Below are 57671 nucleotides of genomic sequence, written 5' to 3' on the forward strand. Positions count from 1 at the left end.
GTGATATCAAATCACTGGTACCCGATTTGAAATATGCGGATGCACTGGCCATCCTACAAGACCACATGAAAGAGCTGGAAGCCGACCTGCCGGAGATGGCATATTACCGACTGCGGGACCAGAGCAAGGATCTATCCGGGAAGGCCATCCGGTATCTGCTTTCGGACGCGATCGACAAGGTGCTGGAGGCGCGCGGTAACGCGGAAACAGCGCTGGCCAGGGCAGATGCAATGGCGCTGACGATGGGCGTAAAACTCGGTTTGTTCAAGGGTATCGGCGAGTATGAAGCTGGCGATTTCGATCACAACTTCGGCGAACGCAGCATCATCCCGTTGAGCGACTCGGAAAAGCGCGAGAACGCGGAGGCCGATTATCGGCTGGGCGCAAGTAAAAAGACCCTTCTAACGTCGTTGGGATACGATGCCAAGACGGAATTGGCGGAGCGCAAGGAAGAAAACACCGCCCTGGGTAACGGTTTGCTGGCCGCTTTCGATAAAGGCGATGAGGATATCGCGTAATGCCGACCATTTATGAGCAGGGCCGGGCTTTCCAGCGCGAGCTGCTGCAGCACGAACGTGCTGCGGCGAGCGAGATGGTGCGCTACTATGGCAATATCTGGCGTTCACTGAACGATCAAATCCAGACGCTCGTGCAGTCCTACTATGCCGACCCCGAGCACCCGGCCAACTGGCTGTATCGCTACGATCGGTTGAACACGCTGCGGGCACAGACTGAAGCACAGATCCGTGAGTTCGCCGCCTACGCCAATACCAGCATCCGGTCACAACAACTATACGCAGTCGAACAGGCGCAAAGCCACGCCGAACAACTCGTCCGACTGGGGTTGGGAACACCGCCCGAAGGCGTGACCCTGGATTTCAACCGGCTCCCCACTGAAGCGTTGAGCGACCTGATCGGTTTCCTGAGCGATGGCAGCCCGTTGAGTTCGTCACTGGCGGAGCTGGCAGGATCGGCCGGCCAGGCGGTAGCGGATGGATTGGTGACCGGTTTGGCGCTGGGATGGAACCCACGCCGGATCGCTGCATCCATCCGGCAGGCGCTGGGCGGTGACCTGGTGCGGGCGCTGAGGCTGGCGCGAACCGAGACCCTGCGCGCCTACCGGGAAAGCACACGCAGGAACTATCAGGCGAATTCGAACGTACTGCACGGCTGGATCTGGATGTCGGCAAGGAACGAGCGGACGTGTGGAATGTGCTGGGCGATGCACGGGACGAAGCACGGGCTGGATGAGATGCTGGACGATCACCCGAACGGACGCTGCACGATGCTGCCGTGGACGAAGACCTGGGCAGAATTGGGGTATGACGGTGTTCCTGACAATCCGGAACTGGAGCCAGGCAGTAAGTTGTTCGAAAAGCTCAACCCGGAAAAGCAGCGGGCAATCCTGGGCCCGGCGAAGTATGCGGCCTGGCGAGATGGCAGGTTCACCCTCTCCCAAATCGTTGGCAGGCGAAACGATCCGCGATGGGGATCGATGCGTTTCGAGAGGAACCTGAAGGACCTGATCGGGGAGGATGCGACAAATTACACCCGGCTGGCGCTGATGCAAACCCTGAAGAGTGCTGGTAATTCAGTGGACGACCTGGTCAGGATTGGTTACCTGGGCCTGCGGGATTTATCACCGGAAGAAATCAGGAGGATCCAGGAAGAAGTTGCGCGAATGCCCTTTGCGACGAGGACGGTCAAAGTTCCTCTGGTCGATCGCGGGAAAATCATCGATGGCGTCCAGCTCGAAAGATATACCCGTTCGGATATCTATCATCTTTACAAGCACATCAAAGATCGACAATGGCAGGCCGGTGCCACATCTGAAATGTATTTTGGGGATTTACGGCAGGCCATCCGGAACGCTGAGCGCATTTCAACGTATCGACATCAAAACGAGCAGGTAGTTGGCTTTCTGTCCAATAACAGCATTGATGCTTCCCATCTTGGCCTGAAGCCAGAGAATTTTGTGTACGTTGTTTATTCGATTAATCAACATGCTATAATTACAGGGTATCAAACCAGTGGTCTGAGCATGCTGACCATCCCAGAGGGCGCCGTATGGTTGAAATGAAGGAACGAGTTAAAGTTATTGAAGAGACTTTCGGTCTGCTCGAATCCTACTGGGCGGATGAAGTACCTGAAGCTATTGCGCATATGGATTGGTCAGATTTTGATCTGCTCAATTTCGTGGTTGAAGCCGGAGTGCCATACGATCAGTATAACTGGTTGATCAAATACATCGGAGAAGACCTGAAAACCGAGTATGCCGATCGCCTGGCGGCGTTGGATGCGATCATTGCGAAAAACGAGCCGGGGCTGAAGGAGTTGTTGAAAACGACTTAAAGTCCTGCTACAATTTATTTATACATTTGCTGCTACTGCTGTAATCGAGCGGTAGGATCGGAAGATGAGCTCTCCGGGAACTGTCATGGTTCCTGGAGAGCTTTTTTTTATTACTCCACACGCAAACTGAAAAGCGGCAAAACCAGGTCACAGGAGAAAAGGTCATGTTCAAGTTTGGATTTGGTCAGGAATGGTTCGACAAGGACGGCGGTGCAGGCGGCGGCGCAGGTTCCGGTGACGGGGCAAGCGGCAACCCACCCGCTCCTGGCGCGAGCGCAGGCGGTACCGGCTCTTCCGGTACAGGTGGAACGGGGAACGTCCCCGGCGACCAGGGCAAAAACGCCTCTGGCGAACAAAACGGTAATCCACCGGCGGGCGCAATCGTTTTTCAGTCGCAAGCGGATATCGACAAGGTCATTCAGGAGCGCCTCGACCGCGCGAAGAAAAGGGCGGAAGAAGACACGAAGAAGGCAACCGATGCCGCGACAGCCGCAGCCGCCGCGAAAAACGGTGAATGGGAAAAGGTGGCCCACCAGCACGAGCAAACCCTAAATGAGCAAGCAAAAAAGCTCGAAGAGTTTGATGCGTTGCAGGAAAAAGCCACGAAGTTCGAGGACGCGCTGAAGAAGCAACTCGAAACCTTGCGGAAAGATTTGCCGGCTTCGATCACGGCGCTGCTGGACAAACTGGACGCAGCCGAACAGCTCGAATGGTTGGCCGTGAACCGCGAAAGCCTGACCAAAAAGGGGCCGGACGGCGTGCCCCCCACTCCGCCGCCGAATGGCGACGGAGACGGCAAAGCAAGTGAGGAAGCGCGGAAGACGTTCCAACGCCAGTCGCGCAGTTGGTTCTAAGGAGAGTAACCAATGGCAAATCTTGTTATTACTTCTGCCCGCCTGGTCAAGGGCGCGGATGAGCACCAGCTCACCATGCCGGCCGGCGTGGCTATCGTCGCCGGGCAGTACGTGCGCCCGGACAGCGTTTCGGGCAAGTGGGCGCTGGGTAACGCGGCCGCCGCCGGCAACATCGGCGATGGCTTCATCGCGTTGAACAGCGCCGCGATCGGCGAGCCCGTCACGGCCGTAAAGGGCCCGTGTATCGTCGATATTGGAGAAGCGCTGGCCGCGTTGGGCTACGGCGCGGTGGTGTATCTGGCCGATGCCGATGGCACACTGGCCGACGCGGCCGGAACCGTCAGCACGAAGGTCGGGAATGTGGTACCCGGCTGGGGCGCTGTCACCCCGGACAAACTGCTCCGGGTCTCTTTGGCGTAAGGGGAGGTGAAGAATGCCTAACGTCAACGCATATGGTTTCGTCGGGCTGGTCGACCTGTTCAACCAGCGCATCTCCTCGATCCAGAACGGCACCCAGCGGGTCTGGGATGCCATCCGGAAAAGCGTCGATGAATACAACCGCGTGGCACAGGCTGTGCTGGCCGAGTTCGTGGAAACCACCACGATCGCCCAGGAACAGTTCGAGCTGCCAGGCGACGGCACCCTGCAACCGCTGGATGAAAACGGCAACCCGATGCCGGTCCAGCCGTCTGGCAGTTATCAGACGGCGTACCCGATCCAGGGCGGCGGCACGGCCTGGGGCGATGATCGCATCAGCCGCGAGCTGATGACAGTGGAAGAGGCCGACCGGAATACAGCGGATTCGTTGCGCCGGGATGCGAACTGGCTGGTGCGGCACTGCCTGGCCGCCATGTTCACCAACACCACCTGGACGTTCAACGATAAGGTGGGCGCGAACGGGTCGAAGGGTCTGGGCAACATCACCATCCAGCCGCTGGCCAACGGCGACGCCGTGAAGTACATCCGCAAGGGCATCAAGGAAGCCGCGACGGATAATCATTACCTGGCGCAGGCAGCCGAGATCCTGGATGCGAGCAACCCCTTCCCGGCCATCAAGGCCGAGTTGCACGAACACCCGAGCAATATGAACGCGCCGATCGTGGCCTACGTGGCGAGCGACCTGGTTGCGTCGATCCAGGGCCTGACTGAGTTCGTCGATAAGGACGACCCGGACATTGCGCCGGGAGCCAACTCGGACACGCTTTCGGGGATGATCAGCGCCGGTCCGGGCGACACGGTGCTGGGCAAGACCAAGAGCGGCGTGTGGATCGTGGAATGGGGCGCTTTGCCCGACCATTACATCCTCGCGAAGGCGACGGGACGCCGGCCGCTGAAGATGCGCCAGTTCCCGAGCGCTCCGTTGCAGGGTTTCTTCCCTGAAACCCACAACGTGGACGGGAACCACATCGTGAAGCGCTTCCTGCGCTACGCAGGCTTCGGCGCGAGCGACCGGGTGGCTGCGCTGTGCATGCGGATCGGGAACGCGGCCTATGCGATCCCGGCCGGGTTCACCGCGCCGCTGGCGGCATAAGAGCCCCCTCCAACCTCCCCCAAAATAAGAATTTTGGAGGAGGGGAAGTGAGGAAGAAGAATTAACGACATGGGGCGGGAGAAATCCCGCCCTTTTGGAAAGAGGATGCAATGAACATTCAGATTTTGGCGGAACGAAAAGGGAAGGCACTTAACAAGATCGCCGCGTGCGCCAAAGGTGTTTCAAAAGCGACCGGCGCGCCGGATTACCTGCTCGAAGGTCTGGTTGTGACCAATAAAGACAAAGACGTCGAGGCGATGCTACGGATGGAAGCCGTGGCCGAGCTGTTGGAATGGTTGCGGGGAGTCCAGAGGGCCCTCACCCCCAGCCCTCTCCCAAATAAGAATTTGGGCGAGGGGGAAAGAGAGCCGATGAGCGACGTGGATCAGATCCTGGCGCTGCCAGCGGCGAAGGTGATCGAGTTCGTCGAAACCCAGGCCGACAGCGAATATCTTGACGCTTTGCTGTCCGGCGAAGAGGCCGGAAAGAAGCGCAAGAGCGTGCTGACGGCGATTGCTGCCAGAGCGGAGACTGTCACCACAGCACCCACGCCAACTGAGCCGACCCCTGACCAGACCCTCACCCCTAGCCTCTCTCCTGGGCTTCCCCCGAAAAAGTGGACACGGAAAAAGGGAGAATCCGGTAAACTAAACGGGAAGGAAGCGAGGAAATGAGAGACAAACGATATCGGACATACACGCCGGAGTTCAAACGAGAAGCGCTGGAACTACTGAAGAACAGCGGAAAAAGTGCGGGGCAGCTGGAACGGGAACTGGGGATCACGCCGGGAATGCTGTTGAAGTGGCGGGCCAAATACCAGATGGTGACGAGCGAGAAAGAACCGCCACGGCTAGAGCCAAGTGACTTGGAAGCGGCGAAACGGGAAATCCAACGCTTGCAGCGCGAGCTAAAGGAGATGGCCGAAGAGCGCGAGATCCTAAAAAAAGTGGTGAGTATTTTCTCAAAGAAAGACGCATGAAGTACATGTTCATGGCAGCGCACGAGGGAGAATACGCGGTGAAGCGGATGTGCAAGGTGCTGAGGGTGCAGCGGAGCGGGTACTATGCCTGGCGGAAGCGCAAGCCGAGTACGCGAGAGCAGGCCAACCAGGTGCTGCTGGGGCTGATCGCGGCGGAGCATGCCAAGAGCCGCAAGACCTACGGCAGTCCGCGACTGCACGCGGTGTTGAAAAGGCAAGGGATACGCTGCGGGCATAACCGGGTGGCGCGGCTGATGCGTTTGCACGGGATTGTGGCACGCAGGAAGCGGCGCTATTACCCGCGCACCACTCAACGCCAGGCCGGAGTGATCCCTGCGCCGAACCGGCTCAACCAGAATTTCTCTGCCTCCGCGCCCAACCGGAAATGGGTTAGTGATTTCACCTACATCGAAACCGCCGAGGGATGGTTGTATCTGGCAGTGGTACTGGATCTGTTTTCGCGCCGAGTGATTGGCTGGGCAATGAGCGCCAAGATGGATACGCAATTGGTGGTGTCTGCCTTGGAGATGGCGTTGCTGGGCCGCCGTCCACCGGCTGGCCTGCTGCATCATTCCGACCAGGGTAGCCAGTACACCAGCGCCGCTTACCTCAATTGCCTCAACACCGCCCTGGCGGAACTCAGCATGAGCGGGGCAGGCAACTGCTACGACAACGCCGTGATGGAGAGCTTCTTCAGCACCCTCAAAACCGAATGCGTCACCGGCGTTTTCTTGACCCATGCCCAGGCTCGCACAATCATCTTTGAATACATGGAGGTTTGGTACAATCGCCAACGACTACACTCGACTTTGGGCTATCGCAGCCCGGTTGATTTCGAACTAGGTCTCACCCTTTAATTGTGTCCATTAAATCGGGGTAAGCCCACTGGGAGCAGGGAGTTTGGGGAGGAGAAACCAGGATGATGGCTAGAGGTTGCGTTTCTGGTTGGAACGATCGGAGTTGTAGACATCCGGATCGGTGCGGGCGGTTTGGAGGGTGTGATCGACCTGCTTCATGCGGGCGCGGACGTAATCGAGGGTGGCATCGGCCTGCCAGACGGCATCGTGGACAATGGCCATCGCGTCCTCAAGGGCGTCGTTGGTTCGGTAGGGGTTGCGCTGTTTGGAAGCCTCTTCGAGGCGGTCGATCTTTGCGCTCAGGTTTTTGAATGCGGCGATGACCGAAGCAATACCGAAACCAATGGCAAGACCGGACAGGGCAGCGAAGCAGGCGATGAGCAAGAGGATGTAAATTGACATTTCAAACCCCGGTGGCGGCGAGCAGCAGAACCAGGAGGATGAAGACCAGGGCGAGCAGAACGCAGGTGCCAATGGCGATGGCAAGAAGAGCGCGTTTCATGGCGGTTTTTCCTCGTAAAGTTCTGACAAATCAGGATTCGGTGGGTAAACTGGTCTTATGGATCAGACCACAGGCTTCCAGACACTTTTCCAGCTCGGCCGGCGTGCAGGTGTGCCCGGAGGAGCGATCTACGTAATTGCCGTTTCCGTCCGGGACGTAGACCACTTCGGTGAGGGTGCGCGGATTGCGCAGACCGGTTTCGACGGGCCTGCCGGAGGCGAGGGCGTCGGCGCGTGCGTCCGCAGGGGAAGCCGCGCCGGAATAGGCGGAGCCGCGGGAGCTTTTTTGATGGACCTGCGGGGAGCGGGTGGAATGGCCAGAATCACCGCGGCACTCGGGGCCCATGCCGATGGCGATGGAAACGGGGTCGTGAAGGACGCGATGACAACGTTTGCAACGGGGTTTCATGGGCAGCTCCTTTCAGGCGTTGTAGGGGTAGGGGAACTCTTCGCCGCAGCGGAGGCAGACGCTGACGGTGCGGCTGGTGTCGATGACGTCGCCGGCGGAGAAGAAGACGCTGCCGGTGATAAGGCGAGCACGGCGAGAATGGCGGCAGGCGAATGGAGCGTGAACGGGGGTGGGTTTGGAGGACGGGCGCAGTTGAACTGCGCGGAAAACGGGGAGTGTGTGCAGAATTTGCACAACCTGGCGGGATTGGGTGGCGGTTTGGATTTGGGGTTGCATGGGGGATCCTTACTCGGCCTCGGCTGTGGCGGCCGGTTGAGCGGTGGATTGAGTCTCCCCTGCGGGAGTGCGAAGCGCATCCCCTGCGGAAGTGCGAAGCGCATCTGCGACGGTGACGAGCGAGTTGGGACGGGAATAGCGACGGGCGTATTCCTGGCGAATGAGACCCCGAATGAATGCGCTCCGATTGTCATAACCATCAACGCTCATCATCTGATCGAGGAACCGAGCGTCCTCAACAGTGAGATTGATGTTTGTTTGAATGAATCCTTCTGGCATATGGCCTCTCGTTTCCTGTGGACTATTTATTATTGGCTAAAGACAATTTCAAGTATAGCAATATGTAGTGAATTGTCAATAGCCAATATATCGTAATCCCAAGCCAATTATCTAAATGCTAAGATTAGTTGTCTTATGGAAACAAAAGATACAAAGTGGCTACGAAAAATAATAAAAAACGCCGGAATAACTCAAGCAGAGTTATCCCGACGTAGTGGAATATCAGCTACTCATATAACCAAAGTTCTGAATGGTGAAAGAGGGCTAAGCGAACAAGCGATCATTACAATCGCTAAAGCAGTACAAATCTCTCCAGAGACAGCATTACAAGAGATAGGTCGTCTTCCACAAACAATTCAAGAAGATCCATTTGGGAAAGAGGCCGAATATTTGATCAGCCTTCTCCCGCAATCCCAAAAAGAAGTAGCCGTAAAGTATTTGCGATTTTTAGTTGAGGATTTTCAACGAGGACAAGGGAAATAGGATTATTCATCTTTGTGAATGAATAATCTGATCGTGAAACCGAATATATGGATTGATATGCCAAGAAGACAATCTGATTTAGAAATAAAGATGGCCTTTCGGCATTTTACTGACAGGTTCATTATTACTCCATTGTAGAATTGCTGTTCTATATTACAACGAAATTCCTAGATACTCACCATTTGTAGAAAACGGAGGGTAACGCAATGAAAAAATGCCCGTATTGTGCCGAAGAAATACAGGATGCGGCCATTGTATGTCGGTATTGCGGGCGAGACTTGCCAAAGCAAGAAGAAATAATTGCAGCAGACCATAAAGATCCAGCGACAATAAGTGATGAACAGCATAAAGCTGAAGATGAAGCGAGGAAGGAAAAAGGAACGCGAATAGCACTGATCATCACATTCTCCATGATAGGTTTGTTTTTACTTTGGGCATTCATAAAATTGAGCGGCTGGGGTTCTGTATCAAATCCGGTTCAACCTTCGACACCCGAATATCAAGGGCTTGGTTCGTCAATCAACATATGGGATCAAACTCACAAGAAAGACAGCAATAGTGATGAATATTACTCTCTCTATGACGAAAACCATTTCGCCTTGTCGGATTACGAAGGAAAAGTCAACTACCTGGAGATTATATGGGGGGACGATGGCGCTCTGACATTTGAAGAAGCCAAAGCTGAAGCTTTGAAATATATTCCTTCAGATAGTCATTTTGAAGAAACATATGTTCCCAAAGAATATCGAGTTGTAGAGAGATATACGAGTAGTTTTCTGGCCCCGCTTTTTGATGATTTGGCATGGCTGGGATCACCTCCAGGAGAATTCATCATTATTTATCGCAAGTACGATTTTGGGGTTTCATCCGTTGTGATTGCACTGGGAAATAATCCCTAAAAGAAATCTTTCTCAGTATAGAATACATGTTCTATATTACAACAAAATAGCTGGGATTTCAACAGGGATAGAACAAAATTAGAACATAAGGAATGAGCGGCGGAAACAATGACACCTGAGCAATGGGATTTGATCATCAGCGTTCTCACGGTATTGATTACAGGAGGCACGCTCATCCTTTACCTTCGTGATCGGATGGAAATCTGCCAAATCCGCCTTACCCGTGGGGTATCGACCGCATCCGTCAGTAATGGCGCCGGTGGACGGAGGAGTTACGAGGTTCCCGGGTTCGAGATCGTCATTCGAAACCGAGGGAAAACGTCGATCTATGTTTCATCGGTTTATCTTCGCGGGAAACAGAGCAAAGAGAAAGTGAGCTGTTCCTTCGGCGTAATCCCGATGCGGGCTTCTCCGAACGCCCCGGTCACTGCATTTTCAAAACGCTATTCGTTTGAAATCGATAGCGGTCGAAGCGTGAAAAGCGACTTTCCGGCTTATAACGCAATTGGCGAATTGAAGCTCCAGGATCAAGAGAAGGCGTCGCTTTTTGTCGTGGTCGAACTTGAGAGCGGCAAGCTAATTCGTTCGAGATCGCTCACGATCCGACCAAAAGAAGTAGAAGCCGCGCCACCGCCAGAAGAAAGGACAAAATAAGGCCGATCAAAACGAAGTCGATTTCAGGTTTATCTCTTTTCTTTGACACTGAAACATCCTTTCGATGTGGATTGATAGTGGCAATAAGTCTTGTTTATTCCCACTTTAACAGGGTTGTTCAAAGGATGCAAACGACTCATTTATCATAGCGCGCGGTAACGTGCCTCCAGGCACGAGTTAAAGTTCTGACAGGAACGGTCTAATATGCAAAAATGTTCTTGTGAGAAACGCCACCGCCGAACAAATCGACATTTTCAACCGCTGGCTGAGCGAAGAGCTGGCCATGCGCGGCTGGAGCGATTTCGAGCTGTCGCGGCGGGCGAAGATCACGCACGCGGTGCTGAGCCACGCCCGGATGGGGACGCTGCCGAAGTGGGAAGCCTGCGTGGCGATCGCCGCGGCGCTGGGGATGCCGGCGGAGGTGGTGTTCCGGAAGGCGGGGTTGCTGCCATCGGATCCACGCGAAGACCTGGTCAAGGCGGAGATGGATGCACTATATGGGGAGGCGTCAAAGGAGACGCGATTGGAGATTTTGAGATACGTCCGGTATTTGGTGAGGTTTTGCAAATGACGGAATTTTCGTCATCCTTATTTATATATATATTAATTAACTCTGCTCTGCTCTGTCTCACGAAACGTGACAGGTGATGTCACGAAGTGGTCACGATTGATGTCACGTTTCGTGACATTTGCGTGACATTTTCGGGAAAAAGGCTCAAAAACGCAGGTATATGCGCAACTTTTGAGGAGAAAATCGATCCGGTTGGTTTGGGGAAGGAGAAAATTTGAACATAGAACAAATGTTACTATCAGATTTTTGGGTGCGATTTTGCGATTTTTGCGCACGTGTGAAAACAGCGTGACACCATCGTGACCAAAACGTGACATATTATGTCACGGAAATGTCACGAAACGTGACCAGAGCGTGACATGCAACCAGGAGTGCATCTAAATGTTAAAGAAAGTTTTGAGCTTCGTCTTTAATACTTAAAAAATGTGCCCAGAGGAACACACGAGTATTGTGGGCTAAACCCCGAACTGGAAGAGACTAACATCGAGTATTCCCCATGACAAACCCATCGGTAAAAACCTGCCCTAAAAACAAAGGTTATTATTTCGCGGTTGAGCGGACATTTTGTGTTGTCTTCCCAAGTTACCATCCGTGGGTTCGAATCCCATCACCCGCTCCACCAAGCAGAGAATCGCCTTTCCGGCGGTTCTCTTAAATTATGGAAACTGGGCTTGCTTTTTTCTCTTTACAGTATTGCAAGGACAGCTATTTGACGTGAGACTTCCCTTTATAATAACAAGGAAGTCTTACTAGATACCCCCATGTATTAAGCCCGGGGAAAGTACGGGGAGAATTAATTTAACCTATGTCCGATAAAAAAATGATTTTGCACATCGAAGATAATTTCGAAAACCGGATGTTGGTTCGGCGTTTACTGGCGGCCGAAGGATACCAGGTGATAGAAGCTGAAGAGGCCTTCCAGGCGTTGGACATTCTAAAAACAAAAATTCCGGATTTGATATTGATGGACATCAATATGCCGGATATGGATGGATATACCCTCACCAACACCATCAAATCCATGCCCGGGTTGAGCGAGATACCCATCATCGCCATCACCGCGAATGTCATGAAAGGCGATCGTGAAAAGACGCTCAAAGCCGGCTGCGACGGTTATATCGAAAAGCCAATCGATGTCGATCGTTTTCCAGATCAAGTTGCACATTTCTTGCAACAATCCAAAACCCTGTAATTAGAGATGCTCAATGGCGCCTGAATCATCCAATGTCGAAGGGAAGATCAACCCCGCGGAAATCATTGTACTGGTGGTTGAGGATAATGTTTCAAATTTCGTTCTCATCGCCCGTATGCTAGGGTTTCTTGGCATCCATTGCGAGTGGAAAACCTCCGGATATGAAGTCGTCGAATATGCCGACACACTTCCACGCGTCGATCTGGTGCTCATGGACATCCGCCTGCCATATGAAGATGGATATGGTGCCTTACGCAAGCTTCGCCAATCACCGAAACTGCGGAATGTCCCGGTCATAGCCGTCACAGCAGAGGCCAGCGTGGAGCAGGTCAATAAAGCCAAGGCATCCGGATTCGATGGCTTTCTGGGTAAACCGCTCGATCCGGATCGTTTTCCCGATCAAATTCAGCGCATTCTGGCCGGAGAAGCAGTCTGGGAAATGAGTTAAGGAGATCTGCATGACGGTGATGGCCTCCCCTTCCAAGGATCAACCCCGCACGCAATTCAAAAGAAGCCTTGCACGGCGGACCGTCGCTCAGCTTCTATTTTTGACAGTCATCCCCTTTCTGCTCATGGCCGGATTTTCCATGTTCCGGCTACGCGCGCAGTTGGAACAGCAGATCACTGCTCAGGTCCTCTCGATGTCCAATTATTACACCGAGCAGCTCACTGACCTTGTTCAAAGCCGGGGTGACTCATTAAGTGAATTGATCAATGATTCGAAAATCAGCGCCAACCTGCCAACCGTAATCACCTCCAAAGCCAGAGATTCAAAATATTTTACAGCCCGCTATTCAATCCAGGGTGATTTTTACAATTACACGGGTGCCGCAGATGACCAGGAATTCGACCAATTGGTTGTTCTCCGGTCGGATGGTAGTGTTGCTTTTTCCACGGCCCGAACCTGGGAAAATCAAAATTTTGGCGAATATTCATTTTTGGCGCCGTTCATGGATAAAGACAGCGCCCAACTGGTCTATAATCCGCAGCCCTTATATTCGGATCAATTCGTCATGATCACATCGCGCATCATCCGCGATGAAAAAGGCCAGCATATCGGGACCATTTTTGGTACGACTCTGACCTCGATGCCGATTTCACTGTTAAATTATGCGGAGACCTTGCTGCCATCCGCACGTTCCTTTTATTACACGTACGATAAGAATTTGATCGGCTTCGAAACCGGAACCAAGAATATTGCCGATTTAAAAATCAACAATGGCCAACGCAATATCATCGAAAGTCTGATCGCCCAGGGAAGCGATAAATTACACGTCGTTCAATCGATGGTTATCGGAAAAGAAACTTTTTCACTGGCAAAACAGGTGAAAGAGCTGAATACTTATTTCATTCTGTCCATTCCGACCGAGACCATCTTTTCACAAATTCAAGTTTTTAGTCCAACCACTATTCTTATTTTCTTTCTGGCCACGGTGTTGATCGGTTTGGCAATTTATTTTGGCGCCAACCAGATCGTGCGCCCTCTCGAAAAGCTCTCTGCCATTTCGCAGCAATTTTCCCGCGGGGATTGGTCTCAACGCGCGAATGTCAATCGAAATGATGAATTGGGGCTATTGTCCTTTTCGTTCAATCAGATGGCGGATAATTTACAGGATCTCTATCGTTCGCTGGAAGCGAAAGTCGAACAACGCTCTCACCAGTTACGCATGGCTTCTGAAGTTGCCCTGTTGGCGACTTCCGGGACCAGCCGGGATGATATGATCCGCCAAACGGTGGACCTGCTGAAAGATCGGTTTGGATATTTCTACTCGGCCATTTATTTGCTGGATGAAACAGGTGATACCGCCACCCTGCGAGCGGCTTCGACCACCGATAAGACATTTCAGATGGCGAGCAATCTGCGCGTCTTGGTTGGATCGCATTCGGTCATCGGCCAGGTATCCGTATCGCGAACGCCAATGATCGTATCGAATCTGAATGAAGAACGCGTCTTTAAGCAGGCCGATAGCGTCATGGCGAATTCCATGTCCGAAATCACCGTTCCGATGATCCTTGGCAACGATCTGCTCGGTATCATCGATGTTCAAAGCGATAGTCTCAACGCGTTCGATTCGGATACTTTGACCGTTCTGGAAACATTGGCGAACCAGCTGGCAACCGGCTTGCGCAACGTCTTGCTGGTCGAATCCTCACAGGTCAACCTGGAAGAAACGGCCATGCTTTACCGGTCCAGCCGGCAGATCACGCAATCCAAGAACGAAACCGAAGTCGTCCAGATTTTGACCGAATCGCTTAGCAAAACGCACCTCCTGGCAATGGTGCTTTCGGTCGAAGCAGACAACCTCAAAGTCATCTCGTTTTCCGATCCCAAGACATCGATTGTCGACGTATCGCTTCAGGGAATCAGCCTGCCGCTGCAGCGCGGCGCGACCTACCTCACTGAAGATACAATTCTGATTATCGACGACCTGCAAAAACCCGGCGATTTTGAAAACCTGACCGCCTTCCTGGCCCGCCGGGGGTGCCTGTCCGTGGCCCTGATCCCGGTTTTGGAAAATGGTTTGCCGTCGAAATTGATTGCCCTGGGTACGCGCGAAAGCACGCCCCTCACGTCCTCCCGCCTGCAACCAATCGCCAGTCTGGCTGAAGTCGCCAGCACTTCTCTGGATCGTTTTGCCGTATTGGAAACGCTCCAGGAACGCTTGAATGAACTCCAAACCCTGGATTATGTTGGCCAGGCTGTTTCAGCGGAAACCGACACAAACCAACTTTGTAGGATCTTGTATGAGATTGTTACAGATCAGATGGGCGCCGACCTCGATTTCGAAGTGGCCATTTACGATGCGAAGACCGATCAGGTCGATATCCCATACCAGGTCAATGACGGCAAGCTGATTCCGGCATCCTCCTTCCCAATTGGCGAAGGATTGATTTCCTTCATACTGAACAATCGGAAACCGCTGCTGTTGAATAAGGATGCTGAAGAAAGAATCCAATCGCTGGGTATCCAGGGGACTGACCCGATGCCCAGGTCGTGGTTGGGGATTCCGCTGATTGTCGCCGGCAACATGGTTGGCGCCATTGTGCTCCAGGACCTGGAAAAGGAAAATCGGTTCGATCAGGCCGATCTCAACCTGCTCAATACCATCGCGCCGCAATTTTCCTCGGCGCTCCGCAACGCCCAATTGATTGCCGATATTGCCGATATCACAAGCGCTTATACCCAGGAACATTACCTGTTCGAGACGCTGCTTTCGAATATCTCTGACCGGATTTCATTCAAAGACAAAGACCTGCATTACATGCGCGTCAGTTATTCGATGGCGCGTGATTTCGGGTATCGAAGATCCGATGATTTTACGGGCAAGAACGATATCCAGGTCATGGGTGAAGAACTGGGCATCGCATCGATGGAGCAGGAAAAACAGATCCTTGTCTCCGGCCAACCCATTTTGGATGAAGTGGAGAAATTGATCGATGCTCAAAACGGCGAAAACTGGCGCGTGATTACAAAAATACCGATGGCCAATTCAAAAGGCGACACGGTTGGTCTATTGGGTATTTCGCGAGATATCACCAACGTGAAAAAAGCCGAGGAACTGGCTCAAACCCGTGCCCAACACCTGTTGACGGCCTCGGAAATCGCCCGCGACACTTCCGGGTTACTGGATCTGGATGAATTGCTGAAAAACGCAGTCAACATGGTGCTTGACCGGTTTGGTTTTTACCATTCTTCTATTTTCCTGCTCGATCCATTGGGCGAGTATGCCGTTTTACGAGAATCGACCGGCGACGCCGGCGCGCGCATGAAAAGCATCGGGCATAATCTGGCCGTGGGTTCCAACTCCATCGTCGGTCAGGTCACGGCCAGCGGCGAACCTGTGGTGGTGAACGAGGTTCGTAAATATGAACATTATTACCCCAATCCCCTGCTGCCGGATACCCGCGCGGAAATGGCCATTCCACTGAAAGGTGGCGGACGCGTTTTAGGCGCGCTGGATATCCAATCCACGAAAATCAACGCCTTCTCTCAAGAAGATGTCCAGGTCCTGCGAATTCTGGCCGACCAACTGGCCATCGCCATCATCAACGCCGAGCTTTACACCAGCACTCAGGAAACCCTGGCTCAACACCGCTTCCTGCATCAAATCAGCGCTGCCGCTTCTTCGAGCCAAAACGTCGAGGATGCCCTGCGTACGACAGCCCAGGGGATGCGGGTCGCTCGTAAAGATGACCGGATTTCCATCCATATTCTGAATGATCGGAATGAACTCGTCCTGTCTGCATCGGCTGGATATCCGGCCGGCCAAAATTCCAAGGGGATCATTCCGGTAGGCGAAGGGATTATCGGGCGGGTTGCCCAGGATAAACATTCCATCCGGGTTGGGGATGTACAGAATGATCCATATTACATCCCGACGGACGAATCGATCCGATCGGAACTGGCCGTGCCCATCATTTACACCGACCGGTTATTTGGGGTTTTGAACCTCGAGAACACTAAGGTCGTCGCCTACTCTGAGAACGATGAAGAAATCCTCTCGACGCTGGCCGCCAACCTCGGCTCGATCATCGCGAACGCCCGATTGGTTTCTCAGGTTCAGCATCAGATCGAAAGACAGCGCCAGATCTTCGAAATCACATCCAAGATTCGGCGTTCGGTGGATATGAATTCCATTCTCGAAACCTCAACCGGCGAATTGTGCAAGGCGCTGTGGGCGCAAAAAGCAACCATCCGGTTGGCGGTCGATATGGAGCAAACCGAAGATAATTCTGGTGAACTCACCCCGAGCAAGATTAACGGCTCAAAATCGAATGGGAAGGGGGCTAAAGAATGATCCACTTTCTCAAGGACTATTTCAGGTCTCTCATTCCTGCCAACACTCCGCCAGAAATCGTCGAGGAAGACGATCTGTTGGCGATTCAGGAACATGTTCTGCATGCGCTTTACATCTGTGGGGCATTGATCTCGCTCATCGCGACCTTCTTTGTGGTCCCGATCATAAGGAATACCCACGACATCTTACAGGAAGCGGGCTTTTCAATCCTTTGCGCTGTTTTTATTGTTTTCACATTCTGGCGCAAGGCTCCATACAAACTCCGCGCGAATGCTTTTCTGGCAGTTCTTTATTTCGGGGCCATTTACAGCTTCTATCAATCCGGCTTTACTGCGAATGGCGGCGCAATCCTGTTGTGCTATGTCATCCTGGCCGTAATCTTATTCGGATCCAGGCAGGGAAGCCGATCGGCGTTGCTCAGTTTGCTTACCCTGGCGTTCCTGGCATTTGCATACAAGAGCGTTCTATTCCCGGCGCCGCAGACCATCAATCTGTTGACCGTTACCTCAACCGGGGATTGGATTCGGTTTGGATTTCCATTGGTATTTCTGTTGGGACTTACCGCGACGGGTATTTCCATTCTGGTCAATCGCCTCAATGCGAACCTGAATCAAGCCCACCTTCTCTCGAGAAGCCTACAAACTGAACAGCGGAAACTCGACCGTCTTTTGAAGGAAGGGATTTCACGCATGGAACGCCGTGAACTTCAAATGCGGACTGCTTCGCAAATCTCGCGGGAAATTTCAACCAATCTGGACCCCAAAGCCCTCCTGGCGAAAGTCGTCAATAGCATTCGCAACAACTTCGATTTGTATTATGTCGGCCTGTTTTTGGTCGATTCGGAAGGCCGGTACGCCGTCCTGCGCGCCGGTACGGGAGAAGCGGGAGAGAAAATGATTGCCGCCGGCCACCGGCTGGAAATCGGCGGCGTCTCGATGATCGGCTGGTGCATCTCCAACCACAAAGCCAGAATTGCCCTGGACGTCGGCTCCGAACAGGTACGGTTCAACAACCCTTATCTACCTCGGACGCACTCGGAAATGGCCCTGCCGATCGTTTTTCAAAATCAGGCCCTGGGGGCCTTGTCCATCCAATCGATCGAGCCCAATGCATTCGGGGATGAAGATATCGTCATCCTGCAGGGTATTGCGGACTCTCTGGCAATTGCACTCGAAAACGCCCGTCTTTTCCAGGGCACGCAACAGGCGCTCGAAGAACTGCGCCTCTATAACCGGAACTACATCCAGGAGACCTGGGGACAGGCTCTGGCAGCCCAGGGTGAATTGACATTCACTTTCCAGAATCAAGAGATCAATCTTCCCTCCGATCATATTCACGAGTTGTCGATTCCGGTCACTTTACGCGATGAGAAAATTGGCGATATTCGTCTTGAAACCAGCGGAGAAACATTCAGTCCGGAAGACTTATCTTTCCTGGACGCCATCCTCACTCAGACGGCTCTGGCGCTTGAAAATGCCCGCCTGCTCGAAGAAACCCAGCGCCGCGCTGTTCAGGAACAGAAATTGAATGATCTTTCGACCCAGCTTTCAAAAGCATCGAGCATCGAATATATTCTGCAAACGGCTGCTCGAGAGCTAGGCCAGTTGCCGATGGTTTCTGAGGTATCCGTTCAATTGGTTTCCAAAGAAGACGAATTACCCGTTGCGCTTCAAGGCTCGAACGGCAATGGCAAGGAGCACTAACCCATGACGGATCCCATTCCTGAAGCCAATATCCACCCGCTACATCCCCAAAACGAAGACAAAGACAACCTTCGTCTTGGGGTATTTCAACCGTTGAGCAATGTACTCGCCATCGTCGGGACTGTCAGCCTGATCTACAACCTGGCAATCCTGATGCCCAAGGGAGATTGGCTTTCGGTTGCCGTCTACTCGATATTGTTCCTCAGCATGATCACGGCAACGTTTGGCAGCTTCTTCCCATATTCCTTACGGGTTACGCTGGTCGGCGGCGCGATTTTTCTGTTAGGCGCCTTTACCTTTATTCTCTATGGTCTCAACAAGAACGGCGTTGTTTTTCTGCTCGGTTTTGTATTCATTAACGCCGTTCTCCTGGATCGCCGGGCCGGGATCGTGTCCTTGATCGTCAATGCAGCATTGATCGTTTTCACCGGTTTCGGCTACCATCTGGGTTTCCTGGCTGGTTTTACCAATCCTCTGACGCTGGTTGGCAGTATTTCGCAATGGGTCAATACATTGATTTCCACCACATTGATGGGCGTGATGATGGTGGCCGCAGGCTCCACGATGGTCAACAACCTGGAGAAAACGTTAACCCACCAGAAAAAATTATCCGCGGACCTGGAATTGGAACGCAAGGGTTTGGAAAATACCATTTCCGAACGCACCCAGGATTTGAACCGTCGGGCCTCTCAATTACAGACCGCGTCTCACGTTGCACGGGATATTTCCTCCTTTGAAAATCTCGATGATCTGGTCACGGACACGATCGAATTGATCCGCGATCAATTCGGCTTTTATCATGTGGGCCTTTTCCTGGTGGATGAAGACCGAGAATTTGCCGTTTTGAAAGCCGCCACCGGCGAAGCCGGTCAGCACATGCTGGAAAGGAATCATCGCCTGAAAATCGGCCTGGAAGGGATCGTAGGCTACGCCATCGAAAAGAACGAACCGCGCATCGCATTGGATGTCGGCAAGGACGCGACCCATTTCAAGAACCCCGACCTTCCCAATACCCATTCCGAAATGGCGCTGCCATTGCGTTCGAGCGGCAAGGTCATCGGAGCATTGGATGTCCAGAGTGAAAAGGCAGCCGCCTTCGATACGGAAGACGTCAACATTCTGGATACCATCGCCGATCAATTGGCCATGGCAATCGAAAAGGTCAATCTGCTGACCCAGTTGAAAAACAGCCTGGCCGAAGTCGAAGCTTCCTTCCAACAATATACTCAAAAAGCCTGGCATTCCCATTTACGCAATGCCAAACGAAATTATGCCTTCCGATACCACCGCCAGCACATCGAGGTTGTCGATGACGGTTATGTCGAGGTGAAAGCCGCCCTTGAAGCCAACCAGCCCACAGTAACCGTCCAACGTAAGGCCGATAAAAGCGTTCAAACCCTGGTTGCGCTGCCCATCAAACTTCGCGGCGAGCCTCTGGGGGTCCTCAACCTGCGCTTCGATGCCGGTCATGTGCCTCAAGACACGATCGATCTACTGGAAAACACCGCCAACCGCCTGGCGCTTGCCCTTGAAAATGCGCGCTTGTTGGAGGAACTCCAACAAAGAGCTGAACGCGAGCGTCAGATCGGTTCCATCGTTTCAAAAGTCCGATCACGCGCCGATATCGACAGCATCCTCCGCACGACTGCCGAGGAGCTTGGCCGCTCATTGGGTGTGGCCGAGGTTCTTGTTCAATTGGAAGAACAATAAGGCCAATATCGAGTTCAGCCAGGAGCCGCAATGCCTTTCGTCAATTCCACTTCAAACTCATCCCAAAACAATTCCCAGACTCACCCAACTCTGGAAACGTATCGTGGTCAAATTCAAAACCAGATTCCAGTGGCAACGGGGATTTTTTCGGCTCTCGCAGCGTTTTATTTTCTTTTCCTGGCCATTCAAACTCAATCCTGGCAATCCGTAGCGGTGGCCGGCGTTTTTACAATCTCCTGGCTTTTCAGCGCTTTTGCCAGCACAGGCGTGATGTTCAAAGATCAGGAAACGCGGCGCACCGTTTCGAGCGCGGTTTTTCAATTCGCGATTTTCTCATTATCGACTCTTATTTCTGGCATGGCGGTTCCCGGAGCAGTGATCATTCTGCTCTATTCTTTGATTGTGTCCTGCAGTTCCGAAAATGAACACCGGAACGAATTCGGGATCAATATCGGCCTCGGTTTTGCCTCTCTGACAGCGATCATCGGCACCGTCGCGCCCCTGAAACAATTGGCTGCGCCCCAACTTTATACGGTCGTTCCAACCGTGCTGGGTATCCTGGTCATGATTTACCTGACCCTGGTGATGATGCAATTCGTCGTCGCCACGTTACGCTTGAAATTGGTCTCGAGCACCTTGAGTGTTGTGCTCCTGCCGTTGATCCTGCTGGCTTTTATCAGCAGCCAGTTCACACAGAATGCGCTGCAATCCCAAATTAACCAGTCCCTTAACCTGGCTGCCAAACAAACCGCAGACAAATTGGATGAATTTCTGGAGAGAACGGGAAGTACGGTCGCCTACCAGGCCAAACTTCCGGTATTTTCCAACTTCCTTCGCATGGCTCCCGAAGAACGCGATCGATCTCTGGTGATGGAACAGTTAGTCCTGACACTTAATTCTCTTCAACTGGATCACGCCGCATACGTTTCATCCATCGCGATCATCTCCTTGCAGGGCACCAATGTCTATGACACTTCTCCACTTAAAGTTGGCACGAGCGAATTAAGCGCGGATTATTTCAAAATCCCTTCGAACACCGGCCAGTCCTACATCTCTCCGGTTCTCTTTTCGCCAGAAACCGATGCGGGATATATCTACTTCAGCGCGCCCATCCGTAATCCGGAGCAGGAATTGGTCGGCGTCTTGCGGGTCAAGTACGACGCCCTTGTGCTTCAATCTATAATTGAGGAAGACAGCAGCCCGACGGGTTCCCGTTCCCACCCCATCCTGTTTGATGAGAACCAAAGTCGGATTGCAGATTCGATGACTCCGTCCCTGCTCTATAAGACGGTCACGGATTTAACCACAGATGAATATTCTTTATTGCGCAATGCCGACCGGTTGCCCAACCGGCCTCTATACAGGCTGAGCACCAACCTCGACGACCTTGCCAAGGCTCTCCGCCAATACCAAAAGAGCGCTTTCTTCACGTTGGAGATTCATCCATCTTCCAGCGAAGACCATGTAGAAATTGGCGCCATTCGAATTCTGAAAGACAAACCCTGGACTCTGATCTATGTGCAGGAGGAGGCAGGATTTACTAAGATCATCTCAGAACAAAACCGAATTTCCACTCTGGTCGCTGCCCTGATCGCCAGCGTTGTGAGTCTGTTTGGCGCGTTCATGGCGCGGAATTTCAGCAATCCTATTCAAAGCCTTACCGAGACTGCGACCAAAGTGACAGCCGGCGACATGACGGCCCGGGCGATTGTCAAGACCAACGACGAAATCGGCACGCTGGCCACAGCATTCAACTCGATGACGTCGCAATTGAGTACCCTGGTCAATGAACTGGAAGACCGGGTCAACAAGCGTACCCAGGAACTGGCAACTCAAAACCAGGCTCTGGTTTATCGAAGCCGCCAATTGCAGACCGTGGCAGATGTGGCGCGGGGTATCGCCGGCGCCCAGGAACTGGAAACACTACTCACTCAAATTACCACCCTCATCAGTGAACGGTTCAATTTCTATCATGTGGGTGTGTTCCTGGTGGATGAAAAAGGTGAATTCGCGGTCCTTCGCGCGGCCAATAGCGAAGGCGGGAAAAGAATGTTGGCCCGCCAGCATATGCTGCAGGTCGGTAAGGTTGGTATCGTCGGGTATGTGACCAGTAGCGGCGAGCCCCGTATCGCGACAGATGTCGGTGAAGATGCTGTATTCTTCAACAATCCCGACCTGCCCAAGACTCGATCCGAAATGGCGCTGCCATTGAGGGTTTCCGGACGTATCATCGGCGCTCTGGATGTGCAATCCACCGAATCAAGCGCCTTCTCCAATGAAGACGTGGCTCTATTCAACACGCTGTCCGACCAGGTGGCCATCGCCATTGAAAACAACCGCCTTTTCTCCGAGACTGCCAGGGCTCTGGAAGAAGCCCAGAACACCCACCGCCAATATCTGCGTCAGGAATGGAACCGTGAATTGACAGACCGCCAGCATCTGAGCTTTGTGTTCACCCCCCAGGGTGTCATCGAGCAGGATCGCATCGACGACGCCATGGAAATCATTCGCGGAAAAGATTTGCCGGTCACCCTTACCACTCAGGGTGAGGATCTCACCACGGCAGCGGTGCCCATCCAGATTCGCGGTGAAACGGTCGGTGTAATTCGAGCGCAGGATAACGGAAAGGCGCGCGAATGGACGGAAGAAGAACTTAATATGCTGAAGTCCGTTGCCGACCAGGTGGCAGTTGCGCTGGAAAACGCGAGACTGTTCGAACAGACCGTCCGGCGCGCGGAACGTGAAAAGAAAGCTTTGGAAATTACCAATAAGATCCGCTCGACCAACGATCCCAAGCAAATGCTGCAGATCGCGGTCGAAGAACTCCAAAACGCATTGAAAGCGTCGCGGGCTCAAATTATCCTCGAACCAACCGAAAAAGGTACAGAACCATCGAACGGCAACGGTTCAGGAAATCACAAAGATCATGGGAACGCCGGTTAACCGGCAGCAGGCGAGGGTAGAGATGGCCGTGATAATCTCAATCGCAAATGAAAAAGGCGGAGTCGCCAAGACGACCACAGCCTTATCGTTGGGTGCTGCGTTGGTCGAAACCGGTCTCAAGGTGCTGTTGATCGATCTGGATGCCCAGGCCAACCTCACCCTGGCGTTGGGCATCGAACCGGGCAAGGTCCAGCGTTCTGCCGGAAACATCCTGCTCGAATCCGCCCAACCCAGCCGGATCAGCCGCGAAACCGGCATTCCCGGACTCGACATCATCCCCGCCAACAACGAGATGACGTATACCGAACGCTATCTGCCAAGCCGGCCCGGATATGAAATGGTGCTGCGAAAAGCCCTGCAGGATCCCGAACTGGATTACGACTATATATTGATCGATTGTCCCCCATTTCTTGGCGCGGTGACATTGGATGCGCTGACCGCTTCCAATTTGCTGATCATGCCCACCCAGGCTGAGTTCTTCTCCGTCTATGCGCTTCGGAATATGATGACCCTCATCCGGCGAGTCCGTGCTCAAACCAACCCACACCTGACTTACCGTTTGTTGATTACCCTGTTCGATCGGCGAAATCGCGTTCATCGCACGCTTGCAGAACAGCTTCACACCACCTTCTCCGGCGGCCTTCTGGAAACGGTCATCGAGACCGATACGAAATTGCGCGAAAGTCCAATCGCAGGGCTGCCGATCATCTATCATTCTCCAAAAACTCGATCTGCCATTCAATACCGGGCGCTGGCACAGGAGATCATCGAATATGTCAAAGAAACATCTGCAGAGCCGGCTTAATAACCTCTTCGCAGACCTGGAAATTGCCGGCGTCGAAGCGTCGGTCAATCGTCCCGTCCTTGCGCCAACCTGGTCCTGGGAATGCAATGCCCAGGGAGAATATATCCAGGTCGGTCCAGAGATGTCTGCTTACCTAGAGATCCCCACCTCGCAGTTTATCGGACAATCCATCTTCACGTTTGCAGTCGCGCCGCAATCGACTCCCAAACTGAAAGCTGCTTTTTCTCAGGAATATTTTCCAACCGAAGTACAGGTTTACCTTGTTTCCGCTGAAGCCGCCATGGTTCCGGTGCGAATTTCCATCTTCCGGCGTCCGCCGAACAATGGGAACAAGCCGGGTTTCTATGGCTATGCGCAAATCGTGACCGATGATCTGCCCTTCCTCAATCCAACCCCGTCCGAATCTCCGGCTGCGAACATCCAACCTCCCAAACCAGCCCCGAAACCCAACGGCCATAAACCGGATAAATCTCAGCGCCATACCAGCCTGGACATCGAGAAGATCATTCCCGATTCTCTCCCGTCCGGTCAGATGCAGAAGAGCGCCTCCGATGAGGTGAACCACCCCGCGCGTGAAAAACCGCAGTCCAGAATGGAACCGGCCCATGATCTTCAGCCGGCGGTGATCTCCATCCCCGTTTCTTTGCGCGAACAGGGTTCAGCCGTCCTGGAAATCGTTTCCGAAGATTACCGGCGCAAGTGGTCGGAAGATGATCGCCTGCTGGTCGAGGAAGTCGCCTCGCAATTGGAAATGGCTCTCGAAAATGCTGAACTCTATGCCGCAGTTCAACAGGAATTGAGCGAAAGAGTCCGCGCAGAGCAGGAGATCAGCCGCCGCAATCAGGATCTTTCCGCGCTAAACCAGATTGGCCAGCAGTTGAATAAACTGGCTTCACATAAAGAAATTTATGATGAAATCGTTCCTATGCTGGGCCAGATTTTCGAATTCGATCGCCTGCTCATTGCCGAATACGATTCGAAGGTCGATGAGATTCGTTATCCGACTCTGCTTGAACCCAAAGGCGAAATCTCGGGCAGCACGGATGAACTGGCGAAAGACCTGGCGGGCTGGATCGCGCACTCGAACCAGAGCCTGCTGACCGAAAAAGACGTCGAAGCGGCCCTAAAATCCAGATCCATCAAAATTCCCGCCGTCGCGCCGCTCTCCATCCTCGCCGCACCGGTGAATACGGGTGATGAAGTCATCGGCGCCATCGTCCTGGAAGATTACCGGCAGGCCGCCGGGTACAACGGTTCTCATCTCGACATGCTGTCGACGGTGGCATCCCAATTTGCCGGCGCTTTGGAAAACGCCAGCCTGTTCCAGGAAATCCGCACGGCGCTCGAAGCCCTTGAAAACCGCGAACGCTACCAGGCGAACGTGACCCGATCGGTCGCCACACTGACCGAATTGGGCACCAAGGCACTGGGTGAGGTTTTGAATGCGCTTTCAGATGCGACCCTGGCCGATCGAATTTTCTTTGCCCAGAGTAAAGGTAGCGATCAAAAACCATATTGGGTCCCGGTCTCGGAATGGATGAATGAAAACGCTTCTCTCAAATTGGGGAAGCTAAAAATGCAGCAAGTACACGTCGCTCAATTTCCCAATTGGAGCGCCGCATTAAAGGCCAACGGCTGGATATCCGCGACAGCCAGTCAGGCGGAAGAGCCCGAAAAACAGTACTTCCAGTCGCAGGGCATCCAATCGACTTTATTGCTCGCAGTGGGTGGAAAAACCTCCATCCCCAGTTTTATCGCCTTCGATGACCTTGAGAAGGAACGTTCGTGGAAGCCTGAAGAAATCAATGTCCTGCGCGTGGCTGCTGAAGCGTTGGCAAACACCCTGATCCGCGAAGACCTGCTCGACCAGTTGCAATCCTCCCTGGATGAATCTGAAGGCTTGTATAACGCCAGCCACCGCCTGGCGCTGGCCAACGACCAGCAGGAAATGGTCGCGGCCATCACGCTGGGCATCCGCGTGTCGGCCATCAATCGCGCAGTCATGATCCTTTTCGAACACGACCCGCTTGGCAACCTTCTGCACCTGCAAGTTGCCGCCAACTGGTATAGCGGTCTGGGCACTCCTCCATCCGCGGTCGGCGCTGAATTCGTTCGAACGGTTTACGAACGCGCTTTCGTAACCCCGACCCCCGTTTTCATCGATGACACCTCTGAAAGTAACCTGGAATCCTCCACCCGGGACGCGTTCCTGCGTCAAAACGTCCATTCGCTTGCCATCCTACCGCTATGGGCCGGAAAACAACAAATGGGCGTGCTCCTCCTGCAATCCGAAGAAAAGCATCATTTTACCCCGCGCGAAATTCGTTCCTACCCGCCGTTGGTCGACCAGATGGCGACTTCGATCGAAAACATGCGCTTGTTCCAGCAAACCCAACTCGCACTGCAGGAAACAGAGCAGTTGTACCGGATTTCCAATGGCATTGCCCAGGCGCGTAACGCTGACGATCTGGTCAACCTGGTCGTCGAAAACCTGCTGCCTCACATGGCCGACCGCGCGGCGATCATCGGAATCAACCGCAATCCCGAGGGAGAATTCGTAGAATTCGAATTCATTGCCAATCAAACGCGCTCCGGTGAAGGATTATGGCCGGTTTCGCGCGAACCGGCCAGCGCTTTCCCTTCCTTTGCCCAGATCAGCAGTGATCTGGTTGTGATCAAGAATCTGCGCGATTCGGGATTTGATCCGGTTTCGCTGGCCATGATGGAGAAATTTAACATCCAATCCGGTGTTTTTGCGCCCTTGCGTTCTTCCGGAAAGGCCATCGGCCTGTTGGTCATCTCGGCCAACCGCCCCATGGACGTCAGCCAGGATGAACTCCGCGCCATTCAGGTTGCGGCAAACAGCATCTCGGTGGCTCTCGAACGCCAGCGCTTGCTCGGCGAAGCTCAGCGGCGCGCATTGGAATTGCAAGCGGCTGCCGAGATCGCCCGTGATACGGCCAGCACACTCTCGCAGGGTGTGTTGCTCAACCGTATCGTCAATCTGGTTCGCGAACGGTTCGATTATTATCATGCCGCCATTTTCATGCTCGACGAAGATCGCCATTACGCCGTGATTTCCGAAGCGACCGGCGACGCCGGCGCGGATATGAAAAAACGCGAGCACAAACTGGCAGTCGGGTCGCGTACCGTCGTCGGTACGGTCACCATGACCGGTCTGCCGTTGATCGTCAACAATGTCCTCCAGAGCGAACTGTATATTGCCAACCCCTTGCTGCCGGATACGCAGGCAGAAATGGCGCTGCCTTTGAAGATCGGCGACCGGGTTATTGGCGCGCTGGATATTCAATCCGACAAGGTATCGGCATTTTCACCCGCAGAACAATCCGTGTTCTTGATTCTGGCCGATCAAATTGCAATTGCCATCGAAAACGCGCGCGCGTATGAAGTTTCGCAAAAGGCCTATGAGGACATCAAAGAGGTCGATCGGGTCAAGAGCCAGTTCCTGGCAAACATGAGCCACGAACTGCGCACCCCGCTCAATTCCATCATCGGCTTCTCGCGCGTCATTCTCAAGGGAATCGACGGATCGATCAACGAGACTCAAAATCAGGACCTTTCGGCCATTTACAATTCCGGCCAACACCTGCTGCATCTGATCAATGATATCCTCGACCTTTCCAAGATCGAAGCCGGCAAGATGGAACTCCAGTTTACGGAAGTGAATCTGGCCGACATGGTCAACAGTGTGATGTCGACAGCCATCGGCCTGGTCAAAGAGAAGCCCATCAAGCTGCATCACCAGGTCGATCCGGAACTGCCCGAAGTGCGCTGCGATTCGACCCGTGTACGCCAGGTGCTGATCAACTTTATTTCGAACGCTGCCAAGTTTACAGAAAAAGGCGCCATCACGGTCGATGTCCGTCCCGGCACCGATCCAAAGGGCAGGCCCGAAGTTCTCTTCACTGTCACGGATACCGGCCCGGGTATCTCGGAAAAGGATCAGTTCAAATTGTTCCAGCGCTTCTCCCAGGTGGATGATTCGCCGACCCGCAAGACCGGCGGTACCGGGCTGGGTCTTTCCATCAGCCGCTCGCTGGTCGATATGCACGGTGGACGCATCGGCCTGCTTCACAGCGAAGTCGGCGTCGGATCCACCTTCTTCTTCACTTTACCGCTTCCTCAGCCGGTTGCGCCTCTGACCGAAGAGACGCCGGCCGAGAGCCAGATGCCGGAAGATGTGGTTCTGGCGATCGACGACGATGCCCAGGTGATCAGTCTTTATGAACGGTTCTTGAAAAATCAGGGGTATAAGGTCATTCCGCTGACCGAACCTCGCAAGGCAGTTCAGACCGTCAAAGAAGTTCGTCCATTCGCCATCACATTGGATGTGATGATGCCCGAAAAAGATGGCTGGCAAGTCATCGCAGAATTAAAGAGCGACCCTGAAACCCGGAATATTCCGGTAATTATCTGCAGCATTTTGGAAGAGGAAGAACGCGGATTCAGCCTGGGCGCGTCCGAATACCTGGTCAAACCGTTCTTGCAGGAAGATCTCATCAACGCCATCAGCCGCCTGAATCGCGACCAAAAGATTCACGAAATCCTGATCATCGATGATGACGCCGACGACCGCCGCCTGCTACAGAAGCTCATCGAAGATAACGAGAACATTCACGTCATCCTTGCGGAGGGCGGAAAATCCGGTCTGGAATTGATCAACGCTAAAGCGCCGGATGCCATTTTGCTGGATCTTTTCATGCCGGACCTGGACGGATTCACCGTCCTCGAGCAATTGCGCACCAACCCCAAATGGGACAGCATACCGGTCATCATTCTCACCGGCGCGGACCTGACGGCTGAGCAGCACAAACAATTGAATGAATTTGGCAAAGATCTGCTTTCCAAGAGCTCTCTGAAGAAAAACGATCTGTTGACACTCCTCGAAGAAGCCCTTCGCAGGCTTCACCTACCGAAAGAATAACTTTTTTCGAAGATCGAAACGCATAGCCTATGTCCACTCAAATTATCGCTGAATGCCAGGATTGTGGTTTTCAAGCTCCTTATTCACTTCTTTCTCCCGTTTGTCCCAATTGCGGGTCTGAATGGCGGGAGGCGCATTATGATTACGCGGCCCTCGGTCAGCGTTTACCAGGGCTGCTTTCCGGCCGCCCGTTCAATCTCTGGCGCTACCATGAACTGCTCCCGATTCAGTCCCCCAGTCCGGAGATTTCGCTGGGTGAAGGTGGAACCCCCTTGTTTCGCGCCACCAATCTCGGCCTGATGCTGGGAAATTCGAACATCTATATCAAAGATGAACGCCAGGGGCCGACCCACTCCTTCAAAGACCGTCAGGCAGCCGTCACCATCGCGGCCCTGAAGGAAGCCGGCGTAAACGAAATGGTGTTGGCTTCCACCGGCAATGTCGCCATTGCCTATTCGGCCTTTGCCGCCCGGGCCGGCATTCGATTGTGGGTATTCTTGACCAGCCTGGTTCCGGCAGTAAAAATGCGGGAGACGGCTCTTTACGGTACCCAGGTGGTCAAGGTCACCGGATCTTATGACCAGGCCAAGCAAACGGCGGCGCTGTTTGCCAAACGCCGCGGCCTGTTTCTCGATACCGGAGCGCGCAGTATCCCGTGCATCGAATCGATGAAAACGATCGCCTTCGAAACCTCCGAACAGCTCACCGGTATGCTGGGAGCGCCGTCGCAGTCCTCCGCATTGTCTGGCCCAGTTTGGCAGGCGCCGGATTGGTATATTCAATCCATCAGCGGCGGGATGGGCCCGCTGGGTGTCTTGAAAGGCTACGATGAGCTCATGAAAATGGGATTGATCGATCACTTCCCCAAATTCGGGCTTGTTCAAGTCGAAGGCTGCGCGCCGATGGTTCATGCCTGGAAACAGGGCAAGGATGTTGCCCAACCGGTAGCCGCGCCGCGCACCCTCATTCACACCCTCGCCACCGGCGATCCGGGCCGCACCTATACCATGCTGCGCAAGAAGATCCTGGAGAAATCCGACGGTTTCCTCGAAATGGTTTCCGATGAAGAAGCCTACCGCGCCATGCATTTCCTCGCCAAAATGGAAGGCCTATCTGTCGAACCCGCTGCTGCGGTCGCTTTTGCCGGCGTGATCAAGATGGTGCGCGCCGGGATCATCAAGCCCAACGAAAGCGTGGTGATCAATTGCACGGGACATACCATGCCCGTTGAACGCAATATTCTCGGCGAGGGTTGGTCGAAGGATCTCACCAGCCTGGGCGGTGACGAGATGGAAGAGAGCAAGGAAGAAGGCTTGCTGGCCGCGTTGAGCAAAGTCGGCATCGACCGCTTCCCCAGAATCGCCATCGTTGACGATAATCCGCAGGTGCGCCAGTTGATCCGCCGCATCCTGCAGTCACAGGGAAATTACACCCTCTTCGAAGCCACCAACGGCCTCGAGGCCATCGACTTGGCCAAAAAAGAGCATCCCAACCTGATCATCCTGGATTTGATGATGCCGGAAATGGATGGATTTGCCGTCATGGACGCCTTGCAGGCCGATTCGGAAACGGCTGACATCCCCATTATCGTGGTCACAGCCAAGGAATTGACGCCGGCAGAAAAAGAACGCCTGCGCGGCCATATTCAAACCCTGATGCAGAAAGGCGATTTTCTGAGCGACGATCTTCTGGATGAAGTCAGGGCCCTGTTGAGATAGACCCATCCCAGAACGTTTATCGGTACGGGGAAAAAAACAACCCATTTGATGGTTTACCCATAGATAGGCGCGCGAGATGAAGATTACTCAGCGGATAAAAGGCATACAGGCAGCATTGGCTTCCGCATTGTTGCTTGGAATCGTGCCCGTCTTTGGGAAACAGGCCATTCTGTTCGGGTTTACACCGCTGGCAGTCGTCGCCCTGCGCACAAGCATCGCCGTCACCCTGCTTTTTATCATTACGTTGATCCACCGGAGGCAATTCTTCTATATTTTCCCGGTCGGGTTGTACGGGTGCATCATCGCAGGGCTGATCAACGGATTGGGTTCCATTCTGTATTACACCGCCCTCAGCCGCATTAGCGCCGGAATCGGCCAGTTGCTCTACTCTTTCTATCCCCTTTTCGTTGCCCTGTGGCTGCTGCTCGACCGTCAAACCCTGAACCGGATGACCATTTTTCGCCTTGGTCTATCCATCCCGGGCGTTATCCTGTTGCTTTCGACCGGGACCCATAAAATCGACCTGCTCGGGGCAGTCTTGATGATTGGTTCAGCCGTCTTGTATGCATTACACCTGATCATCAATCAGCGCGTGTTGTACGAAGTACCCGCTCCAACCGTCACTTTCTATACTTTACTTTCCATGGCGCTGACGGTCGACCTCGCCTTTGTACTTTTCAAGCCGGATTTTCCCGCGCTTCAGACACCCTGGTGGCCGATCATCGGAATGGGCATCCTCACCTTTATCTCCCGGCTGACGCTTTTCTACGGCGTCAAGAATCTTGGCGGCCTGCAGACGGCGCTGCTCGGCTTGGGAGAATTACTGGTGACCGTTGCGCTCTCCTGGCTGTGGTTGGGAGAACAAATGAGTCCCTGGCAGTGGGCAGGCACACTGATGTTATGCGCGAGCCTGCTGCTGGTCGGTTTCGACCACTACCCGCCAGAAAAACGCCGCTCGACCGGATGGTTGGCATGGCTCAATCCGCCGGGTATCACGGGCAGCGAGTTTCCCGGACATCCTCTTCCGTAAGCGGTCAGACTTTCGTTACCGGGGCCTCGAAAACATAGCCGGCTCCGCGCACGTTACGAATCCAATCCTGGGCGCCGGGGATGGGGATCAGTTTTGACCGCAAACGTGAGAAGACCGGCCGTAATATCCTTGCCGCCTCGAGTTGGTCTGATCGGAAGCCGTGGCTGAAAGAAACCAGGTCGGAAGGATTGAGCACGATGCCGGGCGAATCCAGGAATGCATGCATCAGTTTTGCTTCCGTCGGCGTCAGATGGATGTACAGAGTACTCCAGCTCACAACGCGCCGGTCGCAATCGATGACGACGCCGTTATCGATCTGGTAGATTGCCCGGCGAGTCGTTTCAGTCAAAGAAGGCTTTGCCTCGGACATCCGGCTTTCGAGAAGCGTGCGGCTTTCCAGGGCCTGCGCGATGCTGGTAAGCACCTGCTCTTTGGAAATCGGCTTTACTAAATAATCATGAACGTGGAACCGAAGCGCTTGAATGGCGGTTTCCATCGATCCATAGGCGGTCAACACAATTACTTTCAGGTCCGGCGAGGCTGCAATCGGATCCGCCAGAACGTCCAACCCGGACATGCCGGGCATGTTCAGATCCAGCAGCATCACATCGAAATGCTCGGCATTCAATGCGGCGATTGCTTCCTCCCCACTCCCCACTGTGACGACATCATATTTCCCAACCTGAACAATCCGCTGTAAAGTCAAGCGGGCAATTTGCTCATCATCCACAACGAGGACACGGATATTTTCAGCCATGGCAATATTTCCCTATGCGCATGCCAATCCTAACAGGGAAGCTAAAGTAAATAAAACCCGGTATTAAATCCCCTGTAAGCCAGCAATGAATTGTCATCCGGAGAATGACAAAGGAGTTCGATGGAATTGGTTAATAAGATCAGGCTTTGTTTATTATATGAAAATTGTTGCAACTTTACAATAATCAAATAAATTCACTTTGCTTAAAGTTTTCGAACCGTTTCGAATTCACAGAAAAAATGGATTCGATGGGCCGGAATCGACTACCGCGATCCGGTAAATTGGGATAAACTTTATTCGATTTTTATTTTCCGACCAGGTTACGTGGAAATGATGGAACTCGAGACCGCCGCGCAGAGTACCGATCGCGCAAATTCAGAAAGAGTGATCAAGAGAAATTTTCTCCTCGCTGTCATTAACGGGGTTTTCTATATTTTTGCCGAAGCCCTGATCGATCCGACGCTGGTCCTGGTTGGCTTTGTCAGCCAATTGACGCAAAATCCAATCCTCATGGGGCTGGTTTTACCCATACGAGATGCTTTCTGGGCTTTGCCCCAATTGTGGGTTTCAGGATTTCTGCAAAACCGCCCGCTAAAGATTCGCGCCTATCGTGAAACCTCCATCGTTCGCATCTCGGCCTGGTGCATGCTGGCGCTCAGCATGAACCTCAATCTGGGTCGAAATTGGATGCTGATTGCGTTTTTTATCAGTTTTTCAATTGCTTCGCTGGCCAGCGGGTTTGGCAGCCTGCCATTCCTGGAAGTCGTCAGTAAAACGATCCCGCCCCAACGACGCGGTGAACTGTTTGCCTGGCGTTTCGGGGTGAGCGGCCTTCTGGGCATCGGGGGTAGTTTTCTCGTGCGTTGGTTGGTATCGGATCGCGGACCATTTCAATTTCCGCACAATTACGGCACCCTGGCTTTCGCATACTTCGTTCTGGCTTCGGTTTCCTTGTTGATTTTCAATCAGGTACAAGAGCAGCCGGACGAGAATATCCTTCCGCGCCGAAACGCGATGAAGCAATTCCGAATCGCTCTAGCGGTTCTCAAAACCAATGTGAATTACCGCCGTTTGGTGATCACCATCGCATTGATGATTCTATCGACCATGGCCATCCCCTTTTTCGCCATATATGTAGAAGAGGAATTTCAGGTCGACCCGCAATGGATTGGCACCTACCTGGGCGTCTTGATGGTCTCGAACTTACTATCAAACATTTTCTTCGGCAGATTATCGCGAAAAACTGACAACCAGAAGGTCATCCGCCTGGCAGCCTCCGCAGGTGGCGCAATGATTCTGCTGATGCTGCTCCTGGCCCTGTTTGGGAAAAACCTGAAAATCACTCCGACGCTGGCGGCGCTCTGGTTGGTGCCGGTGTTCTTTCTGGCGGGCGTACGCGGAACCGGATTTGGTATTTCCTCTTCCAGCTTACTGTTGAACATCGCGCAACCGGAAGAAAGATCATTGATGATCGGTTTCACCCAATTCCTGCTGGGCCTGGTGATTCTTTCCACCAGCATCTCGGGAGTTCTGATCAAAACATTAGGGTTTATCCCACTGGTTGTGATTACCTTAATCACCCAGATCAGCGCCTGGTCAGTGGCCAACCGGCTCCACGATCGAACGGACCGGTAGAACCCGTCGCTCAGGGGATATAGACCACATCCAGGCGCGGAGCAAGGTCAGGATGCGCTGGATCGTCTTTGCTAATGTATCGTGCAAAGGATCTCGGACCGGCGGCAGTGATCAAGAGACCGTAATTTGCATACGTTCCATCCACCCAACCGGTTATCAAGTTGGTAACGTCCACCCTCGTCACGCAACCCGTCGATCCGGCATCGAAATCTCCATAGAGGCTGGCGGGGTCATAATCCCCACCCGGAACGCCCCACGGCTCATTCCAGGTCGCGGTTTCTTCATACCAATTTGAAGTCAGGCGGTAGATCATATTCACCTGCCCATTGTTCGCATCGGTTGGGGTCAGATAAAGATGAGCGGACAGGATCGTGGCGCCCGCCGGAATTGCGGACAGATCGAAGCGTAACAGACCGCGCATTTCACCGTTGAAATCCGGTCGAATGTCGATCATGGGCTCGCTGCCATAATTCGCATCCGGTTTTACCCGATAGATATATGAATCATCCGAAGGCAACACCCCAACGATGGCACCCGGCAGGATACACTGTTCAGGTGTTGGCGTCGAAGTCGGTCCGGTAGTAGGCGTCACGGTTGGCGTGTGGGTCAAGGTCGGCGTCGGTGTGATAGTTGGTTCGGGCGTGGATGTGGCTGTCAGCGTAGGTATGGCTGTCGGGTCTGGCGTCGGTGTAAGTGTGACGGTGGGTGCATTCGTAACTGTGATGGTTGGCGTGAGGGTGTCGACTGGCGTCGGTAGAGTGGCCGGCGTTGGCGTGGGTGTCGGAAGCAGCGTCCCGGTAAGCGTCGGGCCGAGTGTGATAGTGGGATTGAAAGAGGTAGCTGTGGACGTCTGGGTGGGCGACCCCACTCCTGGAGTAACCGTCGGAGACGCGGTTGGGGAGGCAGAAGGTGTCACCGAGGCCGTGAGGGTAGCCGTCGGAGTGGCAGATGGTGTGGCTGACGGGGTGGCGGAGGAAGTTGCCGTTGGTGTGGGGGTCATGGTCGAGGTGGTTGTCGCGGACGGGGTTATCGTTGAAGTTGGAGTCTGGGTGGCTGTGGCCGTTGGCGAAGGTGTCGAGGATGGCGTTTGGGTGCCTGAAGGCGCCGGTCGGCGGGTGGCGGTTGCAGTTCGAACGATGCCAACGATGTGAGTGGGACTCGGTGTATGTGTCGATTGCAACATAAGGGTCGGTGTTTTCGTTATGGAGGCATAAGCAGTAGCCGTCTGCACCCAATACGAAAGCGTCGGTGATGGGATAAGGGTCGGAAAGAGAAAGCTGTTCGGAAAAACGGTCGCCGTTGCCACCGGGGTCAGGATATCCTGGAATAATTGCGTCGATATGGCTTGAACCGTCGGCGAATCGATGCCCTGGTCAGAGAGTGCTTCCTCGATGACGGACATCTCGACCACGGCGATATTGTCAGGGTCGTCCGGCATGGTGTAGGTTACACCGTTGATCGAATGCAATGGCTTATCCAGAAAACCGATCGTCTCATAAGGATCGAAGATCGATGGGAAAATGGAGAACAGCAGGGCGACACAAATCAATATCGCCCAAAGGTATTGATAGGTCATGAAAGGGCCAAGCTGGCGTTTCAAATCGTTACCTTACCACCCAGGAAATTGGTTTCGATGTAATGAGCGAAAATCTCGACCAGCCTGGGATCGAATTGGCGCCCGCTTTCGCCAATGATCACGTCCAGGGCTTCGCCCGGGGTGACTCTTTTCCGATATGGGCGGTCGGTCGTTAATGCATCCCAGGCGTCCACAATCGCGAAAACCCGCGCCTCCAGTGGAATCGATTCTCCGATCAACTGGCGAGGATATCCATTTCCATTCCACCATTCATGGTGGCAAAAAGGAATGACGGAAGCCTGAGCCAGATAGGGAATATTTCGCAACATCTCGTACGCATACGCCGGGTGTTTGCGCATGATCTTCATCTCTTCCGGGGTCAACGGTCCGTTCTTCAACAAGATCGAGTCCGGGATGCCCAGTTTGCCGATATCGTGCAGCAGCGCCCCGCGATGAAGAGTCACCTTCCGATCTTCCGGGATGCCCATCACATCGGCGATGGCCATGGTCAACTCGACCACGCGTTGAGAATGGCCGCTGGTTTCCTTATCCCGAATCTCCAGGATCTTTACCCAACCCTCCAGAGTGCTGTCATAGTTGCTGACCATCTCCTGGTGAGTCTGGGTCAGGTTCTGGATCATCACGTTGAAAGAATCCGCAAGTACAGCGATTTCATCATTCGATTCCTTGGCGACGTGAACCTCCAGGTCCCCCGAGGCTACGGACTGGGTTGCCTTCATCAAATGGACCAGCGGTCTTGTGATGACCGTCGATAAGTTAAAACCGATCAGGATGATCAAAAGTACGGTCAAAAAAACCAAACTGATCGTCAATATTCTGGAGGGCAAGGTGGCCGTGATCAAAACGTTCTTTACCAACGCCGATCCGACCAGACCGATATCTTCACCGTTATTCGTCTCCCAGGGTCCCAGAATTTCGCCATAATCCAGGTCCTTACCTGATATATCCCGGCTGGATGCATCCCGCCGGAAAGATGAGATATCCTGTTTGGTGAGAATTTCGTCGATCAGGGAACGATCCAGGGGTTGCGTGTATCCCGTGGTCGGGAATGAAGTCGATATGGGCTGCCCTTCGAAATCATAGAGGGTCACCTGCGCCAGGGTTGCTTCCCGCAACATGCGCGCCAGGGCCGATACGGGCAACCCGACCAGGGTCACTCCAGTTATTTCCTGTGCACTGTTCCGCACCGGGCCGGCGACGTAAAAATACGATCCCCAATCGGTCTGAACGAAGCTGGCATATTTTTGGAAATCACCGGGCTGACTCTCCAACGCCTTTTGAACGATTGGCCAGGCCGCAAATACCGGCAGCCCATCCTGGACGTATTCATAGCTAATTGTTTCGGTGTTTTGGCGCTGGCGAATCGCCAGGACGAGCGCGCCGCTCGTATCGATGAATTCGACTGCCTGGACTTGATTGTTCACGACCGCGCCCATCACCAGGCGCCGCACTTCCTCAGCATCCTTCGAACGAAGCGCTTCGGCAACTCCGGCAGTATTCGCGAACAGACGAATCGATTCGGCTTGATTGCTCTCAATGGAGGCAATGGCGTCGGCGGTCAGACGCCCGGCTTCGTATAATTGATTGTTGAAGCGCTCGTCTACGTTCTCAAGAACAATCCGCCAGAAGAGAATAGTCACCCCGGTTGCGACGGCAAGCGCCAGGAATAGAAAAGGCAGTGTAATTTTCAAACGGATGGGCCATTTGATTTTTTCAGTGGCACGAAATTGGGGCGAGTCGACCACGCCGAGGTAATTCATAGGAACCCCCATCCATCGGGATCTTTTCATCGAGCAGCGAACCATCAAATTTTCAACGAAGTAACCATGCAGGCGTATCAATCCAACCATCCTGCGACTGGCTCTTATGATGCAAAAACCGTTCCAAGGAAAAAGAAAAATCTGTTGAAATCCGAAAATTACCGCTTTTCAATTCTTAGAACATTTATAATTGTCCGATGAATTATTAAAATCTATTAATAAATTGCCGTTCTGCTCAGGGTCAATAATAAAAACAGAATTTTGACCCATAAATCCAGAGTGTAATCAACGTTGACAGAAAGAAAACCCCGGGATTCATCCGGGGTTCTGGGGTGGGTGATGGGGGTCGTACCCATCAGCCCCTTCTGGGGATAACAGCGTGAAAAGAAAAACCCCGGGATTCATCCGGGGTTCTGGGGTGGGTGATGGGGGTCGAACCCACAACATCGTGATCCACAGTCACGCACTCTGCCATTGAGCTACACCCACCGTAACGGCCAAGATTGTATCACAAGACCGGAGGATTATCAAGAAACTGCTGGATCGTTGAAACCACCTGAGCCTGCGGAACCGTCGACTGGGTATGGCGAATCAAGTCCTTGACGGTCGCCATATTTTCGGCGGCTTCGTCCGGCCCAACGATGATCACAAACCGCACGCCCATCCGATCCGCGTACTTTAGTTGTTTTTGCAATTTGACCGGATCCGGATAACATAACGTTTTGACGCCGGCCTGACGCATACTGGCTGCCAGTGCAAACGACGCCGGCAACCGGTCCGCATCGAACACCGTCACCAGAGCCTGTGCCGGGCAGCGCTCGAAGGTCGGCAGGCAGCCGTATTTTTGCAGCACGAGGGATACCATCACGTCGCCCATGGCAAAGCCAACCCCCGGAAGCGGTTCGCCGCCCACATCGCCGACCAGGTTATCATAATGCCCGCCGCCCAGGATCGAGCGGCCTTCGCGGTCCATATCCTTGGCTTCGAACACCGTACCGGTGTAATAATCCAGCCCACGAATGATCTGCGGATCGAAGCTGATAAACTCGGCGATGCCCATCTTCTCCAGGATCTCGAACAATCGGACCAGATCGGGTGACTTTTTCCATAAATCCGGATCCGCCAGTAAAGCCCGGATCCCATCGAACTGCGTTTCGCTCAATCCCAGTTCCATGGCGTACGCTTTCCAGGCTTCGGGATTTAATTTCTCGCGCCGGTCGATCAGACGGAAGACGCCGGTCTTCTGCTCTGGGGTAACGCCAAGGGATTGGAGTTCGGAGTCCATCAATCGACGGTTGTTTACGAACACGTGTACCTGTGAGGATTTCAGGCCGACCTGCTGAAAAAATCGGATGCAAACCGCAACCAATTCTGCGTCCGCCTCGACCGAGGAAGCTCCAATCAAATCGATGTTCCACTGGAAGAATTCGCGTGTGCGCCCTTTTTGCGGGCGTTCATACCGCCAGAATGGACCAAAGGACCACCAGCGTAGGGGATAGACCAACTCGTTTTGTTTTTGAGCCACCATGCGCGCAAGCGATGGTGTCAGTTCGGGGCGCAGCGTCACCCATCCGCCGCCGCGATCTTCAAAGACGAAGCATTGTTCTTTGACGAGTTCCTCGCCCGATTTTGCGGCATACAGGTCGACTTTCTCGAGAAAGGGCCCGTCGTATTCCTGATAACCAAAAGATTCCGAGACTTCTCTCAACTCAGAATGCAACCAGGAACGAACCGCCATCTCTTCCGGATAAAAATCACGCGTACCCTTTACCGATTGAATAATGGTTTTCATAAGGCACCTTCGCAAAGCACTATGATGAGATCATTTTAACATAAAAGGAACTCAAGAATTGGATGGAATCTTGTATGACAATAAACGACCAAATGTGGAGTAATACCACTTATTTTTACTTCGCCAAACCTTATAATCAATGAGGCTGCTCATTAATATTCGGTTAAGAATCGTCCATTTAATATGTGGTATTTTTCACAAAAAAAGCTCGCTTCATAGTAAAATTATGGAGGTTCTCATTACAATGATTGAGGTCCCAGGTGATCATGAATGTAAGTGATTTGATTAGAATTACGGATGGCAAGCTCCTTACAAACCCTACTGATGTAGACCACGAAATAAAGGGTGGATGTGGAGCCGATTTAATGAGTGACGTACTGGCTTCCATTCAACCCGAAGCTGTCTTATTAACAGGTTTATGCAATCCGCAAGTCGTGCGCACTTCACAAATGGCTGATGTGGCTGCAATCGTCCTGGTACGCGGAAAATATCCTCCCCAGGAAACGATCGATCTGGCAAATTCCGAACAGATTCCATTGATAACATCGCCGTATGGGATGTTCGAATTGTGCGGCCGTTTGTATCAAGCCGGCATGCCAAGTATGGAATTGCCGATGGATTGCGAAGATTACGGAAGAGATTGCGGATAATCTGACGGTTGAATATGATGACCGAAAACGAATCCCAACATTCCAGAATCATGACCGACCAGATGGCCGAGTATATTACTCGCGTCGAAGAGTTGGCCTATGAGATCAAAGTCCGCGAGGCGATGGGACGTAATCCAAAGACCGTCAGGCCAGAGTTGACCATGCGCCAGTGTCTCGACTTGTTCCGCGAAGCCCGGATTTCGGGGGCGCCGGTGGTTTCGGCGACGGGGGGCGTGATTGGGATTCTCAGCATCGAAGATCTAATCCTGTGCATGCGCGACAACAGGCTGGACGCCCATGTGAATGAATATATGACCACGGACGTCCTCATGGTCAGAGATAGCGATCCGCTGGTCGATGCGCTCAAGATTTTCGTGAACGCCAAGGTCGGCCGTTTGCCGGTTTTGGATGGCGAACGAAACCTGATCGGCATTCTGACGAAGGGCGATATCACGCGCAGCCTGTTGAAGGCGCTGCAACAAGACTATCACACCGAAGAAGTCCGCCGCTACCGCGCCAGCCACCTTTTTGAAGATATCGTATCCGACCGGACCAGCCTGATCCTGCGATACAACATCAAAGCCCATGATTTTTCACACGCGGGTGAAGCTTCCAGCAACATCAAACGCGCCCTGGTGCGCCTGGGGGCCAATACCCAGATCGCCCGCCGGACAGGCATCGCGGTCTATGAAGCCGAGATGAATCTCATCATCCACACCACCGAGGGCGGCGTGATCCGGGTCGAAATCGAACCGCATCAAATCTCGATCGATGCCTACGATTACGGCCCCGGCATCAAGGATATCGAACTGGCCATGCGGCCGGGTTATTCGACCGCCAGTGAAGAAATTCGCGAACTGGGTTTCGGCGCTGGAATGGGTCTGGTCAACATCTCCCGCTGCGTCGACCAGATGCTGCTCGAATCAACGGTCGGTAAAGGCACTCGCCTGCGGATGAAGATCTACCTGCAAGAAAAAAAGAGCCGCTAAAGAAACCTGCGACCCATCTTAGAGAGAAAACACCATGAATCTGCAAGAAATCATCGATCGATTGAACCTGACAGTTCTAACCATACCCAAGGAATTTGACAAGATCGAACCCAGCGCGGGCTACGCCTCTGATTTGCTAAGCTGCGTTATGGCCGGCGCGCCGCACCAGGGGATTTGGGTTACGCTGCAGGCCCACGCCAATATCGTTGCCGTAGCTGCGCTGCTCGATCAGAGCGCAGTCATTATCACTGAAGGCGCCATGCCCGAACCGGCCACGGTTGCCAAGGCCAATGAGGAAGGGATCACCCTTCTGTCGTCGAAAGAACCCACTTTTTTTGTCGTCGGTCAGTTGTGGGAGCTGGGATTGCGGAGTAATTAACCTCCGAAAAGGCGGCTCGGGAGAACACAGGTGAAGGCCATTCGAGCAGAATTCCATGTTCATACGGTTCTTTCACCTTGCGCAGAAATCGAGATGATCCCACCGTTGATTGTCGAAGAAGCGCTTTCGAGAGGAATTGAATGGATTGCCATTACAGACCATAACGCAAGCGCAAACGTCGAAGCCGTCATCAACGCGGCCAAAGGGACTGATCTCACCATCACAGCAGGAATGGAGGTGCAAACACAGGAAGAAATTCACAGCTTATGCCTCTTCGATACACTGGATCAAATCCTGGCATTTCAGCAGTTCATCGATGCTGCACTGCCACCGCTGGAAAACCGGCCAGATTATTTTGGCGAACAATTGGTAGTGGATGAAACCGGTGATTTCATCCGTCGGGAAACCCGCCTGTTACTCAATTCAGCGGCGATCTCGATCCGGGAAGCCTGGGATAAGGTGATGGAATTGGGTGGCCTGTTCATCCCGGCGCATATCGATCGTAAGGCATTCGGAATGATTGCCAACCTGGGGTTTATGCCCATCGACACACCCATCGAAGCATTGGAAATCTCCCGCCACACGACACCGGCTGTTGCCCGTTCGACCTATCCGCAAATTGGGCAAATTCCTTTGATCAAAAGCGGAGACGCGCATCGCTTGAATGAATTCCTCGGCCTGAATCAACTCCAGGTCGAAGCGCCGCGGGTGGAAGAGCTTAGGAAAGCATTGAATGACCTGGATGATCGTACTTTGACAATCCTTGAAGCGGGCACAGACCGATAACCCGGATGTGTTTCAGCGCTTTCAATGACATTCATAAATTGAAATGATCAAGGATTATTTTGTACACTAAACTTAGAGAAATACGGCTTGGAGACCGATAAAATCCAAATTACCGTTCTGGAGAAATGTATGCACGACATTCTTGAAAACATTCCCGTAAACGATCCATTGTGCAACCCTGAACAGAAGGCGATTATCGATCGCATTCTGACCGAGAATCAAGATCGACCCGGCGCGACAATGGTCGTCCTGAATGAAATGCAAAAGCAGATTGGCTTCATTTCCGAGGCCATGCAAGCCTATGCAGCCAAAAATTTGAAAGTTCCAGTAAGTTCGATTCATGGCGTGGTTTCGTTCTATTCCTTCTTTACAACCACACCTCGCGGCCGCCATGTCGTCAAATTCTGCATGGGAACCGCCTGCTACGTCGGCGGAACGCCGCAGTTGATCGAAAAAGCCAAGCAGCTTCTGGGTATCGATGTCGGCCAGACGACCAAAGATGGCGCCATCACGATGGAAGTCTGCCGCTGCGTCGGCGCATGCAGTCAGGCGCCCGTCATGGTGCTGGACGACGAAGTGTCCGGCCGCGTACGCCCGAACAAGCTTCCGCAATCTCTACGCGCTCTGCAGGATTGATCTTTAACAAGAAGGCCGGTTTGAGAGAATTATCCCTCCATCTTCTGGATATCGCCGAGAACAGCGTCAATGCGAAAGCAAAAAACGTTCGGATTCTCGTCTCGGAAGATTCGCGTACCGACCGCCTGCGTATGGAAATCGTTGACGACGGCGTTGGCATGGATGCCGAAACCGCCGCTCGCGTCACCGATCCATTTGTCACTTCCCGCACCACCCGCAAGGTGGGATTGGGACTCCCCTTTCTGAAGATGGCGGCGGAAGGCTGCAACGGTTATCTGACCGTTCACTCACGGAAAGGGACTGGAACCCGGGTGGATGTGGAATTTCAACGCAGCCACATCGACCGCATGCCACTCGGAGATTTAACTGGCACCATTTTGAGTCTGGTCATTGGTTATCCAAAAGTCCATTGGACTTTTACCTATCGCGGGAATGACCGTGAGTTTATCTTCGACGACACAACCGTTAAAGATGAGTTGGATGGGATACCGCTCAGTGAGCCAACCGTCATCCAGTTCTTACGGGAGATGATCAGCGAAGGAATTCAGGCCAACCAGCCTGTGGATGAAACAGCATTCACAACAACCTCGGACCACGAACAACCTACTCTATAGGAGCAATGCGATGCCTACGATTAAGAACCTTGATGATTTGAAAAGAATTCGTGAAGAAGCGCTGGAAAAGCGCAAAATGAAAACCGCTTCCGGTCAAATTCAGATCGTTGTGGGCATGGGCACCTGTGGAATTGCCGCAGGCGCTCGTGAGACAATGAAGGCCATTCTGGAAACGATCGAAAAGGACACCCTGACCGGGATCACAGTCACCCAGACCGGATGCATTGGTTTATGCGAACGCGAACCCATCGTCATGGTAACGGTTGGTGAAGAGCCCAAAGTCACCTACGGGAAAGTCACGCCCGAGGTAGCTCGCCGCATCCTCAAAGAACATGTAGGCGATGGTAAAGTCGTCGAAGATCACAAAATTAACATGTAGTAACCCAAAATACATATCGATAAGGTTATCCAAATGAAGTATTACCGCTCACATGTACTGGTCTGCGTCGATCCTGAATGTTTGCGTAAGGGCGCCCACGAAACCCTGGATGCCCTCCAGGACGAACTTGTTTCGCAGGGGTTGATCGATGAAGTCCAGGTACTCGAAACCTCTCGCATCGGGAACTGTTCTCAGGGTCCCGAAATGATGGTGTATCCGGAAGGCGTGCATTACGCCGGCTACACTGTAGATGACATTCCGTATATCGTTGAAGAGCACTTCCTTAAAGGGCGCATTGCAAACAAATTCGAGCTGCCGGTTAAAGCGCTCGGAGATGAAGAGCTGCGAGCCCCCACGGCCAAAGAAGTCCGCGTCGTTCTGCGTAATTGCGGCAAGATCGATCCTGAAAATATCGAGGATTACATTGCCGAAGACGGATATATGGGGTTGGCGAAAGCGCTGACTTCCATGACCCCTGAACAGGTGATCGACGAAGTCCTGGCTTCCGGTCTGCGCGGCCGCGGCGGCGCGGGTTTCCCGGCAGCCAAGAAATGGGGATTCTGTCGCGCGAGCGCTGGACCGATACGCTATGTTATTTGCAATGCGGATGAAGGCGACCCGGGCGCGTTCATGAACCGGCGCGTTTTGGAAGGCGATCCGCATGCGGTCGTAGAAGGTATGACCATCGCCGCCTACGCCATCGGTTCTTCGCAAGGTTATATCTACTGCCGCGCTGAATACCCGATCGCCGTTCAGACCCTGAACATCGCCATCGAACAGGCCCGATCGATGGGCTTCCTGGGCAAGAATATCCTCGGAACGGACTTCTCCTTCGATCTGGAAGTTCGCATGGGCGCAGGCGCTTTCGTCTGCGGCGAAGAGACGGCCTTGATGGCGTCCATCGAGGGCAAGCGCGGCGAACCGCGTCCGCGGCCGCCCTTCCCGGCGGTCAGCGGCCTGTGGGCTAAACCCACCAACGTCAACAACGTCGAGACTTACGCGAACACTCCTCAAATCATCACCAACGGCGCCGCCTGGTATAACCAATTCGGCACCGAAAAATGCAAAGGCACCAAAACCTTCGCATTGGCTGGCGATGTCAAACGCACCGGCCTGATCGAAGTGCCGTTTGGCATCACCCTGCGCGAAGTCATTTTCGATGTCGGCGGCGGCATCAAGGACGACAAGGGATTCAAAGCCATCCAGACCGGCGGCCCGATGGGCGGTTGTCTGCCCGAACAATACCTGGATCTGCCGGTCGACTATGAGTCGCTGACGGCTGCCGGCTCGATGATGGGCTCCGGCGGTCTGGTGGTCATGGATGAAGATACCTGCATGGTGGATATCGCCCGTTTCTTCATGGAATTTACCCAGGAAGAAAGCTGCGGAAAATGTACGCCGTGCCGCGTCGGCACCCGGCGCATCCTGGATATCCTGAATCGTATCTGCGACGGCCGCGGCCAGGAAGGCGATATCGAACTGCTCGAGGAACTTAGCGCACAAATCAAGCAGGACAGCCTGTGCGGTCTGGGCCAGGGCGCGACTACGCCTGTGGTCAGCACAATCAAGCACTTCCGCGCGGAGTATGAGGCTCATATTCGCGAAAAGCGCTGCCCGGCCAAGGTTTGCAAGGGCCTGATCCGTTATGAGATTCAGCCCGATATCTGCACCGGTTGCACCGTTTGCGCGCGCAACTGCCCCACCGGCGCAATCACTGGCGAGCGCCGTCAGGCGCATAAGATCGATCCAGAGGTCTGCGTCCGCTGCGGTATCTGCATGCAGGTCTGTAACTTTAACGCGATCGTTATTCGATAGAATGTCAAGAGGTGCGTTTTCTATACAACGCACCTCACAATCCTCATTCACAGAATTTCGATACTACCAAGGAGGAGAGTATGACCGTTGCAACCTTAGATGGCCAGGTCGTTCTCGAAGCGGTAAAGAGAGCCGTAGAAGAACACGGTGCCACGATCGATGAATTGATTCCAATTCTTACCGATGTCAACCGCGCCCTTGGATATCTTCCCGCGCAGGCGCTGGATGAAATCAGCCAGCGTTTGCGCGTTCCAAAAAGCCAATTGTTTTCGGTTTCCAGTTTTTACCGGATGCTTTCCACAAAACCACGCGGCAGGCACGTGATCCAGTTCTGCGAAAGCGCACCCTGTCACGTCGTCGGCGGCCGCAAGGTTTGGCAGAGTCTGCTGGACAATCTCGACCTCGAACCTGGCGAAACCAGCCCGGATGGGAAATGGACGCTGGTCACGACGAGTTGTCTGGGCGTTTGCGGCGTAGGGCCGGTCATGATCGTCGATGACGACATCTACGGAAACATCCTGCCCGAACAGGTCGCTGAGATCCTTGCTCGTTACAGTTAATCACAGGAGCAACCAATGAAAACTTATCGAGCTATGGTACTGGTGTCTGGCGATCCCTTGAGTCTTGAACGGGGCGCGAAGCAGGTTTATGCCAAGCTGGAAGAAGAAATCGCCGCTTTTGGACTCACAGAAGAAGTATCGCTTGGAATGGTGAATGAAATTGGCCGGCATGATGCGGATCCGTTGGTTGTTGTTTACCCCGAAGCCGTCATTTATGGGCCGGTGACGATCGATAACGTCCATACGCTGGTTGAAGAACATCTTTACAAAGGGCGCATCGCGGCCGGCATGCAGGCTCCGATCAAGGAAATGACCGGTCGCATCGCCTGGTTATCGGCCCGTAAAGGCACGCTCCCGGCGGAACAACGCATCGTTCTCGAGCGAGCCGGCATCATCGATCCGGAAAGCATCGAGGATTATATCGTCCACGACGGATATCAGGCCCTGGTGAAAACCCTCACGACCATGACGCCCGCGGATGTAATCGCCGAACTCGAAAAATCCGGTTTACGCGGCCGCGGCGGCGCGGGATTCCCGACCGGCACAAAATGGAAGTTCGTCTCCAAGGCAAACGGCAAGAAGAAATATGTCGTCTGCAATGCCGATGAAAGCGAGCCGGGCACCTTTAAGGATCGGCTCATCCTGGAAGGGGATCCGCACAGCATCATCGAAGCCATGACCATCGCCGGCTATACCATCGGGGCTTCGGAAGGGTATATCTACATCCGCGGCGAATACACGCTGGCCCAGGAACGCATGTTCCGGGCTATCCTGAAAGCGCGCGAGATGGGTTTCCTGGGGAAGAACATCTTCGATACCGATTTCAGCTTCGACATCCACATCCACAGCGGCGCTGGCGCCTATATCTGCGGTGAGGAAACGGCTCTGATCGAATCTATCGAAGGGAAACCCGGCATTCCCCGCGCTCGCCCGCCCTTCCCAACCACCAATGGTTTGTGGGGCATGCCAACCCTGGTCAACAACGTCGAAACGCTGGCCAATGTTCCGGCCATCCTGCGCCACGGGGCAATCTGGTACCGTTCCTTTGGTACACCCAGCTCGCCCGGCACAAAGGTCTACACCATGCTGGGCAACGTCAATGTCACCGGCGTGGTTGAGGTGCCCATGGGAATTACCCTGCGCGAAATCGTCACCATTTACGCCAAAGGCATGAAGAAGGGTTCCTCTTTCAAGCTGGCGCAAACGGGCGGCTCGAGCGGCTCGGTTATCCCGGCCAGCCTGCAAGATACTCCCATGGACTTCGACTCCTTCAGCAAAGCCGGGGTGGCGTTGGGTTCAGGCGCCCTGCTAATCTGCGATGAGGACACCTGTGTGGTCGATCTGGCAAAGACGCTGTTGAACTTCTTCCGCGTCGAAAGCTGCGGAAAGTGCAACCCGTGCCGCATCGGCACCCAGCGCGCCTTCGATATCCTGACCTCCATCACTGAAGGAACGGCCAGCCTGAAAGACCTGGATACTCTGCTCGAATTGAGCAGCAACATGGCTCAAATGTCGAATTGTGGTCTGGGTCAAACGGCGGGTACGCCTCTGACGGATATCCTCAAGTATTTCCGCGCCGAAGTCGAAGCACATATCCGGTTGAAAGTTTGCCCGGCCGGTGTTTGCCCGATGAAACCTTACATCAAGAAGGAAAAAGCGCCTCAGGTTGCCTGAGCGCTTGAACTCTTTATGACCAGTATGAATGGCGAATTCTCTATCGACGCCCTCCTGCCCTCCGATATGGCTCAAAAGGCAGAAACCATCGGCGTGAAAAAGGCCAACCTGGCTGCCAGCAAGCTGTTCGTGCTGGCGATCCTGGCAGGCGCGTTCATTGCGTTGGGAGCCATTTTCTCCAACACTGTCAGCGCTGGAAGCATTTCCATCAAAGGCGGGCCTGACCTGTTTAGCGCCACCGCCGCTCTGCCCTACGGACTCACTCGCCTGCTGGCGGGTATCGCCTTTTCGTTGGGCCTGATCCTGGTTGTGGTTGGCGGAGCGGAACTGTTTACGGGAAACAACCTGATCATCATGGCCTTCATGAGCCGGAAGATCACCCTGAAGCAGCTGCTGCGCAATTGGGGCATCGTCTATCTGGGAAATTTCGTCGGCTCGATCCTGACGGCCCTGATCATGGTGGCGACCAATCAGTATCTGCAGGGAAACGGCGCTATCGGGTTGGCGGCCTTGAACACGGCCAATGCCAAAGCCGGGGTGTCGTTCTTCCCCGCGTTGGCTTCCGGCATCATGTGCAACACATTGGTTTGCCTGGCCGTGTGGCTGACCTACTCGGCGCGCAGCACAACCGACAAGATCATGGCCATCATTCCGCCCATCACCGCGTTCGTCGCCGCCGGTTTCGAACACTGTGTCGCGAACATGTATTTCATCCCCGTCGGTCTGTTCATCAAGAACTGGGGAAGTGCGTCCTTTTTCGAGACGATCGGCAAAACGGCCGCCGATTTTGCCAACCTGACCTGGGGCAATTTCTTTATCAAGAACCTGCTGCCGGTCACGATCGGGAATATCATCGGTGGAGCCATTATGGTCGGAGGAGTGTACTGGTTCGTCTACCTGAGGAACGATCACAAGTCTCAGGTTTCCACCAACGGAAAGGAGCTTTCCTAATCATCAGAATTTGGATAGCCAAAGGGTATTTATTGCAGCTCCGTCAAGGAAAGAAGGCACCTGCAAATCCCATGCCCTTTTGCTACACTGACAAGGAAGAAAGCCCCGCACCTTTTATCTTGTTCAACCACGGAACCATTCCGATATCAACACTAATCCCATTTGAAGCATCAGGGAGTTCAAATGATCAACGTCACTATTGATGAAAAGACAATTCAGGTCCCGGAAGGCACCACAGTTTTGCAGGCCGCCAAAATGGCCGGCGCTGATATCCCGACACTGTGCGACCATCCCTACTTGAAGCCTTATGGCGGCTGCCGCCTCTGTCTGGTGGAGGTTCAGGGTTTCCGCACCCTGCAGCCGGCCTGTACGCTGCCGGCCAGCAATAATATGGTCATCAACACCAGCACCGAAAAAGTCAAGGCCGCCCGAAAATTTGTCTTAACTCTTATCTTTAGCGAACGCAACCACTTCTGCCCGTTCTGCGAAATGAGTGGCGGCGATTGCGAATTACAAAATGCGGCCTATAAAGAGGGCATGACCCATTGGCAGCTCCAGCCCAACTGGACTCCGTACCCCGTGGATGCCTCTCACCCTTACTTCATCCTGGATAACAACCGCTGCATCCTCTGCCGGCGCTGCGTGCGCGCCTGCGGCGAACTGGTGGGTAATTTCACCCTGGGCTTCGAAGAACGCGGCTCTTTGAGCATGCTGATCGCGGACCTGGGATCCACGCCGCTGGGTGAATCAAGCTGCATTTCCTGCGGTTCCTGCGTTCAGGTATGCCCCACCGGCGCCATCATCGAACGCCAGAGCTCTTATAGAGGCCATGAGATCCAGGTCGAGAAGACCGACACGGTCTGCCTGGGCTGCTCGATTGGCTGCGGTGTGACGGTCGAGACCCGCGACAACCAAATGGTGCGCGTCAAGGGCGACTGGGAAGCTGCCGTCAATGGCGGGGTCATTTGCAAAGTCGGGCGTTTCTTCCCGATGGATGAGAAACGCAACCGCATCACCAACCCCATGGTCCGCAAAGACGGCGCGCTCGTACCCGTTTCCTGGGACGAAGCCATGAAAACCATCGCCGCTCAGGTCAAGCCGCTTGCCGGTAAGAAATCTGGCGTCGCCGCGCTGGCATCCACCCGTCTGCCTGCCGAAGCGCTGTATGCTTTCAAGAAACTCTTCGGGGAAGACCTGAAGAGCGATCTGGTCACCACCCTCGAAGAAGGCCTGTCGACTGTCGCAGCCGCCAATCTGGCTGAAAAACTGGGCAAATCCTTCGAAGGCGATCTCAACGCGTTGGATTCTTCCGATTGTGTTGTCGTCGCCGGTGTCGATCTGGTGAAGGAACACGAAGTGGCTGGCTTCTTCATCAAGCGCGCCCAACCGCACGGCACCAAGCTCATCCTGGTCGATTCCGAGGCCAATGGCCTGGACCTGGCCGCCGACGCGACCATCAAACCCGCGAAGGGCGGCATGAAGGACACACTGATCGCCCTGGCCCAGAAGAAGGGTTCACCTGAAATCACGGCCGCAGCGGCATTGATCGCCGAAGCCCGACACCCGGTCTTTGTCTTCGGCAAGGGCATCGACGAAGCCGAACTGAAGGCCCTGGTCGATCTGGCTGCCTCGGTGAATGGCGTTGTCATTGGCCTGAAGGGCGGCGCGAACTCATTGGCTGCATCCCAATTGCATCTGGACGCCGAGTTCAAACTCAATGGCCACAAGGCTGTTTTCGTGGCCCTGGGAGATGATTTCTCGACTCAGAAGATCGAAGACCAGCTCAAAGGCATCCCCTTCGTTGTGGTTCAAACTGCGTACGCTACTCCGCTTGCGGATCACGCGGATGTCATCCTGCCAGTGGAAACCTGGGCAGAGCTCGAAGGGCATTATCTCAACCTGGAAGGCCGTCTGCAGGAGGCCCACCCCAGTTTGAAGGCCCCGCAGGGCATTTACACCAACCTGAAGGCGATCGAGACCCTGGCCGCAGCTTTGGGATGTGATGTCAAGGGCGATTGGAAAGCCGAATTGGTGGCGCGCACGCCGGCCGTTGCGCTGGTTGCTTAGGTGGATGGCTTAGCATTACGAGAGGAGAAACACAATGGGTAAACCCAAAATTGCAAGCGATTGGCTAGCCGGCTGCGCTGGTTGCCATATGTCTTTGTTGGATATCGATGAACGCATCATCAAGGTTGCCGAACTCACAGACCTGCGCGCGACCCCGATTACCGATTTGAAAGAGCCGGATGAAAGCGGCGTGGATGTGGGCATTCTCGAAGGCGCCGTTAACAACTCGGCCAATGAAGAAGTAGCCAAGAGAATGCGCAGCCGCTGCGGCCTGCTGGTTGCGCTGGGTGATTGCGCTGTTTTTGGCGGCGTTCCCGCCATGCGCAACCTGTTCAAGATTGACGATTCCCTGCGCCGCGCTTATGTCGAGACTGAAAGCACCGACGCGGAAGGCAAGATCCCGGATGACCCCGAACTGGCCGTCCCGCAAAAGGTCAAGGCACTGAACGATGTCGTGCCCGTGGATATCTTCGTTCCGGGTTGCCCGCCGGATGCGGACACGATTTTCTACGTGCTCAGCGAGCTGGCCCAGGGGCGCAAGCCTGAAATCATCGGCGATAAGCTGCATTGGCATTAGGAGGTAAAGCATGGTTGCACAAAAAATCACGATTGAACCCGTAACTCGCATCGAAGGTCACGCCAAAGTGACCATTCGCCTGGATGACACCGGCAAAGTAGACCACGCTTACCTGCATGTCAACGAATTCCGCGGTTTCGAGAAGTTTTGCGAAGGCCGCATGGTATTCGAAATGCCCCTCATCACCCCGCGCATTTGCGGTATCTGCCCGGTCAGCCATCACCTGGCTGCCGCCAAGGCCGCCGATGAAACTCTCGGCTGCCCGCCGCCGCGTCCGGCAAGTTTGCTGCGCGAATTGATGCACATGGGCCAGGTTATCCAGAGCCACGGCATGCATTTCTTTGAATTGGCAGGTCCGGATCTCCTGTTGGGTTTTGATGCTGATCCCGCCATTCGCAATGTGGTCGGCATCATTCAGGCCAATCCCGAACTGGCGGTCAAGGCCGTTAGCCTGCGCAAATACGGTCAGGAGATCATCAGCACGTTGGGCGGACGCCGCATCCATCCGAACTTTGCCATCCCCGGCGGCGTGAACAAAGCCTTGACCAGCGCCGACCGTGAGAAGATTCTGGCCGGTCTCGATGAGAGCATCCAGACCATCCAGATCGGCATCTCGGTGATCAAGGATTGGGTGCAGCGCAACGCCGAGGACGTCGCCAAATTTGCGCCCCTCAAATCCGGTTACCTCGGCCTGGTGACGTCCGACAACAGCCTGGAGTTGTACGACGGCCAGGTGCGCCTGGTGGATGTGAACGGCGATCAACTGGAAAAATTCGACGGCAGTGATTACCTTGATTACATTGCCGAACACGTCGAATCCTGGTCCTACCTCAAGTTCCCCTACTACAAGAAGCTGGGTTGGCCGAAGGGCGTTTACCGCGTCGGTCCGCTGGGCCGCCTGAACACTTCGGATCAGATCGACACCCCGCTGGCCAACAAAGAGCACAAGATCTGGAAGTCGATCAATGCCGGTCGCCCGGTCGAGAACACGTTGTATTATCACTACGCCCGCCTGATCGAAGCCCTCTACGCCGCGGAAAACGTGGCCGTGCTCCTCAACGACCCGGACATCCTCAGCACGGATATCCTGAACACCCGCCAGGACCCCAAGGGTGAAGGCGTGGGCGTCATTGAAGCGCCACGCGGTACGCTGATCCACCACTACAAAGCCAATGCCAACGGCCAACTCGAACACGTCAACCTGATCGTCGCCACCGGCCACAACAATTGGGCGATGAGCGAGGCGGTCGACAGCGTCGCCAAGACGTATATCACCGGCCCACACATCACCGAAGGCATGCTCAACCGCGTCGAAGCCGCTGTGCGCGCGCACGATCCGTGCCTTTCCTGCTCAACCCACGCGGTCGGTCAGATGCCCATCATCATCGAGATGATCGATGCACAGGGCAACCTGATTCAGAAAATATCTCGTGACTGACCCGATTTTTCATTCTCAAACTAATAATCTTCTCTCCCCCGATCGGGGGAGAGAAGATTTGAATCTCCCTCGCGTCCTCATCCTGGGGTACGGCAACCCCGATCGACAGGATGACGGCGTTGGTTATCAGGCCCTGCTGCGCCTTGCGAAAGCGCTGAACCGTCCGCTGCCCTCCGCCGAGGACGAAGGCTTTTTGCCTTCGGGTCAAAATCCGGACCTCTGGTTCGATCTGCAATTGAAACCGGAAATGGCGGAGGAAATATCGCAATACGACCAGGTTTTCTTCATCGATGCGCATACCGGGGCCATTCCTGAAGAAATCGCCTGGCGCGAAGTATCCGCGCAATTTCAATCCTCGCCCCTCACCCACCATCTGACCCCGGAGAGCTGTCTCTCGCTTTGCGAGACGCTTTATGCGAAAAAACCAGCCGCCATTCTGGTTTCCATTCGGGGTTATGAATTCGGTTTCTCATCGACTCTGAGCGACCCAACTCAGGCGTTACTCGATCAGGCCGTTGATCGGATCCTGGATTGGTTGAAAAATCATCTTCCTCGTTAGAATTGACGATATCTAACTTGACAACTCGCGTCAGTTATCATGACTTTTGAACCTTGTGATTTCATTCCGGCAAGCATAAACTTAAGCTGAATTAAGGGGGCGCCCAGGTTCTGCACCATTTTGGTTACAGGCAGTGGGCAAGTCAAATGGGTCGAAGGACGAATGTCCAGAGACAGAGTGATCTGTTTATAGGTGGCGCGGGTTGAAATCATTGCAGTTTACAACAACAGGTTCAATTAAGATCGAAAGGACTGATATGTTCAGGCAAGCTGAACTTCAGCAAATTCTTCAGACGATCCCCTGGTTTTTGGAATTATCCGAAAGCCAGCTCGAAGGGCTTGCGAATATTGCCTCAGTCCAGCACCTGCTCGAAGGCGAAGCCCTTTTCCATGAAGGGGATCCTGAAGGGAATACGTACATCCTGCTCGACGGCGAACTTGGACTCGATATCCAAATTCCCGGCCGGGACAAGGTGCGCATCTTTACGGCTGAACCCCTGGATATCGTCGGCTGGTCCAGCCTGACGCCGATGGTGCGCCAGCGCACGGCCACTGCCGTGGCACTGGTCGATTGCAATTACCTCGAGCTGGACAGCAATAACCTGTCTCAGATGTGCGAGGAAGATCCATCCCTTGGCTTTATCATCATGAAGCGAATTTCGAATGTGGTCGCCAGCCGGTTATTGACTACGCGCATTCAGTTGATGGAACAACTCCTTCATAACCCGGAATGAAACCAACCGCAGGTTGATGATTCGGCCAATCCCGTCTTCCGTAAATCAACCGGCCTCTTTTAATGGTAAAATCAACAGGCTATGCATGAACTGGCTGTAACCCAGAGTATTCTTGAAATTGCCAACCGGCATGCAAGCGAAGCCGGTGCGACCAAAGTAACAGGTATCTATATCAAAATCGGTCGATTATCCAGCATTGTGGATGATTCGGTCGAGTTTTATTGGGACATCATCAGTCAGGACACGCTTTCCGAAGGCGCGAAGTTGCATTTCGACCGCGTGCCGGCCCGTTTGCACTGCCTCGACTGCAATACGGATTTTGAAATGAAAGACGAACTGGCTCCCTGCCCACACTGCGGCAGTATCAATTTGAAAGTGATCTCGGGTGATGAATTCTGGTTGGAAAGCATCGAGATCGAAAAGGAAACTGGAGAACCCGTATGACCGTTAACCGTGTGCCTGTTGTGGAGAAAATTCTCAGCGCCAATGACGCTGTCGCCGGTTTGAACCGGAAAAGATTGGACCAATCCAAAGTCTTTTCGATCAACCTGATGGCTTCTCCCGGCGCCGGGAAAACCAGCCTGATCCTGCAAACGATCAAGGCTCTTTCCGGTCGCCTGAATTTAGGCGTCATCGAAGGTGATACCGCGCCGGTCACCATCGACGCGGATCGCGTCACCGACGCCGGCATGCCGGCCGTGCAGATCAACACCGGCGGCGACTGCCACCTGGATGCGCCGATGATCGACAGCGGCCTGAACCAATTGCCCCTGGGAAACCTCGATTTCCTGATCGTCGAAAACGTTGGCAATCTGGTCTGCCCGGCGGCCTTCAACCTTGGGACGCATGCCAACGTGCTCGTCGCCAGCATTCCGGAAGGCGACGACAAGCCTTATAAGTATCCGGCCATTTATCGCGGCCTGGATGTGTTGATCATCAACAAGATCGATCTGCTGCCGTACGTGCGTTTCAACATGGATTATTTCCGCAAGGGCGTCGAGATTCTCAATCCGGGATTAACCACCTTTGCGGTTTCCTGCACGACGGGTGAAGGGATCAATGCCTGGGTGGACTGGTTGATCAACCGGACCGCTGAACTCAAAGGAAAATGACCGCACAGGAACTGGTCGGACTGCGAATTCGCGTTCGCGGAATCGTTCAAGGGGTTGGGTTCCGTCCTTTCGTATATGGCCTGGCGGTGAAGAACAACCTGACTGGCTGGGTGCGTAACACCTCCAGCGGGGTGGAAATCGAAATCAACGGCTCCCCGGCCGGCGTGCAGGTATTCTGCGAGCATCTGCAGAACAATCCGCCACCCCTGGCGCGTATCGACGAGATCGCAACCGAAGAGATCGCTCCAAATGGCGCGGTCAAATTTGAGATTCTGGATTCAAAACCCCAACCCGGCGAGTTCATTCCGGTGTCGCCGGATATGGCCACCTGCGCTGACTGCCGCCGGGAGTTATTCGATCCTTCCGACCGGCGCTATCGCTATCCCTTCATCAACTGCACCAACTGCGGCCCGCGCTTCACCATCATCAAGGATATCCCCTACGACCGCCCGAAGACGACCATGGCCCCATTTGCCATGTGCCCGGACTGCGAAAGCGAGTACCACGACCCGCTCAACCGGCGCTTTCATGCCCAGCCGGTTGCCTGCTCCGATTGCGGGCCTCAGGTCTGGTTCACAGCCGGCGGGAAGAAACTGGCGGAGCGCGAAGATGCCATCCAGATGGCGCGGCGATGGCTGCGGGATGGCAAAATTCTGGCCATCAAGGGCCTGGGCGGTTTTCACCTGGCCTGCGACGCCACCAACGCAATCGCCGTGGACGAGCTGCGCCGCCGCAAAAAGCGCAGCGACAAAGCCTTTGCGCTTATGGCCACCTCGCTCGAGGCGATCCAGAAATATTGCCGGATCGAACCATCGGAACGGAAATTGCTCGAGTCTCCACAGGCGCCAATCGTCCTGCTGGAAAAACGAGCGGATCCCGGCATCGCTCCGCAGGTTGCCCCCGGCCAACGCACGCTGGGGATCATGCTGCCCTACACCCCCATCCACCTGCTCCTGCTCGAGCCGGAAGCCGGTTACCCGGATGTGCTGGTGATGACCAGCGGCAACCTCAGCGAAGAACCCATCGCCTATCAGGACGGAGATGCCGATGAACGCCTTTCGGCGCTGGCGGACGGCTTCCTGCTGCACAACCGTGAAATTCACATGCGCACGGATGATTCGGTGCTGTGCGTGTTCGCGGACAGGCCGTATTTCATGCGCCGCGCGCGCGGGTACGCGCCCGATCCCATCCAGCTTGGCGGGAACCTGCCGCCGATCCTGGCAACCGGGGCCGAGCTCAAGAATACGTTCTGCCTCACCAACCGCGATTACGCATTTCTCAGCCATCACATCGGCGACCTCGAGAATTATGAGACGCTGCGCTCCTTCGAAGAAGGCATCGAGCATTATCAGCGCCTTTTTCGCGTGAAACCCGAACTCCTGGCGTGCGATCTGCATCCCAATTATTTGGCTACACGATATGCACAGGAACGCGCGCAGCGCGAAGGCCTACCGCTCGTTCAGATTCAACATCACCACGCCCACCTGGCGGCCTGCCTGGCCGACAATCGCTGGACTTCGGATGAACCGGTGATCGGCCTGAGCCTGGACGGCACGGGATACGGCACCGACGGGGCCATCTGGGGCGGTGAAGTGCTGCTGGGCGGTTACACAGGCTATCAGCGCCTGTTCCATCTGAAATACGCGCCCCTGGCAGGCGGCGACCTTTCGGTGCGCAAGCCCGCTCGCATGGCGCTGGCGCATTTGTGGGCTGTCGGCCGGGAGTGGGAACCGGATCTGCCGCCCGCCGAAGATTTATGCATGGAAGAGCGCACCGCGCTGCGCGGCCAGTTGGAACACCATCTGAACACGCCGAATACCTCCAGCATGGGGCGCCTGTTCGATGCCGCTTCAGCTCTGATGGGAATTCGCCAGACCGCGACTTATGAAGGCCAGGCTGCCATCGAGATGGAGGCCCGGGTGGATCGAGCCGAGACGAAACGCTATACTTTCGATCTGCGCGCGGATGAAATCGACCCCTCCCCCATGTGGGATGAACTGATCGCCGATTGGCGGGCCGGGGTTTCTCAGCCCCGCATGGCGGCTCGTTTCCACAACGGCGTGGCCGTGGTGTTGCTCGAGGCCTGCCAGAACGTTCGCCAGCGCACCGGCTGCAGGGTGGTTGCATTGAGCGGCGGTGTGTGGCAAAATATAACCCTGCTGGGTCGCACGATCGATCTCCTGCGCCAGGCCGGATTTGAAGTGCTCCATCATCAACGCGTGCCCACCAATGACGGCGGGCTGGCCCTGGGCCAGGCGTTGATTGCAGCCAGGAGTCAGGTGAATTAACAGGTAGAGGTGAAATATGTGTCTTGCAATTCCAGGAAAGATCACTGAAATTTACGATCAAAACAGCCTGCGCATGGGCCGGATCGATTTTGGCGGTGTCACCCGCGAAGCCTGCCTGGAAGCACTTCCTGAGGCCAAAGTTGGCGATTACACCATCGTCCATGCCGGTTTCGCGCTCAATCTACTCAGCGAAGAAGAAGCCCGGGAAACGCTGGATACCCTGAACGAAATTGCCAATATCGAGGCTGAGCTTGGCCTCGACGATACTGAAATTTCCTCAGCGGGAATGTGAGCTGCCATGGAATTCTCACAAGCCTTCCGGAACGGCGACCTGGTCCAGCGCGTTATCGCTGAAATCCGTCGCACGGTGACTCGCGATTGGGTCATCATGGAGATTTGCGGCGGCCAGACACATGCCATTTTGCAATCCGGC

General features: G+C 54.0%; 51 protein-coding genes, 1 tRNA gene and 1 pseudogene (2 of these 53 cut by a window edge). 44 read left to right on the forward strand and 9 right to left on the reverse strand.

The window, feature by feature from the left end:
- The 8 genes and pseudogenes from LARV_RS13390 to LARV_RS13430 form a co-directional block, all read left to right on the forward strand.
- A protein-coding gene (locus LARV_RS13390; RefSeq protein WP_075074109.1) for a hypothetical protein crosses the window boundary here: on the forward strand, positions 1-518 show its 3' portion. It extends 955 nt beyond the left edge of the window; 518 of the gene's 1473 nt are visible here — the last part of the coding sequence; its start codon lies beyond the left edge, outside the window; it ends in the stop codon at positions 516-518.
- Positions 518-2080 carry a phage minor head protein gene (locus tag LARV_RS13395; protein ID WP_075074110.1) on the forward strand — a complete coding sequence of 521 codons (1563 nt, stop codon included), beginning with the start codon at positions 518-520 and terminating at the stop codon, positions 2078-2080. Before LARV_RS13390 ends, LARV_RS13395 begins: the two co-directional genes overlap by 1 nt.
- Positions 2068-2352 (forward strand): hypothetical protein, encoded by a 285-nt coding sequence (locus tag LARV_RS13400; protein WP_152031799.1) that lies wholly within the window; start codon positions 2068-2070, stop codon positions 2350-2352. The genes LARV_RS13395 and LARV_RS13400 overlap by 13 nt, the downstream gene beginning before the upstream one ends.
- 164 nt (positions 2353-2516) lie before the next feature.
- Entirely contained in the window at positions 2517-3206 is a 690-nt protein-coding gene (locus tag LARV_RS13405; RefSeq protein ID WP_075074112.1) for a hypothetical protein, read from the forward strand.
- A 12-nt stretch (positions 3207-3218) separates the two neighbouring features.
- Positions 3219-3626, forward strand: a complete 408-nt coding sequence (locus LARV_RS13410; protein ID WP_075074113.1) for a hypothetical protein — start codon at positions 3219-3221, stop codon at positions 3624-3626.
- Positions 3627-3639: 13 nt separating this feature from the next.
- Positions 3640-4737, forward strand: coding sequence for a hypothetical protein (locus tag LARV_RS13415; RefSeq protein WP_075074114.1), 1098 nt, complete (start codon positions 3640-3642; stop codon positions 4735-4737).
- A gap of 110 nt (positions 4738-4847) precedes the next feature.
- Positions 4848-5411 carry a hypothetical protein gene (locus LARV_RS13420; RefSeq protein ID WP_075074115.1) on the forward strand — a complete coding sequence of 188 codons (564 nt, stop codon included), beginning with the start codon at positions 4848-4850 and terminating at the stop codon, positions 5409-5411.
- A pseudogene (locus LARV_RS13430) lies at positions 5408-6573 on the forward strand (IS3 family transposase). Before LARV_RS13420 ends, LARV_RS13430 begins: the two are co-directional and overlap by 4 nt.
- Positions 6574-6642: 69 nt before the next feature.
- Here the strand turns inward: LARV_RS13430 and LARV_RS13435 are convergent.
- The 4 genes from LARV_RS13435 to LARV_RS13450 form a co-directional block, all read right to left on the reverse strand.
- Positions 6643-6975, reverse strand: a complete 333-nt coding sequence (locus tag LARV_RS13435) for a hypothetical protein (RefSeq protein ID WP_075074116.1) — start codon at positions 6973-6975, stop codon at positions 6643-6645.
- Positions 6976-7105: 130 nt separating this feature from the next.
- Positions 7106-7483: a DUF6011 domain-containing protein gene (locus LARV_RS13440; protein WP_075074117.1), complete on the reverse strand. Its 378-nt coding sequence runs from the start codon at positions 7481-7483 to the stop codon at positions 7106-7108.
- Between the two features lie 12 nt (positions 7484-7495).
- Complete coding sequence (locus LARV_RS13445) at positions 7496-7759, reverse strand: hypothetical protein (RefSeq protein ID WP_075074118.1); 264 nt, start codon at positions 7757-7759, stop codon at positions 7496-7498.
- A gap of 9 nt (positions 7760-7768) precedes the next feature.
- Positions 7769-7969, reverse strand: coding sequence for a hypothetical protein (locus LARV_RS13450; protein ID WP_152031800.1), 201 nt, complete (start codon positions 7967-7969; stop codon positions 7769-7771).
- Positions 7970-8173: 204 nt separating this feature from the next.
- On the opposite strand from LARV_RS13450, the gene LARV_RS13455 reads away from it, so the two are divergent.
- The 14 genes from LARV_RS13455 to LARV_RS13520 all read left to right on the forward strand — a co-directional run bounded on the left by LARV_RS13455 (position 8174) and on the right by LARV_RS13520 (position 31490).
- Positions 8174-8521 (forward strand): helix-turn-helix domain-containing protein, encoded by a 348-nt coding sequence (locus tag LARV_RS13455; protein WP_075074120.1) that lies wholly within the window; start codon positions 8174-8176, stop codon positions 8519-8521.
- Positions 8522-8727: 206 nt separating this feature from the next.
- Positions 8728-9420 (forward strand): zinc ribbon domain-containing protein, encoded by a 693-nt coding sequence (locus LARV_RS20600; RefSeq protein ID WP_201785921.1) that lies wholly within the window; start codon positions 8728-8730, stop codon positions 9418-9420.
- A 108-nt stretch (positions 9421-9528) separates the two neighbouring features.
- Entirely contained in the window at positions 9529-10074 is a 546-nt protein-coding gene (locus LARV_RS13465) for a hypothetical protein (RefSeq protein ID WP_075074121.1), read from the forward strand.
- Between the two features lie 220 nt (positions 10075-10294).
- Positions 10295-10645 (forward strand): hypothetical protein, encoded by a 351-nt coding sequence (locus LARV_RS13470; RefSeq protein WP_075074122.1) that lies wholly within the window; start codon positions 10295-10297, stop codon positions 10643-10645.
- 805 nt (positions 10646-11450) lie between these two features.
- The gene (locus LARV_RS13475; protein ID WP_075074123.1) at positions 11451-11837 is read left to right on the forward strand and encodes a response regulator; all 387 of its coding nucleotides are present in this window, start codon (positions 11451-11453) and stop codon (positions 11835-11837) included.
- Between the two features lie 13 nt (positions 11838-11850).
- Positions 11851-12285, forward strand: coding sequence for a response regulator (locus tag LARV_RS13480; protein ID WP_075074124.1), 435 nt, complete (start codon positions 11851-11853; stop codon positions 12283-12285).
- Between the two features lie 10 nt (positions 12286-12295).
- On the forward strand, positions 12296-16636 hold the full coding sequence (locus tag LARV_RS13485) for a GAF domain-containing protein (protein ID WP_075074125.1): 4341 nt from the start codon (positions 12296-12298) through the stop codon (positions 16634-16636).
- A complete protein-coding gene (locus tag LARV_RS13490; protein ID WP_075074126.1) occupies positions 16633-18339 on the forward strand; it encodes a GAF domain-containing protein in 1707 nt (568 codons plus the stop codon). Before LARV_RS13485 ends, LARV_RS13490 begins: the two co-directional genes overlap by 4 nt.
- Before the next feature lie 3 nt (positions 18340-18342).
- Positions 18343-20049 carry a GAF domain-containing protein gene (locus tag LARV_RS13495; RefSeq protein ID WP_075074127.1) on the forward strand — a complete coding sequence of 569 codons (1707 nt, stop codon included), beginning with the start codon at positions 18343-18345 and terminating at the stop codon, positions 20047-20049.
- A 30-nt stretch (positions 20050-20079) separates the two neighbouring features.
- Positions 20080-22992: a GAF domain-containing protein gene (locus LARV_RS13500; protein WP_075074128.1), complete on the forward strand. Its 2913-nt coding sequence runs from the start codon at positions 20080-20082 to the stop codon at positions 22990-22992.
- 28 nt (positions 22993-23020) lie between these two features.
- Positions 23021-23797, forward strand: coding sequence for a ParA family protein (locus LARV_RS13505; RefSeq protein ID WP_172797875.1), 777 nt, complete (start codon positions 23021-23023; stop codon positions 23795-23797).
- The gene (locus LARV_RS13510; protein WP_075074130.1) at positions 23766-28742 is read left to right on the forward strand and encodes a GAF domain-containing protein; all 4977 of its coding nucleotides are present in this window, start codon (positions 23766-23768) and stop codon (positions 28740-28742) included. Before LARV_RS13505 ends, LARV_RS13510 begins: the two co-directional genes overlap by 32 nt.
- Before the next feature lie 29 nt (positions 28743-28771).
- Complete coding sequence (locus LARV_RS13515) at positions 28772-30460, forward strand: pyridoxal-phosphate dependent enzyme (RefSeq protein WP_075074131.1); 1689 nt, start codon at positions 28772-28774, stop codon at positions 30458-30460.
- A gap of 76 nt (positions 30461-30536) precedes the next feature.
- Positions 30537-31490 carry a DMT family transporter gene (locus LARV_RS13520; RefSeq protein ID WP_075074132.1) on the forward strand — a complete coding sequence of 318 codons (954 nt, stop codon included), beginning with the start codon at positions 30537-30539 and terminating at the stop codon, positions 31488-31490.
- A 4-nt stretch (positions 31491-31494) separates the two neighbouring features.
- On the opposite strand, the gene LARV_RS13525 is transcribed toward LARV_RS13520, so the two are convergent.
- Positions 31495-32247 carry a response regulator transcription factor gene (locus tag LARV_RS13525; protein WP_075074133.1) on the reverse strand — a complete coding sequence of 251 codons (753 nt, stop codon included), beginning with the start codon at positions 32245-32247 and terminating at the stop codon, positions 31495-31497.
- A 330-nt stretch (positions 32248-32577) separates the two neighbouring features.
- On the opposite strand from LARV_RS13525, the gene LARV_RS13530 reads away from it, so the two are divergent.
- On the forward strand, positions 32578-33882 hold the full coding sequence (locus LARV_RS13530; RefSeq protein WP_083522563.1) for an MFS transporter: 1305 nt from the start codon (positions 32578-32580) through the stop codon (positions 33880-33882).
- A 10-nt stretch (positions 33883-33892) separates the two neighbouring features.
- On the opposite strand, the gene LARV_RS20210 is transcribed toward LARV_RS13530, so the two are convergent.
- From LARV_RS20210 to hisS, 4 genes are all read right to left on the reverse strand, one after another.
- Positions 33893-35482 carry a DNRLRE domain-containing protein gene (locus tag LARV_RS20210; protein WP_152031801.1) on the reverse strand — a complete coding sequence of 530 codons (1590 nt, stop codon included), beginning with the start codon at positions 35480-35482 and terminating at the stop codon, positions 33893-33895.
- A complete protein-coding gene (locus LARV_RS19905) occupies positions 35479-37239 on the reverse strand; it encodes an HD domain-containing phosphohydrolase (RefSeq protein WP_172797876.1) in 1761 nt (586 codons plus the stop codon). Before LARV_RS19905 ends, LARV_RS20210 begins: the two co-directional genes overlap by 4 nt.
- A gap of 414 nt (positions 37240-37653) precedes the next feature.
- Positions 37654-37728: transfer RNA gene (locus tag LARV_RS13555), tRNA-His, on the reverse strand.
- 19 nt (positions 37729-37747) lie between these two features.
- A complete protein-coding gene (hisS, locus tag LARV_RS13560; RefSeq protein WP_075074137.1) occupies positions 37748-39031 on the reverse strand; it encodes a histidine--tRNA ligase in 1284 nt (427 codons plus the stop codon).
- A gap of 266 nt (positions 39032-39297) precedes the next feature.
- Between hisS and LARV_RS13565 the strand changes: the two genes are divergently transcribed.
- The 21 genes from LARV_RS13565 to hypD all read left to right on the forward strand — a co-directional run.
- On the forward strand, positions 39298-39681 hold the full coding sequence (locus tag LARV_RS13565; protein WP_083522565.1) for a DRTGG domain-containing protein: 384 nt from the start codon (positions 39298-39300) through the stop codon (positions 39679-39681).
- A gap of 17 nt (positions 39682-39698) precedes the next feature.
- Complete coding sequence (locus LARV_RS13570; RefSeq protein WP_172797877.1) at positions 39699-40670, forward strand: CBS domain-containing protein; 972 nt, start codon at positions 39699-39701, stop codon at positions 40668-40670.
- Between the two features lie 34 nt (positions 40671-40704).
- A complete protein-coding gene (locus LARV_RS13575; protein ID WP_075074139.1) occupies positions 40705-41049 on the forward strand; it encodes a hypothetical protein in 345 nt (114 codons plus the stop codon).
- Positions 41050-41079: 30 nt separating this feature from the next.
- Positions 41080-41835 (forward strand): PHP domain-containing protein, encoded by a 756-nt coding sequence (locus LARV_RS13580; RefSeq protein WP_075074140.1) that lies wholly within the window; start codon positions 41080-41082, stop codon positions 41833-41835.
- Positions 41836-41964: 129 nt separating this feature from the next.
- On the forward strand, positions 41965-42471 hold the full coding sequence (locus tag LARV_RS13585; protein WP_083522567.1) for an NADH-quinone oxidoreductase subunit NuoE family protein: 507 nt from the start codon (positions 41965-41967) through the stop codon (positions 42469-42471).
- A gap of 20 nt (positions 42472-42491) precedes the next feature.
- Positions 42492-43085 (forward strand): ATP-binding protein, encoded by a 594-nt coding sequence (locus LARV_RS13590; protein WP_075075241.1) that lies wholly within the window; start codon positions 42492-42494, stop codon positions 43083-43085.
- Positions 43086-43095: 10 nt separating this feature from the next.
- The gene (locus tag LARV_RS13595) at positions 43096-43464 is read left to right on the forward strand and encodes a (2Fe-2S) ferredoxin domain-containing protein (RefSeq protein ID WP_075074141.1); all 369 of its coding nucleotides are present in this window, start codon (positions 43096-43098) and stop codon (positions 43462-43464) included.
- Between the two features lie 33 nt (positions 43465-43497).
- Entirely contained in the window at positions 43498-45279 is a 1782-nt protein-coding gene (locus LARV_RS13600; protein ID WP_075074142.1) for an NADH-quinone oxidoreductase subunit NuoF, read from the forward strand.
- 80 nt (positions 45280-45359) lie between these two features.
- Positions 45360-45839 (forward strand): NADH-quinone oxidoreductase subunit NuoE, encoded by a 480-nt coding sequence (gene nuoE, locus LARV_RS13605; RefSeq protein WP_075074143.1) that lies wholly within the window; start codon positions 45360-45362, stop codon positions 45837-45839.
- 15 nt (positions 45840-45854) lie between these two features.
- Positions 45855-47513, forward strand: a complete 1659-nt coding sequence (gene nuoF, locus LARV_RS13610; RefSeq protein WP_075074144.1) for an NADH-quinone oxidoreductase subunit NuoF — start codon at positions 45855-45857, stop codon at positions 47511-47513.
- 15 nt (positions 47514-47528) lie between these two features.
- A complete protein-coding gene (locus LARV_RS13615; protein WP_236709978.1) occupies positions 47529-48464 on the forward strand; it encodes a formate transporter FocA in 936 nt (311 codons plus the stop codon).
- A gap of 183 nt (positions 48465-48647) precedes the next feature.
- On the forward strand, positions 48648-50531 hold the full coding sequence (locus LARV_RS13620; protein ID WP_075074145.1) for a molybdopterin-dependent oxidoreductase: 1884 nt from the start codon (positions 48648-48650) through the stop codon (positions 50529-50531).
- Between the two features lie 34 nt (positions 50532-50565).
- Positions 50566-51108 carry an NADH-quinone oxidoreductase subunit B family protein gene (locus LARV_RS13625; RefSeq protein WP_075074146.1) on the forward strand — a complete coding sequence of 181 codons (543 nt, stop codon included), beginning with the start codon at positions 50566-50568 and terminating at the stop codon, positions 51106-51108.
- A 10-nt stretch (positions 51109-51118) separates the two neighbouring features.
- A complete protein-coding gene (locus tag LARV_RS13630; RefSeq protein WP_075074147.1) occupies positions 51119-52546 on the forward strand; it encodes a Ni/Fe hydrogenase subunit alpha in 1428 nt (475 codons plus the stop codon).
- A gap of 58 nt (positions 52547-52604) precedes the next feature.
- Positions 52605-53105, forward strand: a complete 501-nt coding sequence (locus tag LARV_RS13635) for a hydrogenase maturation protease (protein ID WP_075074148.1) — start codon at positions 52605-52607, stop codon at positions 53103-53105.
- Between the two features lie 256 nt (positions 53106-53361).
- Complete coding sequence (locus LARV_RS13640; RefSeq protein WP_075074149.1) at positions 53362-53838, forward strand: cyclic nucleotide-binding domain-containing protein; 477 nt, start codon at positions 53362-53364, stop codon at positions 53836-53838.
- 81 nt (positions 53839-53919) lie between these two features.
- A complete protein-coding gene (hypA, locus tag LARV_RS13645; protein WP_075074150.1) occupies positions 53920-54282 on the forward strand; it encodes a hydrogenase maturation nickel metallochaperone HypA in 363 nt (120 codons plus the stop codon).
- Positions 54279-54950 carry a hydrogenase nickel incorporation protein HypB gene (gene hypB / locus LARV_RS13650; protein WP_075074151.1) on the forward strand — a complete coding sequence of 224 codons (672 nt, stop codon included), beginning with the start codon at positions 54279-54281 and terminating at the stop codon, positions 54948-54950. The genes hypA and hypB overlap by 4 nt, the downstream gene beginning before the upstream one ends.
- On the forward strand, positions 54947-57238 hold the full coding sequence (gene hypF, locus LARV_RS13655) for a carbamoyltransferase HypF (RefSeq protein ID WP_075074152.1): 2292 nt from the start codon (positions 54947-54949) through the stop codon (positions 57236-57238). Before hypB ends, hypF begins: the two co-directional genes overlap by 4 nt.
- Positions 57239-57254: 16 nt before the next feature.
- The gene (locus LARV_RS13660; RefSeq protein ID WP_075074153.1) at positions 57255-57530 is read left to right on the forward strand and encodes a HypC/HybG/HupF family hydrogenase formation chaperone; all 276 of its coding nucleotides are present in this window, start codon (positions 57255-57257) and stop codon (positions 57528-57530) included.
- A gap of 6 nt (positions 57531-57536) precedes the next feature.
- Positions 57537-57671, forward strand: partial view of a hydrogenase formation protein HypD gene (gene hypD / locus LARV_RS13665; RefSeq protein WP_075074154.1) — the beginning only. 972 nt of this gene lie beyond the right edge of the window; only the first 135 of its 1107 coding nucleotides appear in the window; its start codon is at positions 57537-57539; the stop codon falls past the right edge of the window.

This window comes from Longilinea arvoryzae, from assembly GCF_001050235.1.
In the GTDB taxonomy this organism is placed as follows: domain Bacteria; phylum Chloroflexota; class Anaerolineae; order Anaerolineales; family Anaerolineaceae; genus Longilinea; species Longilinea arvoryzae.

Bases quoted from the DNA above. Each gene is read 5' to 3' on its own strand.
- LARV_RS13395 (WP_075074110.1), top strand. From the start codon at position 518: ATGCCGACCATTTATGAGCAGGGCCGGGCTTTCCAGCGCGAGCTGCTG.
- LARV_RS13400 (WP_152031799.1), top strand. From the start codon at position 2,068: ATGGTTGAAATGAAGGAACGAGTTAAAGTTATTGAAGAGACTTTCGGT.
- LARV_RS13405 (WP_075074112.1), top strand. From the start codon at position 2,517: ATGTTCAAGTTTGGATTTGGTCAGGAATGGTTCGACAAGGACGGCGGT.
- LARV_RS13410 (WP_075074113.1), top strand. From the start codon at position 3,219: ATGGCAAATCTTGTTATTACTTCTGCCCGCCTGGTCAAGGGCGCGGAT.
- LARV_RS13415 (WP_075074114.1), top strand. From the start codon at position 3,640: ATGCCTAACGTCAACGCATATGGTTTCGTCGGGCTGGTCGACCTGTTC.
- LARV_RS13420 (WP_075074115.1), top strand. From the start codon at position 4,848: ATGAACATTCAGATTTTGGCGGAACGAAAAGGGAAGGCACTTAACAAG.
- LARV_RS13435 (WP_075074116.1), bottom strand. From the start codon at position 6,975: ATGTCAATTTACATCCTCTTGCTCATCGCCTGCTTCGCTGCCCTGTCC.
- LARV_RS13440 (WP_075074117.1), bottom strand. From the start codon at position 7,483: ATGAAACCCCGTTGCAAACGTTGTCATCGCGTCCTTCACGACCCCGTT.
- LARV_RS13445 (WP_075074118.1), bottom strand. From the start codon at position 7,759: ATGCAACCCCAAATCCAAACCGCCACCCAATCCCGCCAGGTTGTGCAA.
- LARV_RS13450 (WP_152031800.1), bottom strand. From the start codon at position 7,969: ATGAGCGTTGATGGTTATGACAATCGGAGCGCATTCATTCGGGGTCTC.
- LARV_RS13455 (WP_075074120.1), top strand. From the start codon at position 8,174: ATGGAAACAAAAGATACAAAGTGGCTACGAAAAATAATAAAAAACGCC.
- LARV_RS20600 (WP_201785921.1), top strand. From the start codon at position 8,728: ATGAAAAAATGCCCGTATTGTGCCGAAGAAATACAGGATGCGGCCATT.
- LARV_RS13465 (WP_075074121.1), top strand. From the start codon at position 9,529: ATGACACCTGAGCAATGGGATTTGATCATCAGCGTTCTCACGGTATTG.
- LARV_RS13475 (WP_075074123.1), top strand. From the start codon at position 11,451: ATGTCCGATAAAAAAATGATTTTGCACATCGAAGATAATTTCGAAAAC.
- LARV_RS13480 (WP_075074124.1), top strand. From the start codon at position 11,851: ATGGCGCCTGAATCATCCAATGTCGAAGGGAAGATCAACCCCGCGGAA.
- LARV_RS13485 (WP_075074125.1), top strand. From the start codon at position 12,296: ATGACGGTGATGGCCTCCCCTTCCAAGGATCAACCCCGCACGCAATTC.
- LARV_RS13490 (WP_075074126.1), top strand. From the start codon at position 16,633: ATGATCCACTTTCTCAAGGACTATTTCAGGTCTCTCATTCCTGCCAAC.
- LARV_RS13495 (WP_075074127.1), top strand. From the start codon at position 18,343: ATGACGGATCCCATTCCTGAAGCCAATATCCACCCGCTACATCCCCAA.
- LARV_RS13500 (WP_075074128.1), top strand. From the start codon at position 20,080: ATGCCTTTCGTCAATTCCACTTCAAACTCATCCCAAAACAATTCCCAG.
- LARV_RS13510 (WP_075074130.1), top strand. From the start codon at position 23,766: ATGTCAAAGAAACATCTGCAGAGCCGGCTTAATAACCTCTTCGCAGAC.
- LARV_RS13515 (WP_075074131.1), top strand. From the start codon at position 28,772: ATGTCCACTCAAATTATCGCTGAATGCCAGGATTGTGGTTTTCAAGCT.
- LARV_RS13520 (WP_075074132.1), top strand. From the start codon at position 30,537: ATGAAGATTACTCAGCGGATAAAAGGCATACAGGCAGCATTGGCTTCC.
- LARV_RS13525 (WP_075074133.1), bottom strand. From the start codon at position 32,247: ATGGCTGAAAATATCCGTGTCCTCGTTGTGGATGATGAGCAAATTGCC.
- LARV_RS13530 (WP_083522563.1), top strand. From the start codon at position 32,578: ATGATGGAACTCGAGACCGCCGCGCAGAGTACCGATCGCGCAAATTCA.
- LARV_RS19905 (WP_172797876.1), bottom strand. From the start codon at position 37,239: ATGAATTACCTCGGCGTGGTCGACTCGCCCCAATTTCGTGCCACTGAA.
- hisS (WP_075074137.1), bottom strand. From the start codon at position 39,031: ATGAAAACCATTATTCAATCGGTAAAGGGTACGCGTGATTTTTATCCG.
- LARV_RS13565 (WP_083522565.1), top strand. From the start codon at position 39,298: ATGAATGTAAGTGATTTGATTAGAATTACGGATGGCAAGCTCCTTACA.
- LARV_RS13570 (WP_172797877.1), top strand. From the start codon at position 39,699: ATGACCGAAAACGAATCCCAACATTCCAGAATCATGACCGACCAGATG.
- LARV_RS13575 (WP_075074139.1), top strand. From the start codon at position 40,705: ATGAATCTGCAAGAAATCATCGATCGATTGAACCTGACAGTTCTAACC.
- LARV_RS13585 (WP_083522567.1), top strand. From the start codon at position 41,965: ATGCACGACATTCTTGAAAACATTCCCGTAAACGATCCATTGTGCAAC.
- LARV_RS13595 (WP_075074141.1), top strand. From the start codon at position 43,096: ATGCCTACGATTAAGAACCTTGATGATTTGAAAAGAATTCGTGAAGAA.
- LARV_RS13600 (WP_075074142.1), top strand. From the start codon at position 43,498: ATGAAGTATTACCGCTCACATGTACTGGTCTGCGTCGATCCTGAATGT.
- nuoE (WP_075074143.1), top strand. From the start codon at position 45,360: ATGACCGTTGCAACCTTAGATGGCCAGGTCGTTCTCGAAGCGGTAAAG.
- nuoF (WP_075074144.1), top strand. From the start codon at position 45,855: ATGAAAACTTATCGAGCTATGGTACTGGTGTCTGGCGATCCCTTGAGT.
- LARV_RS13615 (WP_236709978.1), top strand. From the start codon at position 47,529: ATGACCAGTATGAATGGCGAATTCTCTATCGACGCCCTCCTGCCCTCC.
- LARV_RS13620 (WP_075074145.1), top strand. From the start codon at position 48,648: ATGATCAACGTCACTATTGATGAAAAGACAATTCAGGTCCCGGAAGGC.
- LARV_RS13625 (WP_075074146.1), top strand. From the start codon at position 50,566: ATGGGTAAACCCAAAATTGCAAGCGATTGGCTAGCCGGCTGCGCTGGT.
- LARV_RS13630 (WP_075074147.1), top strand. From the start codon at position 51,119: ATGGTTGCACAAAAAATCACGATTGAACCCGTAACTCGCATCGAAGGT.
- LARV_RS13640 (WP_075074149.1), top strand. From the start codon at position 53,362: ATGTTCAGGCAAGCTGAACTTCAGCAAATTCTTCAGACGATCCCCTGG.
- hypA (WP_075074150.1), top strand. From the start codon at position 53,920: ATGCATGAACTGGCTGTAACCCAGAGTATTCTTGAAATTGCCAACCGG.
- hypB (WP_075074151.1), top strand. From the start codon at position 54,279: ATGACCGTTAACCGTGTGCCTGTTGTGGAGAAAATTCTCAGCGCCAAT.
- hypF (WP_075074152.1), top strand. From the start codon at position 54,947: ATGACCGCACAGGAACTGGTCGGACTGCGAATTCGCGTTCGCGGAATC.
- LARV_RS13660 (WP_075074153.1), top strand. From the start codon at position 57,255: ATGTGTCTTGCAATTCCAGGAAAGATCACTGAAATTTACGATCAAAAC.